At 72.5% G+C, this 57671-nt stretch carries 55 protein-coding genes and 1 tRNA gene (1 of these 56 running past the window's edge); 41 read left to right on the top strand and 15 right to left on the bottom strand.

Annotation, left to right across the window (positions count from 1 at the left end; genetic code table 11):
• The 6 genes in view from VMN58_13475 to VMN58_13450 are tightly spaced (at most 57 nt apart) and all read right to left on the bottom strand, a layout consistent with a single transcriptional unit that may run on beyond the window.
• A protein-coding gene (locus VMN58_13475) for a hypothetical protein (protein HUF34209.1) crosses the window boundary here: on the bottom strand, window positions 1-207 show its start. Its footprint begins 867 nt before the window's first position; 207 of the gene's 1074 nt are visible here — the first part of the coding sequence; the start codon lies at window positions 205-207; its stop codon lies beyond the left edge, outside the window.
• Window positions 204-929, bottom strand: a complete 726-nt coding sequence (locus tag VMN58_13470) for a methyltransferase domain-containing protein (protein HUF34208.1) — start codon at window positions 927-929, stop codon at window positions 204-206. The genes VMN58_13475 and VMN58_13470 overlap by 4 nt, the downstream gene beginning before the upstream one ends.
• Complete coding sequence (locus tag VMN58_13465) at window positions 929-2236, bottom strand: glycosyltransferase family 4 protein (protein ID HUF34207.1); 1308 nt, start codon at window positions 2234-2236, stop codon at window positions 929-931. The genes VMN58_13470 and VMN58_13465 overlap by 1 nt, the downstream gene beginning before the upstream one ends.
• Before the next feature lie 54 nt (window positions 2237-2290).
• The gene (locus VMN58_13460; GenBank protein ID HUF34206.1) at window positions 2291-3100 is read right to left on the bottom strand and encodes a hypothetical protein; all 810 of its coding nucleotides are present in this window, start codon (window positions 3098-3100) and stop codon (window positions 2291-2293) included.
• On the bottom strand, window positions 3069-4562 hold the full coding sequence (lnt, locus tag VMN58_13455) for an apolipoprotein N-acyltransferase (GenBank protein ID HUF34205.1): 1494 nt from the start codon (window positions 4560-4562) through the stop codon (window positions 3069-3071). The genes VMN58_13460 and lnt overlap by 32 nt, the downstream gene beginning before the upstream one ends.
• A 57-nt stretch (window positions 4563-4619) precedes the next feature.
• The gene (locus VMN58_13450) at window positions 4620-5387 is read right to left on the bottom strand and encodes a class E sortase (GenBank protein ID HUF34204.1); all 768 of its coding nucleotides are present in this window, start codon (window positions 5385-5387) and stop codon (window positions 4620-4622) included.
• A 310-nt stretch (window positions 5388-5697) separates the two neighbouring features.
• On the opposite strand from VMN58_13450, the gene ychF reads away from it, so the two are divergent.
• The 4 genes from ychF to VMN58_13430 all read left to right on the top strand — a co-directional run bounded on the left by ychF (window position 5698) and on the right by VMN58_13430 (window position 9066).
• Window positions 5698-6777, top strand: a complete 1080-nt coding sequence (gene ychF, locus VMN58_13445; GenBank protein ID HUF34203.1) for a redox-regulated ATPase YchF — start codon at window positions 5698-5700, stop codon at window positions 6775-6777.
• Between the two features lie 8 nt (window positions 6778-6785).
• Window positions 6786-7115 carry a DUF192 domain-containing protein gene (locus tag VMN58_13440; GenBank protein HUF34202.1) on the top strand — a complete coding sequence of 110 codons (330 nt, stop codon included), beginning with the start codon at window positions 6786-6788 and terminating at the stop codon, window positions 7113-7115.
• Window positions 7112-7945 carry a 16S rRNA (cytidine(1402)-2'-O)-methyltransferase gene (rsmI, locus tag VMN58_13435; protein HUF34201.1) on the top strand — a complete coding sequence of 278 codons (834 nt, stop codon included), beginning with the start codon at window positions 7112-7114 and terminating at the stop codon, window positions 7943-7945. The genes VMN58_13440 and rsmI overlap by 4 nt, the downstream gene beginning before the upstream one ends.
• Window positions 7946-8007: 62 nt before the next feature.
• The gene (locus VMN58_13430; protein ID HUF34200.1) at window positions 8008-9066 is read left to right on the top strand and encodes a DNA recombination protein RmuC; all 1059 of its coding nucleotides are present in this window, start codon (window positions 8008-8010) and stop codon (window positions 9064-9066) included.
• Window positions 9067-9186: 120 nt separating this feature from the next.
• On the opposite strand, the gene VMN58_13425 is transcribed toward VMN58_13430, so the two are convergent.
• From VMN58_13425 to VMN58_13405, 5 genes are read right to left on the bottom strand one after another with little or no spacing between them, the layout of a single operon-like run.
• Window positions 9187-9843, bottom strand: a complete 657-nt coding sequence (locus tag VMN58_13425) for an ATP-binding cassette domain-containing protein (GenBank protein HUF34199.1) — start codon at window positions 9841-9843, stop codon at window positions 9187-9189.
• Between the two features lie 56 nt (window positions 9844-9899).
• On the bottom strand, window positions 9900-10652 hold the full coding sequence (locus VMN58_13420; GenBank protein ID HUF34198.1) for an ATP-binding cassette domain-containing protein: 753 nt from the start codon (window positions 10650-10652) through the stop codon (window positions 9900-9902).
• Window positions 10649-12838 carry a hypothetical protein gene (locus tag VMN58_13415; GenBank protein ID HUF34197.1) on the bottom strand — a complete coding sequence of 730 codons (2190 nt, stop codon included), beginning with the start codon at window positions 12836-12838 and terminating at the stop codon, window positions 10649-10651. The genes VMN58_13420 and VMN58_13415 overlap by 4 nt, the downstream gene beginning before the upstream one ends.
• Before the next feature lie 23 nt (window positions 12839-12861).
• Window positions 12862-13713, bottom strand: a complete 852-nt coding sequence (locus VMN58_13410) for a branched-chain amino acid ABC transporter permease (GenBank protein HUF34196.1) — start codon at window positions 13711-13713, stop codon at window positions 12862-12864.
• Between the two features lie 12 nt (window positions 13714-13725).
• Complete coding sequence (locus tag VMN58_13405) at window positions 13726-15084, bottom strand: ABC transporter substrate-binding protein (protein ID HUF34195.1); 1359 nt, start codon at window positions 15082-15084, stop codon at window positions 13726-13728.
• A 450-nt stretch (window positions 15085-15534) separates the two neighbouring features.
• On the opposite strand from VMN58_13405, the gene VMN58_13400 reads away from it, so the two are divergent.
• The 7 genes from VMN58_13400 to VMN58_13370 are packed head-to-tail and all read left to right on the top strand — an operon-like array spanning window position 15535 to window position 24549.
• Entirely contained in the window at window positions 15535-19155 is a 3621-nt protein-coding gene (locus VMN58_13400; protein HUF34194.1) for an AAA family ATPase, read from the top strand.
• On the top strand, window positions 19155-19904 hold the full coding sequence (locus VMN58_13395; protein HUF34193.1) for a maleylpyruvate isomerase family mycothiol-dependent enzyme: 750 nt from the start codon (window positions 19155-19157) through the stop codon (window positions 19902-19904). Before VMN58_13400 ends, VMN58_13395 begins: the two co-directional genes overlap by 1 nt.
• A gap of 11 nt (window positions 19905-19915) precedes the next feature.
• Complete coding sequence (gene metG / locus VMN58_13390) at window positions 19916-21445, top strand: methionine--tRNA ligase (GenBank protein HUF34192.1); 1530 nt, start codon at window positions 19916-19918, stop codon at window positions 21443-21445.
• A 9-nt stretch (window positions 21446-21454) separates the two neighbouring features.
• Window positions 21455-22198, top strand: coding sequence for a TatD family hydrolase (locus VMN58_13385; GenBank protein HUF34191.1), 744 nt, complete (start codon window positions 21455-21457; stop codon window positions 22196-22198).
• A 54-nt stretch (window positions 22199-22252) separates the two neighbouring features.
• Window positions 22253-22930, top strand: a complete 678-nt coding sequence (locus tag VMN58_13380) for a M15 family metallopeptidase (protein HUF34190.1) — start codon at window positions 22253-22255, stop codon at window positions 22928-22930.
• Window positions 22931-22984: 54 nt separating this feature from the next.
• Window positions 22985-23836, top strand: a complete 852-nt coding sequence (gene rsmA, locus VMN58_13375; protein ID HUF34189.1) for a 16S rRNA (adenine(1518)-N(6)/adenine(1519)-N(6))-dimethyltransferase RsmA — start codon at window positions 22985-22987, stop codon at window positions 23834-23836.
• 5 nt (window positions 23837-23841) lie between these two features.
• On the top strand, window positions 23842-24549 hold the full coding sequence (locus VMN58_13370; protein ID HUF34188.1) for a 4-(cytidine 5'-diphospho)-2-C-methyl-D-erythritol kinase: 708 nt from the start codon (window positions 23842-23844) through the stop codon (window positions 24547-24549).
• A gap of 176 nt (window positions 24550-24725) precedes the next feature.
• Here the strand turns inward: VMN58_13370 and VMN58_13365 are convergent, their stop codons facing one another.
• Entirely contained in the window at window positions 24726-24824 is a 99-nt protein-coding gene (locus VMN58_13365; protein HUF34187.1) for an AURKAIP1/COX24 domain-containing protein, read from the bottom strand.
• Window positions 24825-24982: 158 nt separating this feature from the next.
• Here VMN58_13365 and VMN58_13360 point away from each other — a divergent pair, with 158 nt between their 5' ends.
• From VMN58_13360 to VMN58_13315, 10 genes are all read left to right on the top strand, one after another.
• Window positions 24983-25183 carry a hypothetical protein gene (locus VMN58_13360; GenBank protein HUF34186.1) on the top strand — a complete coding sequence of 67 codons (201 nt, stop codon included), beginning with the start codon at window positions 24983-24985 and terminating at the stop codon, window positions 25181-25183.
• Window positions 25184-25218: 35 nt separating this feature from the next.
• A tRNA-Gln gene (locus VMN58_13355) sits at window positions 25219-25290 on the top strand.
• Window positions 25291-25351: 61 nt separating this feature from the next.
• On the top strand, window positions 25352-26461 hold the full coding sequence (locus tag VMN58_13350) for a sugar phosphate nucleotidyltransferase (GenBank protein ID HUF34185.1): 1110 nt from the start codon (window positions 25352-25354) through the stop codon (window positions 26459-26461).
• An 8-nt stretch (window positions 26462-26469) separates the two neighbouring features.
• Window positions 26470-27444: a ribose-phosphate diphosphokinase gene (locus VMN58_13345; GenBank protein HUF34184.1), complete on the top strand. Its 975-nt coding sequence runs from the start codon at window positions 26470-26472 to the stop codon at window positions 27442-27444.
• A 103-nt stretch (window positions 27445-27547) separates the two neighbouring features.
• Window positions 27548-28249: a 50S ribosomal protein L25 gene (locus tag VMN58_13340; GenBank protein ID HUF34183.1), complete on the top strand. Its 702-nt coding sequence runs from the start codon at window positions 27548-27550 to the stop codon at window positions 28247-28249.
• The gene (pth, locus tag VMN58_13335; protein HUF34182.1) at window positions 28250-28870 is read left to right on the top strand and encodes an aminoacyl-tRNA hydrolase; all 621 of its coding nucleotides are present in this window, start codon (window positions 28250-28252) and stop codon (window positions 28868-28870) included.
• 52 nt (window positions 28871-28922) lie between these two features.
• A complete protein-coding gene (gene mfd / locus VMN58_13330) occupies window positions 28923-32432 on the top strand; it encodes a transcription-repair coupling factor (GenBank protein ID HUF34181.1) in 3510 nt (1169 codons plus the stop codon).
• Window positions 32433-32472: 40 nt separating this feature from the next.
• Window positions 32473-33537: a peptidylprolyl isomerase gene (locus tag VMN58_13325; protein ID HUF34180.1), complete on the top strand. Its 1065-nt coding sequence runs from the start codon at window positions 32473-32475 to the stop codon at window positions 33535-33537.
• A gap of 4 nt (window positions 33538-33541) precedes the next feature.
• Entirely contained in the window at window positions 33542-34897 is a 1356-nt protein-coding gene (locus tag VMN58_13320) for a MazG family protein (protein ID HUF34179.1), read from the top strand.
• The gene (locus VMN58_13315) at window positions 34887-35513 is read left to right on the top strand and encodes a hypothetical protein (protein HUF34178.1); all 627 of its coding nucleotides are present in this window, start codon (window positions 34887-34889) and stop codon (window positions 35511-35513) included. The genes VMN58_13320 and VMN58_13315 overlap by 11 nt, the downstream gene beginning before the upstream one ends.
• Window positions 35514-35610: 97 nt before the next feature.
• Here the strand turns inward: VMN58_13315 and VMN58_13310 are convergent, their stop codons facing one another.
• A complete protein-coding gene (locus tag VMN58_13310) occupies window positions 35611-35742 on the bottom strand; it encodes a hypothetical protein (GenBank protein ID HUF34177.1) in 132 nt (43 codons plus the stop codon).
• Window positions 35743-35834: 92 nt separating this feature from the next.
• On the opposite strand from VMN58_13310, the gene eno reads away from it, so the two are divergent.
• The 11 genes from eno (at window position 35835) to VMN58_13255 (ending at window position 46337) form a co-directional block, all read left to right on the top strand.
• Window positions 35835-37118, top strand: a complete 1284-nt coding sequence (gene eno, locus VMN58_13305; protein ID HUF34176.1) for a phosphopyruvate hydratase — start codon at window positions 35835-35837, stop codon at window positions 37116-37118.
• Between the two features lie 26 nt (window positions 37119-37144).
• Window positions 37145-37492 (top strand): septum formation initiator family protein, encoded by a 348-nt coding sequence (locus VMN58_13300; GenBank protein HUF34175.1) that lies wholly within the window; start codon window positions 37145-37147, stop codon window positions 37490-37492.
• Window positions 37493-37541: 49 nt separating this feature from the next.
• Window positions 37542-39824 (top strand): xanthine dehydrogenase family protein molybdopterin-binding subunit, encoded by a 2283-nt coding sequence (locus tag VMN58_13295; GenBank protein HUF34174.1) that lies wholly within the window; start codon window positions 37542-37544, stop codon window positions 39822-39824.
• Window positions 39821-40798: an ATP-binding cassette domain-containing protein gene (locus VMN58_13290; protein ID HUF34173.1), complete on the top strand. Its 978-nt coding sequence runs from the start codon at window positions 39821-39823 to the stop codon at window positions 40796-40798. The genes VMN58_13295 and VMN58_13290 overlap by 4 nt, the downstream gene beginning before the upstream one ends.
• A complete protein-coding gene (locus tag VMN58_13285; GenBank protein HUF34172.1) occupies window positions 40795-41616 on the top strand; it encodes an ABC transporter permease in 822 nt (273 codons plus the stop codon). Before VMN58_13290 ends, VMN58_13285 begins: the two co-directional genes overlap by 4 nt.
• 121 nt (window positions 41617-41737) lie before the next feature.
• Entirely contained in the window at window positions 41738-42538 is an 801-nt protein-coding gene (locus VMN58_13280) for an ABC transporter permease (protein HUF34171.1), read from the top strand.
• Window positions 42539-42620: 82 nt separating this feature from the next.
• Window positions 42621-43097, top strand: coding sequence for a (2Fe-2S)-binding protein (locus VMN58_13275; protein HUF34170.1), 477 nt, complete (start codon window positions 42621-42623; stop codon window positions 43095-43097).
• Window positions 43094-43915 (top strand): xanthine dehydrogenase family protein subunit M, encoded by an 822-nt coding sequence (locus tag VMN58_13270; protein ID HUF34169.1) that lies wholly within the window; start codon window positions 43094-43096, stop codon window positions 43913-43915. Before VMN58_13275 ends, VMN58_13270 begins: the two co-directional genes overlap by 4 nt.
• 21 nt (window positions 43916-43936) lie before the next feature.
• Window positions 43937-44848 (top strand): MoxR family ATPase, encoded by a 912-nt coding sequence (locus VMN58_13265; protein HUF34168.1) that lies wholly within the window; start codon window positions 43937-43939, stop codon window positions 44846-44848.
• A gap of 9 nt (window positions 44849-44857) precedes the next feature.
• Window positions 44858-45973, top strand: coding sequence for a VWA domain-containing protein (locus VMN58_13260; protein ID HUF34167.1), 1116 nt, complete (start codon window positions 44858-44860; stop codon window positions 45971-45973).
• A gap of 46 nt (window positions 45974-46019) precedes the next feature.
• Window positions 46020-46337: an XdhC family protein gene (locus tag VMN58_13255; protein HUF34166.1), complete on the top strand. Its 318-nt coding sequence runs from the start codon at window positions 46020-46022 to the stop codon at window positions 46335-46337.
• 137 nt (window positions 46338-46474) lie between these two features.
• Here the strand turns inward: VMN58_13255 and VMN58_13250 are convergent, their stop codons facing one another.
• Entirely contained in the window at window positions 46475-48745 is a 2271-nt protein-coding gene (locus tag VMN58_13250) for a xanthine dehydrogenase family protein molybdopterin-binding subunit (GenBank protein ID HUF34165.1), read from the bottom strand.
• Between the two features lie 144 nt (window positions 48746-48889).
• Here VMN58_13250 and VMN58_13245 point away from each other — a divergent pair, with 144 nt between their 5' ends.
• Genes VMN58_13245 through VMN58_13225 form a run of 5 tightly spaced genes read left to right on the top strand, consistent with a single transcriptional unit; the run spans window position 48890 to window position 52379 of the window.
• Window positions 48890-49684, top strand: coding sequence for an XdhC/CoxI family protein (locus tag VMN58_13245; GenBank protein HUF34164.1), 795 nt, complete (start codon window positions 48890-48892; stop codon window positions 49682-49684).
• 52 nt (window positions 49685-49736) lie between these two features.
• Window positions 49737-50297: an NTP transferase domain-containing protein gene (locus VMN58_13240; protein HUF34163.1), complete on the top strand. Its 561-nt coding sequence runs from the start codon at window positions 49737-49739 to the stop codon at window positions 50295-50297.
• Entirely contained in the window at window positions 50288-51004 is a 717-nt protein-coding gene (locus VMN58_13235; GenBank protein ID HUF34162.1) for an SRPBCC family protein, read from the top strand. Before VMN58_13240 ends, VMN58_13235 begins: the two co-directional genes overlap by 10 nt.
• A complete protein-coding gene (locus tag VMN58_13230; protein HUF34161.1) occupies window positions 51001-51456 on the top strand; it encodes a DUF501 domain-containing protein in 456 nt (151 codons plus the stop codon). The genes VMN58_13235 and VMN58_13230 overlap by 4 nt, the downstream gene beginning before the upstream one ends.
• Window positions 51453-52379, top strand: coding sequence for a Ppx/GppA phosphatase family protein (locus tag VMN58_13225; GenBank protein HUF34160.1), 927 nt, complete (start codon window positions 51453-51455; stop codon window positions 52377-52379). The genes VMN58_13230 and VMN58_13225 overlap by 4 nt, the downstream gene beginning before the upstream one ends.
• A gap of 12 nt (window positions 52380-52391) precedes the next feature.
• Here the strand turns inward: VMN58_13225 and VMN58_13220 are convergent, their stop codons facing one another.
• A complete protein-coding gene (locus VMN58_13220) occupies window positions 52392-53282 on the bottom strand; it encodes a hypothetical protein (protein ID HUF34159.1) in 891 nt (296 codons plus the stop codon).
• 159 nt (window positions 53283-53441) lie between these two features.
• On the opposite strand from VMN58_13220, the gene VMN58_13215 reads away from it, so the two are divergent.
• The 4 genes from VMN58_13215 to VMN58_13200 all read left to right on the top strand — a co-directional run.
• Window positions 53442-54536: an alanine--glyoxylate aminotransferase family protein gene (locus tag VMN58_13215; protein ID HUF34158.1), complete on the top strand. Its 1095-nt coding sequence runs from the start codon at window positions 53442-53444 to the stop codon at window positions 54534-54536.
• Window positions 54537-54576: 40 nt separating this feature from the next.
• Window positions 54577-56478 carry an AMP-binding protein gene (locus VMN58_13210; GenBank protein HUF34157.1) on the top strand — a complete coding sequence of 634 codons (1902 nt, stop codon included), beginning with the start codon at window positions 54577-54579 and terminating at the stop codon, window positions 56476-56478.
• On the top strand, window positions 56475-57065 hold the full coding sequence (locus tag VMN58_13205) for a GNAT family protein (protein HUF34156.1): 591 nt from the start codon (window positions 56475-56477) through the stop codon (window positions 57063-57065). The genes VMN58_13210 and VMN58_13205 overlap by 4 nt, the downstream gene beginning before the upstream one ends.
• 46 nt (window positions 57066-57111) lie before the next feature.
• Window positions 57112-57671: GNAT family N-acetyltransferase (locus VMN58_13200; GenBank protein ID HUF34155.1), on the top strand; the 560-nt coding region annotated here is incomplete at its 3' end.

Genomic DNA, 57671 nt, shown 5'->3' with positions numbered 1-57671 from the left:
CTGGTAGGCCCGCTCGGCCGCTGCTGTGCGGCCGCCGAGGGCGAGGGCCATGGCGGCCTCGATGTGGTTCCAGGGGTCGGCGTGGCCTCCCGGGAACCAGGGGATCATCCCCGATGGCAGCTGGACCTCGACCAGGGAGTCGACGGTGGCGGCCACCTCGTCGGTGCTGAGGACCCCGTCGAGCGCGGGGAGGGGTGAGCGGGTCATGGGGCAACCTCGGGCTTGCGGGCGTAGAGCACGAAGCTCTTGCCGAGGACGGGGCTGAGGGCGCGCTCGGCGATGCGGGTGGCGAGCGGGCGCTCCACGATGTCCCACACGAGGAGCCGGTGCCAGGCGGCCACGAGCGGGTGGGTGTCGTTGGTTGGCCCCACAGCGCACTTCAGCCACCAGTAGGGGGTGTGCAGGGCGTGGGCGTGGTGGGCGCTTCCCGGCCGTAGGCCCGCCTCGCGGAGGCGGTGTCGGAGCGAGGCCTCGGAGTAGATCCGGACGTGGCCGCCCTCGACCGCGGGGGCGTGGTAATCGTCGGAGAGCGCCCAGCACACCTGCTCGGGCAGCCACGACGGGACGGTGACGGCGATGGTGCCGCCGGGCCGCAGCACACGGGTCAGCTCGGCGGCGGCAGCAGCATCGTCGGGGATGTGCTCGAAGACCTCCGAGGCGATGATGCGGTCGAAGGCGTCGTCGGGGAACGGGAGGCGCAGCGCGTCGGCGCCGATGGCGGCACCGGTGCCCCCGTCGAGCTCGCCCCCTTCGTCCATGGCCCCGAAGAGGCTGCGGACCTCCTTGAGCTCGGCCAGGTCGAGATCGGCGGCCACGACGTGGGCGCCCAGGCGGGCGGCCTCGAAGGCGTGGCGGCCGCCACCGCAGCCGAGGTCGAGGACCCGGTCCCCGGGGCGGAGGCCGAGCCAGTGGTAGCGGGCGGTCAGCATCAGACCGGGGTCGGGGCAGGTGTGGTGTCGGCGGCGCCGTGCATGGCGATGACCTCGCGGTACTGCTCGGCGGTGGCGGCGGCCGCCGACTCCCAGCTGTAGCGCTCGACGACCCGCGTGCGCCCGGCGGCCCCGATGGCGTCGCGGCGGGCGGGGTCGCCCAGCAGCTCGAGGATGGTGGTGGCGAGGGCGCCGGCGTCGGCCGGGGGGACGAGGGCGGCGGTGGTGCCGTCGTCGCCTACGACCTCGGGCAGTGCGCCTCCGGTGGTGGCCACGAGCGGCACCCCACAGGCCATAGCCTCGACGGCAGGCAGGGAGAACCCCTCGTAGAGCGAGGGGACGATGGCGAGCTCGGCCTCGGCGTAGAGCTCGACGATGCGCTCGTCGCTGATGCCGGTCGTGAAGTGCACGGCGCCGGTGAGGTCGAGCTGCTCGAGGGTGCGGGCCACCGGGCCCTCGGCGGTGGGCTTGCCGATCACCGTCAGCTCGGCGTCGGGACGTTCGGTGCGGATCTTGGCGAGGGCCTCGAGCAGGTGGACGAGGCCCTTCATGGGGACGTCGGCGGAGGCGGTGGTCATGAGGCGACCCGGCACCCGGGCCACCTCGGGCCGCGGCCGGAACAGCGCCGGGTCGACGCCGACGTTGACCACCCGAAGGCGGTCGGGCTCGATGCCGTGGCCGGACACGATGTCGCCGAGGGAGCTGTCCGAGACGGTGACGATGCGGGGCAGCTGCCTGGCCACGCGGCTCTGCATCCGGGTGAAGCCGTAGAAGCGGCGCAGGCTCAGCTTGCGGATGGCGCCGGAGGCGTGGGCCAGCTCGACCCGGCGGTCGACGGTGATGGGGTGGTGGATCGTGGCGAGGACCGGGATGCCGGCTCCCTTGGGCGCCGGGGCCTGGATGCCGAGCAGCCCGGTGCCGAGGCACTGGTTGTCGTGCACGATGTCGAAGTCGTGGCGCCGGGCCATGAGGGCCCGCTTGGCCCGGAGGCTGAACGTGTACGGCTCGGGGAAGGCGGCGGTGCACATCAGGGCGAACTCGACGACGTCGATCCAGTCCTTGAACTCCCGGGGCTTGGGGATCCGGAAGGGGTCGGGGTCGCGGTAGAGGTCGAGGCTCGGGAGCTTCTGGAGGGCGACGCGCTCGTCGAGGACCGGGTACGGGGGCCCGGAGAAGACCTCGACGTGGTGGCCCAGGTCGGCGAGCGCCTTGCTCAGGTGGCGGACGTAGACGCCTTGACCACCGCAGTGCGGCTTGCCCCTGTAGACGAGGAGGGCGATGCGGAGGGGCTGGTCGACGTTGGGCATGAAGGCAACATCCTTCGCCAACTCGACCACCCGGTCAAGTGCGGGGCGGCCGGGTCAGGCGGTGGTGGTCGTCCGCCAGGCGATCGTCGCCTCGGCGACCAGGGGATGCCCGGCGGTCACGACGGCGGGCATCAGGTTGAGGGCGTCTGGCGGGCCGGTCTGGGGCTCCACGCACACCGCATCGTCGGGCTCGTCGAACACCACCAGGTGGCCGGCACCCGAGTCGATGGTGAGCTCGAGGGCTCCCGGCCATCGCAGGACCGGGGGGCAGTGGAGGTCCGTGAAGCAGTCGTCCCAGGGGCGCCGGCCGGGTGGCACGAGGGTCCCGTCGGGGATGCCCTCCTCGTCTCGCTGCCACATCGCGCTGGCCTCGATGTGGAGCTCGGCCGGACCGCCCCGCTCGAGGCGGCGCCGCCACCAGGGATGCCAGCCGCACGAGGCGGGGAAGGCAGGCCCGTCGGTGTGGACCTCGAGGCGGAGGTGGAGGGCGCCCGGGGCGAGTCGCACGTGCTGCACCGCCCACCCGGGGAACGGCCAGCTCGCCCCCAGCCCGGTCCGCATCTCCACCGTGTCGGCACCGGCCGCCTCGACGGCCCAGGGGCGGGCGTACACGGTGCCGTGGATGGCGTGCGGCGGGAGGTCGATCGGCAGGCGCCACTCGGTGCCGTCGTGGTGGAAGCGGCCCCGGCGGACCCGACCGGCCCACGGCGCCATGGGGAAGCAGCCCTCCGCCATGGGGTTGGTGCCGTCCCCGGTGCGCAGCAGCTCGAGGCCGTCGACGGCGAGGGAAGTCAGCCGTCCGCCGCGGTCGGGGTCGACGGTGGCGCGGGACTCACCCGCGGCCAGCTGCAGCCTGTCGCCCACCTCGCCACCCTATGGCGCCTGACCGCATCCCGGTGACCCACGCGGCGGCGACGGCTGCCAGGGCGAAGGCGACCCACGGCACGTCGCCAGTGCGCCCGTAGGGGGTCAGGCCCCGTCTGGTCGCCACCATGCCCTCCAGGGCGACGCCCTCCCCGAGGTCGGACGCCACCGTCACCCGTCCGTCGGGATCGACGATGGCGCTGAAGCCGGTCGGTGCCGCCTGGACGATCCAGCGCCCAGTCTCGAGGGCGCGCAGCCGGGTCGCCCCGAGCTGGAGGGCTGGCATCTGGGTGGTGGAGTAGGAGGCGGCGTTGGTGGGGACCAGGATCACCTCGGCGCCGGCGGTCGTCGCCGACCGGGTGAGGTGGGCGAAGAAGACCTCGAACGACACCGCCACCCCGAGGTCGCCCGCCGGGGTGACGAGCAGCCCGATGCCCTCGCCCTCCAGGGCGTCGCGGGGGATGGGCGAGACGTCGGCGAGCCGCTCGACCAGGGGTCGGAACGGCACGTACTCGCCGAAGGGGACCCGCAGGTTCTTGTGGTAGCGGTCCACCGGCTCGCCGTCGGGCCCCCAGGCCGTGCTGACCACCCGGAACCGGTCGCCCACACCTTCGGCCGAGCCGACGACGAAGGTGGCCTCCCGCTGGCGTGCCAAGCGGCCCATGACCCGGCCGACCTCTGCGTCGGTGACGTCGCCCTCCACCTTCAAGATGTCCTCGGGCCACACCACCAGGTCGACGTCGCCCACCTCCTCGGTGATGGCGAGGTGACGCTCGAAGACCTCGGTGGACGACGTCTCGACGGCCAGGGTGCCCCGCTCGCCGCCGCCTTGGACCATGGCCACCCGCAGCTCGCCGGTGTCCGAGCCGTTCGGGGCGGCCCAGCCGCCCGCGGCGACGAGGGCGACGACGCCGAGCGCACCTGCCGCCGCTCGCCGGCCCTCGGGGCGCAGGGCCAGAGCGAGGGCGGTGCCGGTCAGCGCCACCAGGGCGGCCAGCAGGAGGGGGCCGCCGACCCGCACCGTCGTGGCGAGGGGGCCTCCCACCTGCGTCTGGGCCAGGGTGGCGATCGGGACGCCGCCGAAGGGCCAGATCCCGCGCAGCCCCTCCACCAGCACCAAGGTGCCCGGGATGCCGAGGAGCAGGGGCCACCGTCGTCCGGTCGCTGCGGGGACGGCGAGGACCCCCGCGGTGAGGATGGATGCCTCGATGACCACGGCGGCCACGAAGCCGGGGGCGCTGAACTCCGTCATCCAGAACAGCCCCGGGCCGAGGAACCCGGCGGCGGCGGCGGCCCCGACCGCCAGGCGCCCCCGCCAGGCCCGCCCCGCGACGGCGACGGCCAGGAGGCCGGTGCCGAGGAGGCCGAGGGGCCACCACCCGAACGGGGGCAGGGCGGCGGTGAGCGACGCTCCCCCGAGGAGGGCGACGAGCGCGCCGCGCCGGAGGTCGAGGTCGGCCATCAGGTCAGGATGATCGCCGTTCGCCGGGACGGAGGCCAGGCGGCGCGCCCCCGTTGGTCAGCCGGCGTCGTCGGACGCGGCGGGCTCGTCGGACTCGTCGGACGCGGCGGGCGCGGCGGGCGCGTCGGACTCGTCGGACTCGTCGGACTCGTCAGCGGCGCCGGCGCTGGTGAAGCCGGCGGGCGGGCCCACGAGGTCGAAGGTGACGACGTAGCGGTAGCGGGCCGACCCGGGCGGGTGGCAGGCGAAGATCGTCGCCGTCGGCTCCGGCGTCTGGTCGACGATGTAGAGCGCGTCGGGGGTGACCACGTCGGTGGCGTTCACCCGGTACACGAAGCGGCCCTGCTCGCCGGTGAGGATCATCTCGTCACCGATCTCGAGGCGGTGGATCTCGCGGAACGGCCGGGTCTTGGTGACGCGGTGGCCGGCCACGACGGTGTTGCCGGCCTGGCCAGGCAGGGCGGTGCCGGGCCAGTGGCTGGGCCCCCGGTCGATGCTGGTGAGGGCGATGCCCTGGTTCAGGGCCGCGTCGAGGCCGAGCTTGGGGATCTCGATGCGGCCGATGACGACGTGAGGCTCGGCGGCATAGGCCTCGGTCGGCGGCGCCTCGGGCTCCGACAGCTCGACGGGGACGACCTCGGGCACCGTGGTGGTGGTGGTCGTGGTGGTGGTCGTCGTCGAGGTCGTCGTGGTGGTCGGTGCCGCGGCCAGCACCACGTCGGGCGAGGCGGCGTCGACGGCAACGGAGACCACGCCGGCCAGGAGGACGAGGGTGGACGCGACCGCGAGCAGTCGCTGGTGTGTCCTGGTGGGGTACCGCCGCATTGGTGTTGCTTCTACCTCCGGTGGCCGGATCCCTACCCTCGGTGCCGATCTGGTCGCTGGACCGGTCGGGTGATGGCCTGGATCAGCGCCCGGCGTTGGGCTTGACGCCGTGGTTGGCCTTGGACTTGCGGGCCTTGATCTTGCGCTTGTTCGTCTTCTTCGACATAAGGAGCGCCACGCTATAGGGATGGTGTCCCCGCCACCCAGTCGGCTCCGCCCCTGCTCACGGCCGGGCCCTGATCCGGGCCAGCAGCTCCCCACCCGCGGCTCGGCGTCGGGTCTCCGGCGGGCACGCCGGTACCCTGCCGCCATGGAACGGATCGGCTTCGTCGGCCTCCCCAACGCCGGGAAGTCGTCCCTGTTCAACGCCCTGGGCGGACAGGCCCTGGCCGCCGCCTACCCCTTCGCCACCGTCGACCCGAACGTGGGCATCGCCGTCGTGCCCGACGACCGGGTGGAGCAGCTCGCCGAGCTGACCGGCAGCGCCAAGATCATCCACGCCACCGTCGAGTTCGTCGACATCGCCGGACTGGTCGAGGGCGCCCACCAGGGCGAGGGCCTCGGGAACCGCTTCCTGGCCCACATCCGCGAGGTCGACGCCATCACCTTCGTGTTGCGGGCCTTCACCGACGACGACGTGATTGGGCCCACCGACCCCCTCGAGCACCTGGCCACCGTCGAGACCGAGCTCGCCCTGGCCGACCTCCAGAGCGTCGAGGGCAAGGTCGAGCGCCAGCGCAAGGCCATGAAGCTCGACAAGTCGGCCACCCTCGCCACCGAGGTGGCGGCCCTCGACGCCGCCCTGGCCACGCTCTCGGAGGGGACGCCCATCTACCGCTCGTCGATGTCGGCCGAGCACCGGGCGGCCCTTCGGCCGTGGTTCCTGCTCACCAACAAGCCGGTGCTCGTGGTGCTGAACCTCGGCGAGGACCAGCTCGCCGACGCCGACGCCGTGGCCGCTCCCGTCCGTGAGGCCTTCGGTGTCGGGGCCGAGGTGCTGCCCATGTGCGTGCAGCTCGAGGCCGAGGCCGCCCAGCTGCCACCCGAGGAGCGCCGGGAGCTCCTCGACGCCTACGACCTCGGGGAGGGCGCCGTCACCCGCCTCATCCAGTCGGCCTACCGCCTCCTCGGCCGCCGGACCTACTTCACCACCGGTCCCGACGAGACCCGCGCCTGGACGTTCCGCGCCGGGGCCAAGGCGCCCGAGTGCGCCGGGGTGATCCACACCGACTTCCAGAAGGGGTTCATCAAGGCCGAGTGCATCCACTGGGACGACCTGCTGGAGGTCGGCTCGTGGAACAAGGCAAAGGAGGTCGGCAAGCTCCGCATCGAGGGCAAGGACTACGAGGTGGTCGACGGCGACGTCCTCGAGTTCCGGTTCAACGTCTGAGGCCGGGCGTGCCCTGGCTGCTGCGGGACGGGGAGGTGCTGGCCCCGCTGGAGGTGGCGTCGACCGTCGGTGCGCGCACCCGGGGCCTCCTCGGGCGCGACGGGATCGAGGGGGCGCTCCTGCTGCGCCCGGCCACGTCGGTCCACACCCTCGGCATGCGCTTCCCGATCGACGTGGCCCATTGCGACCGCGACCTGGTGGTCCTCGACGTGGTGCGGGGCATGCGGCCGTGGCGGTTGGGCGCCCCACGGCGGCGCTGCCGGGCGGTGGTCGAGGCCGAGGCGGGTTCGTTCGAGCGGTGGCGCCTCGCCCAAGGCGACCGCCTGGAGGTGACGTGACGGCGCCCGGTGTGCTCGTGCTGGTGGCCACGCCCATCGGCAACCTCGGGGACCTGTCACCGCGGGCGACGGCGACCCTGGCCGAGGCCGACGTGGTGCTCTGCGAGGACACCCGCCGCACCGGGCGGCTGCTCGCCGCCGCCGGCGTCTCGGCCCGGCGCCTGGTGGCGGTCCACGACCACAACGAGGCCCGTCAGGTGGCGGGGGTGCTCGAGCGCCTGCGTGCCGGTGAGGTGGTGGCCGTGGTGTCCGATGCGGGCATGCCCGGCATCTCCGATCCCGGCGAGCGCCTGGTGCGGGCGGCGGCCTCGGCCGGCTTCGAGGTTCGGGTCGTCCCCGGAGCCTCGGCGGCGGTGGCCGGGCTGGTGGCCAGCGGCATGGCGACGGGGCGCTTCGTGTTCGAGGGGTTCCTGCCCCGCAGCGGTGCCGGTCGCCGGGAGCGGCTCGAGGCCCTCGTCGGGGAGCGGCGGACGATGGTGCTCTACGAGGCGCCGCACCGCCTGGTGCGGACCCTCGTCGACCTGGCGGAGGTGCTCGGACCCGAGCGAGGGGTGGCGCTCTGCCGTGAGCTGACCAAGCTGCACGAGGAGGTGTGGCGAGGATCGCTGGTCGCGGCGGTGGCCAGGGCCGACGAGGTGGTGCCGCGCGGCGAGTACGTGGTGGTGGTGGAGGGCGCGCCGGCGCCCGAGGCGGCCGGCGACGACGACCTGGTCGCCGCCGTCGAGGCCCGGGTGGCCGACGGCCTCTCGACGCGCGACGCGGTGGCCGAGGTGGCGTCGGTCTACGGGGTGTCGAAGCGCCGGGTCTACGACCTGGCCACCGGCAGGTGAGGGGCAGGGGCTCGGGCCCTCGGCCCCGCGTTTGTGTCACACCCCCTCCGTAGGGTTCGGGCATGGAGATGAACGTTGCCGTGCTGATCGTGGTGGCGGGCCTCGGGGCCGTCGGTGGAGGCCTGGCCGTCGCCCTCGTCCTCGGCCGCCGGCCCGGAGGCTCGCCGTCGGCCGGCGTGGTCGACACCGTCGTGGCCGTAGCCGACGAGCGCCTCGGCGCCACCACGGGCCTCCTCGACGCCCAGCTGCGGGCCATGGGCGACCAGCTCAGCCGGGTCGGTGACGCCGTCAGCCGCCAGCAGGGAGAGCTCAGCGCCCAGCGGGCCGCCACCATGGAGCTGTCGTCCACCGCTGCCGCCCTGCGGGAGGTGCTGGCCAGCCCCCAGTCCCGCGGCCAGTGGGGCGAGCGCATGGCCGACGACGTGCTCCGGGCCGCGGGGATGGTCGAGGGCGTCAGCTACGTGCGCCAGCGGGCCATCGGCGCCGGCACCGTCCCCGACGTCACCTTCCTGCTCCCCGGCGACCTCGTGCTCCACCTCGACGCCAAGTTCCCCATCGACGCCTACGTCCGGTGCCTCGATGCCGGCACCGACCACGAGCGCGACCACCACCGTGACGCCTTCCTCCGCGACGTGCGGGCCCGGGTCCGCGAGCTGCGGGGCCGGGGCTACGTCGACCCTGCTGCCGGCACCCTCGACTTCGTCCTGTGCTTCATCCCCAACGAGAGCGTCTACGCGTTCATCCACACCCACGACACCGGCCTGGTCGACGAGGCCCTCGCCCAGCGAGTGGTCCTGTGCTCGCCGCTCACCCTCTTCACCGTGCTCGGCGTGATCCGCCAGTCGGTCGAGGCCGTGAACCTGGCCCGGACGTCCGACGAGATCCTCGCCCTCCTCGGGGCCTTCGGCGGGCAGTGGGAGCGCTTCTGCGCCTCCCTCGACAAGGTCGGGCGGGCCGTCGACACGCTCGAACGGGCCTACGGCGAGGTGTCGGGGACGCGCCGGCGGGCGCTCGAGCGCCCCCTCGACCGCATCGACGAGCTCCGGCGCCAGCGGGGCATCGAGCCGGCCGAGGCCGCCCACGGCGACGACCTTCGCCTCGTCCGGGGTGCCGAGGGGTAGAACGGGTTGACGCCCGTCCATCCTCCTACACCCCGCCCGAGCACCCCGCCGGCACCGTCCACGCCACCAGGGCCCTCTACGACGAACACACCGCCCGGGCTCACCGACCCAAGGACACCCTCAGGACCGAGATCTCAGATGCCGCTTGACGGCTACGAGCGCTGGAATGTCTGAGATGTTCTCTCCGGGAGCCGCCACGGTGCCGTCACCGACGTCGTAGGTGCGGTCGACCTGGGCGATGGTGGACGCGTTCTGCTCTGCGAGCAGAACGCTGGTGCCGGCATCCCGGAGAGCGTCGAACGCCGTTTCTCGCACGCCGGGTGCCAACCCGGTAGCCAGTTCGTCAGCGAGGAGGACCCCAGGCCGGGTCACCAGCGCCCGGGCCAACGCCAGCATCTGTTGCTCACCGCCCGAGAGCGTCCGAGCGTCCTGCGCCCGCCGTTCAGCCAGGCGCGGGAACACGGCGTAGACGCCGCCGAGTGAGTCGCTGCCACAGTTCGTCCGGTGGGGCCGGCCGAGGAGTGCCACCCGCAGGTTCTCCTCGACGCTCAGGGTGGGGAAGAGGTGTCGTTCCTGCGGGACGTGGACGATGCCCGAGCGCGCGCGCCGCCACGTCGGCCACCTGGTGATGTCGACACCGTCGAGGCGGACGAGTCCGCCGCGAGCGGTGAGTCGTCCCGCCAGGGTGCGCAGCAGCGCGGTCTTCCCCGCACCGTTGCTCCCGACGAGTGCAACGAACTCGCCCGGCTGCACCTCCAGCTCGACGTCGCGCAACACGACTCGGCGTCCGTACCCGACGCAGAGACCGTGCACGACGAGGTGGCCGTTGTGGTTCACCGGTTCGTCTCCGTTGCCGGGTGATGGGATTGGCCATCGTCCGCTTCGACGATCCGGCCGTGGTCGAGGGTGTAGACGCGATGGCACAACGCGTCGATGAAGCTTGGATCGTGGCTCACCACGAGCATGCCCGTGCCCGAGGCCCTGACCTCCTTGAGCACCTCCACGAGCCCAACGATCTCCGCTCGACTCAAGCCGGTGGTCGGCTCGTCGAGCAGGAGTATGGATGGCTGCCGGGCGAGCACCGAGGCCACCTCCACGAACCGGGCGGAGCCGAACGGCACCTCCTCGGTGGCGACGTGCGCGCACGCCGCCACCCCAAGGTCGCCCAGCAGTTGCTCGCCGCGAGCGCGTAGGTCGGCCTCGCCACGTCGCCAGCGCCATGGGGCGGTCAGCGGATCGAGCACCCGGTACGGCTGCGGCATCGCCGCGCCCGTGCAGAGGTGGTCGAGACACGACAGGTCTGAGGCGAGGCCGAGGTGTTGGAAGGTGCGTCCGAGTCCCAGCCGAGCCCGCCGATGCGGGGCGAGGTCGGTGATCGGCCGACCGTCCCACAGAACCCGGCCCTGCAGGGGACGAATGAATCCGGAGGCGACATCGACCAGCGTCGTCTTGCCGGCGCCGTTCGGGCCGACGAGCCCTACGACCATCCCCGGCGGCACGGCGATGGAGGCGTCGTCGAGAACGACGAGGGAGCCGTAGGAGACTCCAACCCTCTCGACCACGAGACCGCCCGAGTTCGTCCTCATGCTGAGCGGTGGGGCGTGGCGGTCACGTCGGTCTCGGCGTCGTCGCGACGTGAAGGGGCTTCACCGCTGCGCTCGACGGCGTGACGGAGCGCACGGAGGTGATCCGCCAAGAGCAGGCCCGTACCGAAGACGATGAGCCCCAGCCCCCCGATGCCACCCGAAATCAGCTCCTGGGTCTGTATCCAGACCTGGTCGGTGTTGCCGGCGTGGTACCAGGCGAGAGCAATCGCGCCGAAGCCCAAGGCGATGGCCGTGGCCCCGAGAGCGGTGAGCGGCCGCAGCGTCGACCACCTGCGGCGTCGGCCGGCGCCATCCAGCACTGCTGGGACTGATTGCCACGGTGATGGCCTGCGTTCCATGAGATTCCTCCATGCCTCGTTGAGCCCTCCTGGGAAGTGCACGAGCACCAAGAGCAGCAACAGTGGTCCGCCATAGGCGGCTACCGGTCCGGTCAGTGGGTTCAGGGCTGGAATGCCCTCGAACAGGAACGCCGCGCCGGCGACGGCCAGCACGGACCCCGCCCCGGCGACGACGGCGACGATGAACATGTCAAAGGCCAGGGCGAGCGGGAAGCTCTGCGATCCGACGGTACCGACCCAGATGACGGTGAGACCGCCGGCGAGACCGGCGAGCGCACCTGCGACCAGATACGCCGATGCGATGGCGAGGCGGGGGTGGATGCCGGCGGCCGCCGCGCCGGCGGGGTTTCTATGAGACCAGCGGATCCGACGGCCGAGCTCTGAAGAGCCCAGCGCCGCGGTCGCCGCAAACGCCAACAGGGTGAGCACCACGAGCGGCACCCAGAGACTACGGCTGGATCCGAACCGCAGTACCAGCAGCTCCGGGGCGGGAACGGTCACGGTCCCCGCCCCGACGAGCAGTGGGTTGGTGAAGAGGTACCGGTCGGCGCCCAGCGCGATGGCCAGTGTTGCCACCGTCACCGTGTAGGTGGAAGCACGAGAGCTGACGGCGGCCAAGACAGCGCTCACCATGACGCCGACGACGACAGCGACGGGCACCAGGTGCAGGGATGATGTGTTCCAGGCGTCTGCCAACCGGGCGACGACGAACGCAGGAACACCGATCGACGCGGCGTGAGCGAGCGAGAACTGGCCTGCCCAGTGGACGAGGACGTGCAGGCCCAGGACCCCGACGGCGAAGATCAGCACCAGGCCCAGGTCGAACACGAGCGACTCGCTCGCGACAGCAGGGACGGCCAGCAACGCAACAGTCGCCGCGACCGCGCCTGACCATCGTGCACCGGCCACCCTGACTGGGCGTTCGGATCGCGCTCGTCGGGCGGCAAGCGAAGCGCCGAGCGCGGCCACGGCTCCTGCAACGAGCGCGCCCGCCGGCAGCAGCTGCCAGGGCGGGGTGTTCACCAAGGGGGCCACGGTTGCCGTGATGCCGCCGACGGTCGAGGCATCGGATCCCGAGGGCGGTGCGGCCGACTCGACAACGTCGTCGGCACCGCGAGAGGAACCGGACGTGGCTCCCACTGAACCACCCGCGGGGGTCGACGGGGATGCCGGCGCGATCGGGGGAGCGGTGGCCGACGACTGCGTGGTCGGAAGCGAGTCGACCGGAGCGGTATCGGCGCCTGAAGGAGCTCGCTGGGGCACGGTGGAGGCCGTGGTGGTCACCACGGTGGTCACCCGCGGGTCGAACGAGACCCGGAACGTGGCGGCCGCTGGTCGGGGGTCGGTGGCGTCGGGGAAGATGGCCAAGCCGTGCGCCGCCAGCTCGGGCTGGTCGAGGAACGGGCGCAGGTCAACGGACCAGAGGCCGTTGGGTGACCGCACCGCGAACGTCTGGATCCTGCAGTCGGACTCGGGCGCGCTCGCGGGGTCGATCCGGCCGGTGCTCTGGAGCGGCGAGGTCAACGCGCACACCGAAATCGCTGCGTTGTCGGGAGACAGCTCGTCGCCGCCTTCGGCCAGCTGGAGCACCGCGGAGTCGACCGCATCGGAGAGAAGACCGTCGATCTCGATCCGCACGAAGGTCCGGGCATGCTCGCTGCCTGAGCGGGCCACGTAGAGCAGCTCGTCATCGGCGAGCAGGAGCGGTAGCTCACCGGTCAGCGACCACGCCTGGGCCCGGATGATCGAGGCGTCCTCGTCCGCTCGTGCCGGCGCCCAGAACAGGCCGAGGGCGAGCAGGAGCGCTGCCACCTTCCCGAGTCGCATCACGGTCAGGCGCTTGCCGCCGCTCACAGGTCCGCCAGAGCGACGCGCCCAGGCCTCAGGAGCACGAGCGCCACCAGCACCACTGCGAGCGCGGCCTCTGTGGCCCCCGGAGCGCTGATCTCGTACTGGACGGTGCTTTCGAGCACACCCAGTCCGATGGCGACGAGCATGCCGGCAGCGGGTCGACTGAGCCCGCCGACGAGGGCCGCCACCAGGGCGCGCATGGTGATGGATGTCATGAAGAACACGTGGAACACGACGAGGGACGAGATCAGCACTCCCCCGAGGGCGGCGAGCGCACCCGCCAAGGCCCAAACGCCGAAAGCGATTCGGTCCACGGGTAGCCCGAGCTCGGTGGCGCCCACAGGTTCAAGCGCGATGGCGCGCAGGCGGAGGCCCAGGTCGGTGTAGCGGTCGACGAGGAACCACGCGGCCATCAGCGCGAGCACGGTGCCCAGCACCAGGAGCTGCGTCATCGAGACGGTGATGCCTGCCGCCGTGAACGCGTTTCCGGTGACGAGGGGTTCGACACCTTGCGGCCTGGTGCCGTAGCTGCGGCTCGCGACGGTGAGCAGCAGGGCGGCTACGCCGATGGTGGCGACCATCCGGCTGGGGCCGGCGGGTTCGAGGTGCCGGATCACCAACGCATAGGTGAGGCCAGCGACGGCGGCGGAAAGAGCGACGGCGACCACCATCGCCACCACGAGCGGTAGACCAGCGCCCCACAGGGACACGAAGACGAATGCCCCGATCAAGCCCGTTTCCCCGTGGGCGAGGTTCAGCACCCGTGAGCCCCGATGGACCAGCACGATCCCGAAGGTGAACAGCGCGTAGATTGCACCGACGAACACCCCGTTGATGACGGCGGTAGCCATGGGCGCTGCTGCCTAACCGAACTGCTCGGCTGCCGGACCGAGGCTCTTCCACGCCCAGTCCGGGCGGCAGCAGACGACGGGGAAGACTGCCGAGGTCCCGATGTAATCGCCTGGACCCCAGGTGATCGGCGCGTCCACCTGGTTGTCGTAGTTCTCGATCGACTCGATGCCGGCGAAGAGCGATGCCCGGGTGTACGGGGCTGACGCCTCCAGCACGCGGCCGATGACCAGCCCGTAGCCATAGGTGAAGAAGTGGTCTCCGTCGAAGGCCCGCTTCCGACGGCCGTGCTTGTCGGCGAGACGGGTGAACTCCGGAAACGCGGGGCTGTCGATGGTGGCGTAGATGCGCACCCCGCTGACCCCCGACATGAGATCGCGGGCAGCGGCGGCGAGGAAGTCGAACGTGTAGCCCATGCCCGTGAACTCGGGCTGGTAGCGCATGGCCCGCGCATCCCGCAGGATCCCGAGCACCTCGGCGGTCACGAACATGGTCACGATCTCGGCGCCGGCCTCGCGCAGCCGCTGCAGCTCGGGCACGAACGAGGTCTGGTTGAACTCGACGGATTCGATGCCCACGACGTCGAGCCCGTGGGCCGCGGCGTCATCGACGAAAGCATCTGCCGTGGCCTTGGTCTGGAGGCCGTTGAGGACGATGACGCCGACGGGGTGCCTGCGGCCGTCCAAGCGGTGCTCGACGAACGAGGCCAGCGCTCGCCCCACGTCCTCGGCGTTCGCAGTCACGGAGTAGGAGTGCCGCCACCTGCGGTAGAAGGGCTCGGCGCTGGCGAAGTAGAGCGATGGGAAGCCGTTGCGGTCGAGGCAGTCCGTCGCGGTGATGACCGCGTCGATCCCGATGGCGAGGAACGCGAGGTGGCTTCCGTTCGACAGCACTTCCTTGCAGGCCGACACGCCGCCGGCAGCGCTCTCTCGGTGGTCCACCTCCTTGATGACGACCGGTCGGCCCAGGATGCCGCCCTGCCCGTTGATCTCGTCGAGCCAGGCGTAAAGCCCGTTGAGCGCCTCGGAGATGATGGAGCCGTACGGCCCGCTGAACCCGGCTACGTAGCTGACGACGACGGGTTCGCCCGGAGCGACGGCTCCTTCGGGTAGCGGTCCGGCGGACCCTCCCGCTGCGGGCCCGGTCGTGGCGGAGCCGTCGCCGGGCCGCCCGCTCGCCGCCCCCGAGTCCGCAGCGCCGCTCGTCCCGGCACCGTCCTCCGACGGCGGCCCCGCGGTGGCCGTTGCGGGACCCGCTGACTCGTCCTCCAGCGAAGGGCCCACAGCGGCCGGTGACGTCGCATCGCTGACCGCGGGGTCGGCGAGCGAGGAGGTGCCGTCCGCCGTCGACACACCGTTGCGGGGCGTGTTCACCGAGCACGCGGTAAAGACCAGCGCTAGTGCTAGTGCGACGGCGGTGATCGTCCGGCCACGCCCGATCCACCGGTCCGCTCCGCCCACCGCAGTCACCCCCACTGCCCAAGACCGCCCGACTGGGCCGAGTTCCCGTTCACCCTAAACGCGCCGTTTCCGCCTGTCATGGGAAAGCGCGCCGGTTGCGACGTACCGGGGACATAATGAACCCATTCCATTTGCCGACGGCAGAGTGGGGACATGGGCGGGTCATCGACGCGAGACGACGCCCCCGCACCCGCGGGATCCGAGGGCATGGCATGGGCGGGCACCGTCGACATCACGGCGTTCGTGGCGGATCTCGTCGGTTCGACGTCGCTCGGCGAGCGTCTTGACGTCGAGGATCTGGCCGCCGTGGTCGGCGCCGCGGTCGCCGCAGTGGTCCTGGCGGTCGAGTCCCACGGTGGCGAGGTGCTGCAGCTGGCTGGCGACGGCGTGATGGCCCGGTTCGTCGGCGGGGACGCTGCGGCGATGGCGGCGGTGCGAGCGGGAGTGGCCGCCAGCGACATGGTCATCGAACAGGGTGGGACCGAACGCGATCGGATTGCGGTGCGCGTGGGGATCGAATCCGGGATCGTCGATGCGGCAGCCGAGCTCTTCGATCTGGCCACTGCCTTGGAGGCCGCGGCCCCGGCCGATGGTGTGCTCGCCGGCCGGGTGGTCCGGCGGCGCCTGAGAGGTCAGCTCGATTGGCAGCGGGGAGACGACGTCTCCGCACCCGACGGTTCGTCGATCCCATCATGGCGACCTCGCCTCGCTGTCGACGTCTCGGCGCCGTCCGTCGCAGCGACCGGTGACGCCGACCGATCGACGGAGGGACACGAGGAGCGGAAGGTCATCGCTGCGCTGTTCGTGGCCACGCCCGCGGATGGATCGCATGGCGATCCCGCTGCGGTGGAGGTTCGACGGATCATCGACCGGTACGAGGGCACAGCACGCACGCTCACGGGCGGCGTCACGGTGGCGTTCTTCGGGGTGCCCGCGCACGAGGACGACGCCGAGCGCGCCGTACGGGCCGGGCTCGAAGCCCTTCATGCGGCGCCGGGCATCCGCGCTGGCGCCACGGTGGGGCCTGCGGCGCTGGTTCTGCACGGCGCTGGCCACCACGTCGAGTTCACCGCACTGGGCGACGTGATGAACACCGCAGCACGCCTCATGGCCGCAGCCGGGAGCGGCGAGCTCCTCTGCCACTTGGGACTGTACGAGCGCGTCCGCCATCTCTTCGCTGTGGCCGACCAGCGACAGCTCACGCTGAAGGGCAAGGCGGAGCCGGTCGACGTGGTGGTAGTCGGGCACGAGCGCGGCCGATCTGTGCTCGCCGCCCGCGAAGCGCCACTGGTCGGCCGCCATCGCGAGGTCTCCCACTTGGAGTCCTGGATCGAAGCGGCATTCGCCCGCGGAAGCGGCATCGCGGTGGTCGAAGGAGACGCAGGGGTGGGCAAGAGTGCGGTGCTGGCAGAGGTCTGCGCGAGTGCCGCGGCGCACGGGGCGGACGTACTGGCGGCCGCGACTGCGTCACACGCGCGCACCCTTCCCTATTGGCCACTGCGCCACGTCGCTGCCGCGCTGCTCGACGACGACCGGAGCACGACCGGCCACGCTCAGCGGAACGGCCTGGCCCTCGTCGCTGGGCGGGTGCGCCCGGAAGGAAGCGGTGCCGCGTACGGCGGGTCGGCCGACGTGCTCCACGAGCAGGCGGTGCAGGCGTTGGTGGGCACGTTGCGCGACCACAGCATCCGACAGCCCGTTCTGGTGGTGGTGGAGGACCTCCACTGGGCGGATCCCTGGACCGTGGCCGCGCTCGAGGCCGTGGCCGCCGTCATACCGGTGCTGGTGACGCGGCGACCGGTGACCGACCACGCCTCACAGGATCTCGTCGATCGCGCCCGCGCAGCTGGCACGGTGCTCGGGCTGGAACCGCTCTTGTCAGGACAGGACCGTGCACTGCTCGACGCGTTCTTCGGTCGAGCCGTGCTCCCCGCGGACCTGGAGGAGCAGATCCTGGAGCTGGCCGACGGAAACCCCTTGTTCCTCAGCGAGCTGTGCCGTCACCTGGTGGGCCAGTCGGCCGTCGTGCGCGACGCTGCCGGCTGGCGGTTCAACAAGATCGGCGAACTCGACCTCCCCGACACCGTGCAGCGGGTGGTCCTCGCTCGTGCCGACCGACTGACACCATCGGTCCGAGCCGTCCTCGATGCCGCCGCCGTGGTCAGCGAAGGCCTCGACCTCCAGGTTCTGCACCACATCGTCGACGAAGACTCGACCGAGCCGGCGCTGGACGAGCTACGCCGAGCGGCGCTGCTCGGCCACGACGGGCAACGGGTCTGGTTCACGCACGCGGTTGTCGCCGAGGCCATCGCCTCGACGATGCTGCGACGGGACCGTCGGCGCATCCACGCCCGGGCTGCCCGGGCGTTCGCGGAGCTGCGGGCCGACGTTCCCGACCTCTGGGGCACGCTGGCCTGGCACGCCGCCGAGGGCGGCGACGCCGAACTGGCCTTCCGCTACGCGGAGCCGGCGGCCGAGCACGCCACCGCGCGGCTGGCCTTCGAACAAGCGGCCCGCCACTACGAGCTCGCCCTGCGTGTCGGCGCCGAAGTCGGCGTCGCGCCCGCTCACCGCGTCGGGCTGCTGCTGGCCCTCGGGCGGGAGCGGCACGCCGCTGGGCTCCTGGCTGGAGCGTTGGGCGCGTACGAGCAGGCGGCAGAGCTGGCCGTGCAGTTGGGCGACCGGCACGGTCTGGGCGTCGCGGCCCTGGGCCACGAGGCGGCCTACTTCGCCACCCGTCGCCCGCGCTCGGGAACCTCAGGTGCGCTGCTACGTCGTGCCTTGGATCTGGTCGACGATCCCACGTCCCGCGCCCAGATCCTCGGCGCGCTGGCGACCGATCGGGCCTTCGCTGGGGAGGAGGCCGAGTCGAAGCGGCTCGCCGATGAGGCGCTCGCACTGGCCCGGTCGCTGGATGACCCGGGCGTTCTGCCTGGAGCTCTGCACGCATGGCGAATGACGCGGGGCGCACCCGACGAGACCGGCGAGCGGCTGCTCGCCACCATCGAGATGGAGGACGCGGCGACGCAGGCCCGAGATGGTGCGATGGCGCTCGAGGCGGGTCGATTGCGGTTGCTCGACGAGCTCACGCTCGGACAAATGGCCGCCGCGCACGCCACCATCCACAGAGTTGAAGCGCTCGCGGAGGGCTTGGGCCAACCGCGATATCTCTGGTATCCGGCCATGTGGCGGGTGATGTGGCACCTGCATCGCGGTGAGCTCGAGGACGCCGACGAGTACATCGAAGCGTTTCGCGAAGAGGGCCGCCGGCGTCGCTATGCCGATACCGAGCACGTGTACGCCGGCCAGCTGTTCCTACTGCGACGTGAGCAGGGCCGGTGCCGGGAGGTGGATCCGCTGATCCAGACCGCTCGCCGACGCGGCGACGCCGTGGTCCCCTACCGCTACCTCCCAGTCGCTGCCGCGCTCGACGCGGAGCTGGGCCGTACCGCCGAGGCTCGAGACCTCCTGGACTTCTACGTGGCTGAGGACTTCTCGCAGGTACCGCCCGACCAATCGGCGGGCATGGTGGTCGCCGTGCTCGCCGATGCCTGCGCGGCGACCGGCCACCGCGCTGGCGCCGAGGGCCTCTACCACCTGGCGAGACCGTGGCGGGACCAGCACATCGTGGTCGGTTCGGGAGCCGTGTGCATCGGCGCCGGTGCACACGTCCTGGGTGTCCTGGCGGCGGTTCTGGGCAGGTGGACGGACGCCGCTGACCATCTGCGTGAGGCCTACGAGGCCAACCACGCTGCCGAGTCCCCGCTGCTCGCCGGGCACAGCGCCACCGAAGCCGCACTGGCGCTGCACCGGCTCGGCGAGGCGCACGAGGCGAGGCGCTACCTGTCGCTCGCCCACACCCACGCGACACATACGAGCTCCGTGCGGCTCGCCCACCGGATCGCTCACGCGCAACGCGCGCTGTGGAGCGACGACCCGACCCGGACCTCGCAGTCCGATCCATCAACGCAGGAGGAGAACTGATGCTCGACCTCGACACCGCCCGGCGCACCATCCACCGCGACATCAACGCAGCCCGCGACACGCTGTCAGCGCTCGACCCCAGACGTTGGGACGCGCCCACCGAGCTCCCCGGCTGGACCGTGCGGCACCTGGCCCGTCACCTCGTTTGGGGGCAGTCGCTCCAGGCGGCGGCGTGGGAGCGCCTGCACCGGGGCGACACGGACGTGTTCGTGCCCCCCGAGACCGACAGCGTCGACCCGACGGTTCTGGTGGGGGAGCTGGAAGCGGCCCACACGGCGTTCATGGACGCGCTCGACGCCGTGGAGGAGGAATCCATCGACGCAGCATGTCCCATGCCGTACGGCGCGCTGCCAGGGCGGTTCGTGCTGCAGGTGGCGGCGATGGAGGCCGGCATCCACCGCTTCGACCTCGACCGGGCGCTCGATGCCGCCCACGGCCTGTCCACCGACACCGTCCAGGCCGCGAGCACCGTGCTCGCAAGCATGCTGGGGACCCTGGGCTCGGCCGGCGAGTCACCCAAGGAGCCGACGAACGTGCACATCCGGGGTGACCGCTTCACCGTGGATCTTGGCTGGTCCGACGGTCAGTGGCAACCGGCGGAGGTCGACGGCACCAACATCACGTTCTCAGGCAGCGACGAGGCCCTGGTCCTGTTGGCGTTGGGCCGGCTGGATGCAGCCGAAGCCGACGTGATGGTCGAGGGCTCGGAGGACCCGGGGGCGTTCAAGCGGTGGTTCCCCGGCCCGTAGGATCGGCACCCGTGGCCGACCCCTTCTACCTGACGACGCCGATCTACTACGTCAACGACGCGCCCCACGTCGGCCACGCCTACGCCACCGTCAACGCCGATGCCATCAGCCGGTGGCACCGCCTGCTCGGTGACGACGTCTTCTTCCTCACCGGCACCGACGAGCACGGCCTGAAGGTCGCTCAGTCGGCCGAGCAGGCCGGTGTCACGCCCCTGGAGCAGGCCGACCGCAACGCCGCCCACTTCCAGGAGGCGTGGGACCTGCTCGACATCTCCCACGACGACTTCATCCGCACCACCGAACCCCGCCACCACGCCGCGGTCCAGGCGCTGCTCGGGCAGATCCACGAGCGGGGCGACATCGAGCTCGACACCTACGAGGGCCCGTACTGCGTCTCGTGCGAGGCCTACTACACCGAGGCCGAGCTGGTGGAGGGGCGCTGCCCCGTCCACCCCTCGAAGCCGATCACCATCCTCGAGGAGGAGAACTACTTCTTCCGGCTCAGCCGGTACACCGACCGTCTCGTCGAGTGGCTGGGGCAGGATCCCAGCCCGGTGCAGCCCGACGCCAAGCGCAACGAGGTGCTGGGGTTCATCCGCCAGGGCCTCGAAGACGTCTCGATCACGCGCACCTCGCTCGACTGGGGCGTGCCGGTGCCCTGGGCGCCGGGGCACGTGTTCTACGTCTGGTACGACGCCCTCATCAACTACGCCACGGCCATCGGCTTCGGCACCGACGAGGAGCGCTTCGAACGGTGGTGGCCGGCGGCCCACCACCTCATCGGCAAGGAGATCATCCGGTTCCACTGCGTGTACTGGCCGGCGATGCTGATGGCTGCCGGCATCGACCCTCCGCATCACGTGCGGGTCCACGGGTGGCTCCTGCTCGGAGGCGAGAAGCTGTCCAAGACCGAGCACGGTCCAGCCCGGCTCACCGAGATCTCGCCGGCGCGGCTGGTCGACGACTTCGGTGTCGACGGCGTGCGCTACCACCTCCTGCGCGACGTCACCCTCGGTGCCGACGGCGACTTCTCCTACGAGGCCATGCTCGCCCGCCACAACGCCGACCTGGCCAACAACCTGGGCAACCTGCTGAGCCGGGTGGCGACGGTCGTGGGCAAGAAGTGCGACGGTCGGGGCCCGGCACCCGACCCGGCCAGCCCCCTCGCCGCCGTGGCGGCCGAGGCCTACGCCGCGACCGCTGACGCATGGGACCGCTTCCAGCCCTCGGAGGCGCTCGACGCCACCTGGCGGCTCATCCGCGAGGCCAACGCCCACCTCGAGGCCAACGAGCCGTGGAAGGCCGATCCCGGTCCCGCCGTCGACGCCGTGCTGGGCGACGCCCTCGAGGTGCTGCGCATCGTCGCTGTCCTGGCCACGCCGGCCATGCCGTCCACGTGCCGCGAGGTCTGGCGGCGCATCGGCCTCGACGGGGACCCGGCGGACGAGCGGGTGCCGGCTTCCGCGACCTGGGGGGGCTACCCGGGCGGGCTGCCCGTCGAGAAGGGCGCGCCGCTGTTCCCCCGCCTCACGTCGGCCTAGGAGGCTGGTGTGTGGACCGACGCCCACTGCCACATCCCCTATGAGGGGATCGGCGAGGAGGTGGTGGCCGAGGCCCGTGCCGCCGGGGTCGGGCGGTTGGTGTCGGTCGGCACCGACCTCGCGCAGTCCAGGGCGGCCATCGAGGTGGCCCGGCGCCACGAGGGCGTGTGGGCGACCGTGGGTGTGCACCCCCACGACGCCGCCGGCGGCATCGACGGCATCGAGGCGCTGCTCGGCGAGTCCGAGGTCGTGGCGGTGGGGGAGTGCGGCCTCGACTACCACTACGACCACTCCCCACGCGACGTGCAGCGCCGGGTCTTCGCCGAGCAGATCGCTCTGGCCCACGCCCACGACCTGGCCCTGGTGATCCACACCCGGGAGGCGTGGGACGACACCTTCGACGTCCTCGCTGCCGAGGGCACCCCCGAGCGAACGGTGTTCCACTGCTTCACCGGCGGCCCGGACGAGGCGCGGCGGGCCCTCGACACCGGCGCGCTCATCAGCTTCAGCGGCATCGTGACCTTCAAGGGGGCACCCGAGGTGCGCGAGGCCGCCGCCCTGTGCCCCCTCGACCGGCTGACGGTCGAGACCGACGCCCCCTACCTGGCGCCGGTGCCCCACCGGGGTGAGCGGAACCACCCGGGCTGGGTGACCCACGTCGGCGCCGCCGTCGCCGCCGTCAAGGGCATCGAGGTCGACGAGGTCGAGGCGGCCACCACCGAGGCCGCCGCCCGCCTGTTCCGCCTGGGCTGACGCACCAGCCTCGACGGCGATGCCGAGGGGGGGCACGATGGGAACGTGGCGTCGATGATGGCCCGGTTGGTGATGGCGGCCGTCGCCGCGCTCGGGGTGCTGGCGGGCTGCAACCCCGACCCCAGCACGGGCACACCTCCTCCGCCCGGCGAGGCCGCTCCAGCCTTCGCGTCCGTCTCGTCACCGGTGGGGCCCGGGACGGCCTGGCCCCTCGGTGACACGTGGCGGGAGGGCTGCCCTGTCCACCACAGCGACCTGGCCGGCCTGGAGGTCTCCCACTGGGGCTACGACGGTCACGCCGCCACGGGACGCGTGGTGGTCCACGTCGGCGACGCCGATGCCATCACCGAGGTGTTCCGCCAGCTCTACGAGGCCCGCTTCCAGATCGAGCGACTCGAGCCGATCGACGCCTTCGGGGGCGACGACGATGCCTCGATGGCGGCCAACAACAGCAGCGCCTTCAACTGCCGGACGGTCGCAGGCACCTCCCGCTGGTCGGAGCACGCCTACGGCCGGGCCATCGACCTCAACCCGGTGCAGAACCCGTACGTGAGGGGCGACCTCGTCGAGCCACCGGCAGGCGAGGCCTGGCGAGACCGGGAGCACGTCACGCCGGGGATGATCACCGACGGCGACGCGGTGGTGCGGGCGTTCGCATCGCAGGGCTGGGGGTGGGGTGGCCACTGGGCGTCGTCGAAGGACTACCAGCACTTCTCCGCCACCGGCCGCTGAGCAGCTCGGGCCCGGGTTGTGCCCGGGGGCGGGCATCCATAGGTTGCCGGGCGCATGAGGACCCTCTCCCCCCGGGACGTCAGCGACCTCCTGGAGCGGCACGGCCTGCGCCCCAGCCGGGCCCTCGGCCAGAACTTCGTGGTCGACCCCAACACCGTCCGGCGCATCGCCCGCCTCGCCGGGGTGGGTCCGGGCGACCGGGTGGTGGAGATCGGCGCCGGCCTGGGCTCGCTCACGCTGGCGTTGCTCGAGACGGGTGCCGCCGTCACCGCCGTCGAGATCGACCGCCACCTGCTGCCCGCCCTCCGGGAGGTGGTCGAGCCCCACGGTGCGACCGTGGTCCACGGCGACGCCATGGCGCTCGACTGGGCAGCGCTGCTGGGCGAGGAGCGCTGGGTCCTCGTGGCCAACCTCCCGTACAACGTGGCGTCGCCCCTCGTCGCCGACCTGCTCGACGAGGTCCCCGCCATCGGCCGCATGCTGGTGATGGTCCAGCGCGAGGTCGGGGAGCGCATGGCTGCCGACGTGGGGGACGAGGCCTACGGGGGGCTGTCGGTGAAGATCGCCTACTGGGCCACGGCCACGGTGGTGGGTCGGGTGCCGGCCACGGTCTTCATCCCCCAGCCGAAGGTGGAGAGCGCCTTGGTGGCCATCGAGCGACGGGAGCGGCCCGCCGTCGACCCCGACGCGGTGGACCCGGCCCGGCTCTTCGCCCTGGTGCGGGCCGGGTTCGGCCAGCGCCGCAAGATGCTGCGCCGGTCGCTGGCGGGCCTGGTCGACCCCGCCGCCTTCGAGGCGTCGGGCATCCGCCCCGAGGCCCGGGCCGAGGAGCTCGACGTGGTCGCGTGGGGTCGCCTGGCCGAGGCCAGCCCGGTGGTGCCGGTGCCGGCCGAGGGTGGGCGTTGAGCGAGGTGGTGCTGGCCCCGGCCAAGCTGACCCTGTCGCTGCGCGTCACGGGTGTGCGCGACGACGGGTTCCACCTCATCGACGCCGAGATGGTGACCCTCGACCTCGCCGACGAGCTGACCTTCTCCGACGGTGACGACCTCGAGGTCGTGGGCGCCACCGGCCTGCCGGTGACGGCCGGCGCCGACAACCTCGTGCGCCGGGCCCTGGCCGCGGTGGGCCGCACCGCCCACGTCCGGTTGGTCAAGCGCATCCCTGCCGGCGCCGGCCTCGGCGGCGGCTCGGCCGACGCTGCTGCCGTGCTCCGCTGGGCCGGCGTGGACGACCTGGCGGTGGCCGCGTCGCTGGGCGCCGACGTCCCCTTCTGCCTCCGGGGCGGGCGGGCGAGGGTCACCGGCATCGGCGAGGTCCTCGAGCCCCTCCCGTTCGAGCCCCGCACCTTCACCCTCCTGACGCCCCCCTTCGGCGTGTCGACCCCCGCCGTCTACCGCACGTGGGACGAAATGGGAGGCCCCAGAGGCCAAGCGAACGACCTAGAACCAGCCGCCCTCCAAGTGGAGCCCAGGCTCGCAAGGTGGAGGGACCAGCTCGAGGCAGCCACAGGAAGGCAACCAACCCTCGCCGGAAGCGGAACCACCTGGTTCACAGAGGGAGACCACCCAGGAGAAGGAAGACAAGTAGCCAGAACGGTGAAGGCAACCAGAGAGACCTGACCGGGCTACCCCACCCCCCGGCCCCCACCAAGCGCAGGCGCGAGCGACGCGCCAAGAAGAGGCCGATGCGAGGGCCGGTGGGTGGCACGGAGGGAAGGGGCCCGCCGCCGGAGCTTGCGGAGGCGGTGGGAAGGGTCCGCTCCGTGACAGGCCCCACCGGCCCGGGACCGCGCCAGCTACTTCTTGGCGCGCCGCTGGAAGCGGGTGCGCTTCAGCATCTTCTTGTGCTTCTTCTTGCGCATGCGCTTCCGGCGCTTCTTGATCAGTGAGCCCATGAGGGTCCCCAAGGTAGCGGTGGATCCCACCGGCGCACCAAACCGGTCGGCCGCCCATCCACCACCTCGGCCGGCGCCGGACGTAGACAGACACCTCAAGTTCCCATGGTGGTCTGGCCGATCATTGAAGTCAGACCACAACACGGAGAGGGGGCACGATGCTCGCACAGCACCTACGGGGGATCCGGCGGCTCGAGGGCCACCACGTCTCCATCTCGCTCGACGATGGCTCACGCATCGACGACTGCGAGCTGGTCTCGGTGGGCCGTGCCCGCAACGGCACGCTCTGGCTCTACACCGAGTGCGGCGACACCTTCGTCGACGTCGAAGCGGTGGTCGATCTCTGGGAGACGGCCTAGGCGCCGAACCCGCAGCGGTAACCTCGGCTCGACGGTCGGGGGTAGTTCAGTGGCAGAACGCCGGCCTTTGGTGCCGGATGTCGGAGGTTCGACCCCTCCCCCCCGAGCTGCGAGGCACCGAGCAGGGCGGGCGGTGCGCCGCGGTGGTGGTGGTGGTAGGCAGGAGCCATGAGCTCGCGACCGCTGTCCACCCTGGTGCTCGCCGCCGGCGAGGGCACCCGCATGCGTTCGGCGCGGCCGAAGCCGCTGCACCTGCTCTGCGGCCGAGCCATGCTCCTCCACGTCCTCGACGCCACCGCCGTCCTCGATGTCGAGCGATCGGTCGTGGTCATCGGCCACGGGGCCGAGCGGGTGAGCAAGAAGCTCACCGAGGACGGCCCGCCGGGGATGGCGATCGACTTCGTCGAGCAGCACGTCCAGCGTGGTACCGGCGACGCGGTGATGGTGGGCCTCACCGCGTTCCCCGAGGACGATGACGACGACGGGGGCGACGTGCTCATCCTGCCGGGCGACACCCCGTTGCTGCGGTCCGAGACCCTGGGCGCGCTCGTGGCCCGCCACCGGGAGGCGGACGCCGCTGCCACCATCCTCACGGCCCGGGTCGACGACCCCACCGGCTACGGCCGGGTGGTGCGGGGCCGCAACGGAGAGGTCGAGCGCATCGTCGAGGAGGCCGACGCCGACGACGAGCAGCGGGCGATCGACGAGGTCAACACCTCGATCTACTGCTTCCGCCGCAGCGTCCTCGCCCCGGCGCTGCGCCGCACTTCGCCGCAGAACGCCCAGGGCGAGTACTACCTCACCGACGTCGTCGAGGTGCTGGCCGACGCCGGCTACACCGTCGGCACCCTGGTGGCGTCCGACCCAGGTGAGACCTCCGGTGTCAACGACCGGGCGCAGCTGGCCGACGCCGAGACCGAGCTCCGGCGCCGGACGAACGCCGAGTGGCTGGCGCGGGGGGTCACCATGCTCGACCCCTCCGCGGTGTACATCGACCGTGGTGTCCAGCTGGCGCCCGACGTCACCATCTTCCCGGGGGCGATCCTCCAGGGCGCCACCGTGGTGGGGGAGCGCTGCGAGATCGGGCCCGGCACCCAGCTGATCGACTGCGTGGTCGGCCCCGATGTGGCGATCAGCCACACGGTCGGGACCGACGCCGAGATCGGCGCCGGGGCAAAGGTCGGCCCGTGGGCCCGCCTACCACCGGGTAGCTCGATCGCCGAGGGGGCGGTGACCGGTGCGTTCTACACTGCGGTCGAACGGGGCCCGACGGAGTGAGGAAGCCAATGGAGCTGGTGCCGAAGAAGAAGCTGCTGCTCTACTCGGGCCGCTCCCACCCCCAGCTGGCCGAGGCCATCGCGTCGCACCTCGGTGTCGAGCTGGGTCACCCCAACCTCCGCGAGTTCGCCAACGGCGAGATGCACTGCCGCTTCGGGGAGACGGTGCGTGGCGCCGACGTCTTCATCATCCAGACCCACTGCGGGCCGGTGAACGACTCGATCATGGAGCAGCTGATCATGATCGACGCCGCCAAGCGGGCCTCGGCCAAGCGCATCACCGCGGTGTGCCCCTTCTACGGCTACTCCCGCCAGGACCGCAAGGCCGAGGGCCGGGAGCCCATCACCGCCAAGCTGGTGGCCGACATGCTCACCGCGGCGGGCGCCAACCGGGTCATCAGCGTCGACCTGCACTCCGGCCAGATCCAGGGCTACTTCAACCTCCCGGTCGACCACCTGGTGGCCACGCCGGTGCTGGTCGGGTACCTGCGGGCCAACACCTCGCCCGACGACCTGGTGATCGTGTCGCCCGACGCCGGCCGGGTGAAGGTGGCCGAGCGGTTCTCTCAGCACCTCAACGCCGACCTGGCCTTCGTCAACAAGCGCCGCCCCAAGGGGATGGCCAACACCGTCGTCGCCCGCGACGTCATCGGCGAGGTCGAGGGGCGTCACTGCGTGCTGATCGACGACATGATCGACACTGCCGGCACGATCGTCGCCGCCGCCGACATCCTGCGTGAGCACGGGGCCACCGACGTGTGGGCCATGGCCACCCACGGCGTGCTCTCCGACCCGGCCACCGACCGGCTCAAGAACTCGGTGATCTCCCGGGTCGTCATCACCGACACGCTCCCGCTGCCCGCCGAGAAGCAGATCGACAAGATCGAGGTGCTCTCGGTCTCGAGCCTGATCGGGGACGCCATCGACGCCGTGTTCGAGGACACCTCGGTGTCGGAGATCTTCGGCGGAGAGAACCAGAGCTGAGCCGGCGCGCCCCCGCGCTCCCCGCCGACTTCCTGGCCGGCCACCTCGGCTCCTACACTCGACCTTCGTCCTTTTCCGTAGCCCCACCTGGAGCGCTGGTCCCATGCCGTCCGACGAGATCACCCTCACCGCCGAGCCCGGCCGCACCACTGGCTCGGCCCCTTCCAAGCGCCTCCGCGCCGAGGGGAAGATCCCGGGCGTCGTGTACGGCCACGGCAACGACCCGCTGTCGGTGGCCGTCGAGCGGCGCGACCTGCGGGCTGCCCTCACCACCGAGGCGGGCATGAACGCCCTGATCAACCTTGACGTCGATGGCGACGTGCACCTCACGATCGTGCGCGACGTGCAGCGCAACCCCGTTCGCAACGAGGTCACCCACGTCGACTTCATCATCATCGACCGCGACGAGGTCGTCACCGTCGAGGTGCCCATCGTCTTCCTCGGCGAGGCCAAGGCCGTCATGGACGAGAGCGGCAACGTCGACCAGCAGTCCTTCACCCTCACGGTCAAGGCCAAGCCCGGCTCCATCCCGAACGAGGTCACCCTCGACATCTCCGGGATGACCATCGGCGACACGCTGCGCGTCAGCGACATCCCTCTGCCGGCCGGGGCCACCACCGAGGCCGATCCCGACGAGCCCATCGCCGTGGCCATGATCACCCGCTCGACCCTCGAGGTCGAGGCCGAGGAGGCCGAGGCCGAGGCTGCCGCCGAGGCGGCTGCCGAGGTTGATGGCGCCGAGGGCGAGGGCGAAGGCGGCGAGGCCGAGGCTGCTGCCGAGGGCGGCGAGGACGCCGGCGAGTAGGTGCGCCTGCTCGGGCGCGGTGGCGACCGCGAGCGGCGGGGCACCCCCGCCGACCTGCTCGTCATCGGGCTCGGGAACCCCGGCGACGACTACGCTAGGACCCGCCACAACGTCGGTGCCGACACGGTCGAGCTGCTGGCCCGCCGCCACGGCGGCCAGCTGAAGAAGGGCAAGGAGAAGGCGCTGTCGGCCGAGGTGCACCACGCCGGCCGGCGCCTGGCCCTCGCCTTCCCGACCACGTTCTACAACGAGGCCGGACAGGCGGCGCTGCTGCTGTCCCGCCGGCACGGGATCGACGACCCCGAGCGGATCGTGGTGATCCACGACGAGCTCGACCTGCCGCCGGGGACGCTGCGGGTGAAGGCCGGCGGCGGCCTCGCCGGCAACAAGGGCCTCAAGTCGATCACCGCCCACCTCCACACCGACGAGTTCCTCCGTGTGCGCATCGGCGTGGGCAAGCCGCCTGGTCGCCAGCAGGGCGCCGACCACGTGCTGCGCCGGCCGGGCAAGGTCGAGCGGACCGAGCTCGACGTGGCGATCGAGGAGGCAGCCGACGCCGTGGAGGCCATCGCCACCGACGGGGTGGCCGTGGCCATGAACCGCTTCAACACCCGCGGCTGAGAGGCCCGGTCCCGTCTGCGGGCGCGACCGCGCCCACCGGTACCCTTCGACCGTGACCCCCGACCTGTCCGGATCGGGCGCGCCCTCGCGTCCCGTGAGCCTCTCGAGCCTGCCACCCCTCCTGCGCGACGAGCCCGCCCTCGCCGCCGTGACGGGCACGACGAGCGCAGTGCTGGCCGTCCCCGAGCCAGCTCGGGCCCTCACCATCGCCGGGTTGGTGCACCTCTCGTCGCGACGGCCGCTGGTGGTGGCGGTGCCGACCACCGGCGACGCCGAGCGCCTGGTCCGCGATCTCGAGGTCTACCTCGGCCCCGAGCAGGTCGAGCTGTTCCCGGCGTGGGAGACGCTGCCCTTCGAGCGGGTCAGCCCGAGCGTCGAGGCCATGGGGAAGCGGCTGCGGACCATGTGGCGCCTCCGGCGCGGCGAGGCCACGGTGGTCGTGGCGCCGGTGCGGGCCCTGGTGCAGCGCCTCGGCCCCCACGTGGAGGACGTCGAGCCGGTGTGCATCCGCCCCGGCGACCAGGTCGACCCGCTCGAGCTGGTGTCCCGGCTGGTGGCGGCGGGCTACCGGCGCGAGTACCAGGTGGAGCACCGCGGCGAGGTGGCCATGCGCGGCTCGATCGTCGACGTCTACCCCTCCACCGCCGACGCGCCCGTCCGCATCGACCTCTGGGGCGACGAGGTCGACCGGCTCACCGGGTTCTCGGTGAGCGACCAGCGCTCGACCGAGGACGTGGGGTCCGTCGAGATCTTCGGCTGCCGTGAGCTGCTGCCCACCGCCGCCGTCCGCGAGCGCGCCGCCGCGCTGGTGGCCACCGAGCCGTGGGGGCGCGAGCAGTGGGAGCGACTGGCCGAGGGCTTGGTCTTCGACGGCATGGAGTCGTGGCTGCCGTGGCTGGCCCCGGCCGAGCACGTCCTGTTCGACCTCCTCGGTGAGCCGGGCCAGGGAGAGGCCGGCGCCCAGGTCCTGCTGGTCGAGCCTCGGCGCATGCGCGACCGGGCCGCCGACCTGTTGGCCGAGGAGGCCGACCTGGCCCGTTCGCTTGCTACCACCTGGGACGTGGGGGCCGACGTCGAGCTGCCGAGGCTCCACCTCCCCTTCGACCGCCTGCTGGCCCACACGACGGCGCCGGCATGGAGCATCACCAACGCCCCGGAGGGGCCCGACACCCCAGCGGTGCGAGCAACCGGGTGGGACCCGGTGGTGGGTGACGGCTCCCACCTCCTCGACACCGTCCGGCGCTACCTCGCCGACGGCTGGCGCGTGGTGGTTGCCGCCGACGGCGCCGGGTCAGCCGCCCGTCTGCACCAGTCCTTCGCCGATGAGGGCCTCCGGTTCACCCTCGACCACAGCGCCGTGCCCGAGCTCGGTCCCGGGGGTCACGTGGTGGTGGCCCCCCTCGAGCGGGGTGTGGTGCTTCCCGAGGTCAAGGTGGCTTTGCTCGGCGAGGCCGACGTCACCGGTCGTCGCCGGGCGCACCGCCGAGCCCGGCCCCGCAAGCGGGAGAGCGCCGGGTTCTTCGACGACCTGAGCCCCGGCGACTACGTCGTCCACGTCACCCACGGCGTCGGTCGCTACGGCGGCATGGTCAAGCGCGCAATCGGCGGCGTCGAGCGCGACTACCTGCTCCTCGAGTACCGCGGTGGCGACAAGCTCTACGTCCCCTCCGACCAGATCGATGCCATCCGCCACTACACGGGTGGAGAGTCGCCCAGCCTCCACCGCCTCGGCGGCTCCGACTGGCAGAAGGCCAAGAGCCGGGTGCGCTCGGCGGTCAAGGAGATCGCCCAGGAGCTCGTGGTGCTCTACCAGCGCCGCATCAGCGCTGCCGGCCACGCCTTCGCGCCGGACACGCCGTGGCAGGCCGAGGTCGAGGCGGCGTTCCCCTTCAAGGAGACGCCCGACCAGGAGAAGGCCATCGCCGACGTCAAGGCCGACATGGAGGTCGAGCGCCCCATGGACCGTCTGGTCTGCGGTGACGTCGGCTTCGGCAAGACCGAGGTCGCCATCCGTGCCGCCTTCAAGGCGGTGCAGGACGGCAAGCAGGTTGCGGTGCTGGTCCCCACCACCCTCCTGGCCCAGCAGCACTACCAGACCTTCAGCGAGCGCTTCGCCGGCTACCCGGTCCGGGTCGAGGTCCTGAGCCGATTCCTCACCACGGCCCAGGCCAAGAAGGTGGTGCAGGGCATCGTCGACGGCGACGTCGACGTGGTCATCGGCACCCATCGCTTGCTCTCGCAGGACATCCGCTTCAAGCGCCTCGGCCTCCTCGTGGTCGACGAGGAGCAGCGCTTCGGCGTCACCCACAAGGAGGCGATGAAGCAGCTGAAGATCGACGTCGACGTGCTGACGCTCTCGGCCACGCCGATCCCCCGCACCCTCGAGCTGAGCCTCACCGGCATCCGCGACCTGACCTTGCTGAACACCCCGCCCTCGGAGCGGCAGCCGATCCTCACCTACGTCGGTGAGTACGACGAGCGGGCCGTGGCCGAGGCCATCCGCCGGGAGCTGCTGCGGGAGGGGCAGGTCTTCTTCGTGCACAACCGCGTCCAGGACATCGACCAGGTGGCGTCCGACCTCCGTGTGCTGGTGCCGGAGGCCCGGGTGGCCGTGGCCCACGGCCAGATGGACGAGGGCAGCCTGGAGACGATCGTGCTCGACTTCTGGGAGGGCCACTACGACGTGTTGGTGTGCACCACCATCATCGAGTCGGGCATCGACATGCCGACGGTGAACACGCTGGTGGTCGACCGCGCCGACCGCCTCGGCCTCGGCCAGCTCCACCAGCTGCGCGGCCGCGTCGGCCGGGCCGGCAGCCGGGCCTACGCCTACCTCTTCCACCCGCAGGACCACGTCCTGTCGGAGGACGCCTACGAGCGGCTGAAGACCATCGGCGAGGCCACCGAGCTGGGCTCGGGGTTCAAGATCGCCATGCGCGACCTCGAGATCCGCGGTGCTGGCAACCTGCTGGGGGAGAGCCAGTCGGGCCACATCGCGGCGGTGGGCTACGACCTCTACGTGCAGATGGTCAGCGAGGCGGTGGCCGAGCTGAAGGGCGAGCCGGTGCGCCAGCCTGCTGAGATCAAGCTCGAGCTGCCCCTCGACGCCAGCCTCCCCCCGGACTACGTCGCCAAGGAGGAGCTCCGCCTCGAGGCGTACCGGCGGCTGGCCACGGTGGAGACCGCTGGGCAGGTGGATGACATCCGGGGCGAGTGGGAGGACCGCTACGGGCCGGTGCCGCCGCCGGCCCAGGCGCTCCTCGCCGTCGCCCACCTCCGAGCCGAATGCCACCGCACCGGAATCCGCGAGGTGGTGGTCACCCCCAACCGCACCGCCCCCGGCAGCATGGCCCGACTCAGCCCCGTCGTGCTCAAGACCAGCGCCACCATCCGGTTGCGCCGCCTCGCCCGGGACGCCGTCTTCAAGGAGGACCTGCGCCAGCTGGCGGTGCCGCTGCGCAAGGGCGTCGACGTGACCGCTGCCCTCACCGACCTGCTCCGCGAGCTGGTGCCGGTCGAGGCGGCGCCGGTCGCCGGGGAGGCAGTCGCCACCAGTGCCTGATGGCAAGACCCCCTCGGGTGGCGGGTACCCTTCCCGACCCGTGGGTGCCAATCGCCTGAACCGTCCGAGACGCCTCCGTGCGGTGGCAGTCGTCGCCGTCGCCGCGCTCGCCCTGGGGGCGTGCGGCTCGCTCGGTGAGTCACCGGCCGCCGTCGTCAACGGTGAGCGCATCACGACCTCGTCGCTGCTCGACGAGGTCGAGACGATCCGGAGCAACGAGGAGCTTCGCCAGCGCAACGAAGCCGACTTCGGCCTGGGCCTCGCCGGCGCGTCGTCGGGCACCTTCGACGCCCGCTTCCTCTCCCAGGTCCTGCAGCTGCGCATCTACTTCGAGCTCATCGAGCAGGAGCTCGACGAGCTCGGCGTCACGATCTCCGATGAGGACCTGGCCGACGCCCGCCGGGCCGTCCTCGAGCGGGCCGGCGCCGACGGCATCGACCTCGAGTCGTTCCCCTCGGCGTACCTCGACCGGATCGTGCGCCAGGAGGCGCTGATCAACGCCATCGGGCCTGCCCTGGTGGGCGCCGACGAGGAGGCGTTCTTCGAGGAGAACCTCGACAGCTTCACCGAGCGCTGCATCAGCCACATCTTCGTCAGCTTCGACCAGCGCGCCCCCGACGACGCCCGGGCGCGGGTCGACGAGCTGCAGGCCCAGCTCGAGATGGGCGTTGCCTACGAGGTGGTTGCCTCCGAGCAGTCCGACGACCAGGCGGCGGCAGCCGAAGGGGGCAGCCTCGGGTGCGGCCTGGCGGGTCGGTTCATCCCGCAGTTCGAGGAGGCCGCCAACGAGCTCGACGAGGGCGAGGTGAGCCAGCCCGTGGAGACGCCGCTTGGGTTCCACATCATCCGGATGGACGAGGTGCGCGAGCCCACCTTCGAGGAGTCGCGAGAGGCCGTCGCCCGCCAGCTCCAGAGCCGCATCGGCCCGGCGATCCAGGAGTTCCTCATCCGCGCCACCACCGAGTCCGATGTGGAGGTCAACCCCCGCTTCGGCGAGTGGGTCGTCGACGACTCCCAGGGTCCCGCCTTCGGCCGGGTGCGCCCGCCGGCCGGCCCCACCACCACCACGGTGCCCGTCGCCGACCCGTTCGAGTCTGCGCCCTAGCCCCGTGGGGGCGAGCCGCGAGCCCGCCGGCCGGGTGACCGTCGTGGGCCTCGGCCCGTCGGGGCCTGATCTGCTCACCGCCGCGACCCTCGACGCCATCGAGCGGGTGCGGCGACGCTTCCTGCGCACCGTCCACCACCCCGCGGCGGTGGCGGTGCCCGACGCCGCGTCCTTCGACCACCTCTACGAGTCGGGGGACACCTTCGATGCCGTCTACGCGGCCATCGTCGAGGAGCTGGTGGCGGCCGCCGGCTCGACCGGTGAGGTGCTCTACGCCGTTCCCGGCAACCCGCGCGTGCTCGAGCGCAGCGTCGAGCTGTTGCTCGCCGACGGGCGGGTCGAGGTCGAGGTCCTGCCGGCGATGTCGTTCCTCGACCTGGCCTGGGTGCGCCTCGGCATCGACCCGGTCGAGGCAGGTGTCCGCCTGGTCGACGGCCACCGCTTCGAGGTCGACGCCGCGGGCGAGCGGGGCCCGCTCCTCGTGGCCCACTGCCACAACCGCCGGGTGCTCTCCGACATCAAGCTGGCGGTCGACGGTGACGGCACCGACCGGGTGCTCGTCCTGCAGCGGCTCGGCCTCCCCGACGAGGCGGTGACCGAGGTGGCCTGGGACGACCTCGACCGGGTCGTCGAACCCGACCACCTCACCTCTCTCTACATCCCGGTCGTCTCGGCGCCGGTGGCCCTCGAGCTGACCCGCTTCGTCACGCTGGTGCGCACCCTGCGGGCCGAGTGCCCCTGGGACCGCGAGCAGACCCACCGCTCGCTCACCCGCCACCTCCTCGAGGAGACCTACGAGGTGCTCGAGGCCATCGAGGCCCTCGACCCCGACACGGGTGAGGGCTACGGGCACCTGGAGGAGGAGCTGGGCGACCTGCTCTTCCAGGTGGTGTTCCACGCCACCTTGGGCGCCGAGGCCGGTCAGCTGACCATGGCCGATGTGGCGCGGGGCATCCACGACAAGCTGGTCCGCCGTCACCCCCACGTCTTTGCCGGGTTGGCGGTGAGCGGCACCGACGACGTGGTGACCAACTGGGAGCAGATCAAGAAGGAGGAGAAGGGCCGGGCGTCGGTGATGGACGGCGTGCCCGGCAACCTCCCGTCGCTGCTCTACGCCCACAAGGTGCTGCGCAAGGCCTCCTCCATCGGCCACGAGCCGGAGCTGGTCGAGGGTGGTCCGCTGGCGGGCGCGGCGCCGGTCGACGACGGGCCGGCGCTCGGCGCGCTCCTCCTCGCCGCCGTCCAGCTGGCCAGGCGCCTCGACGTCGACCCCGAGGCGGCCCTGCGGGCGGCGGCCATGCAGGTCCGCGACCGCGTGGCCGCGCTCGAGGCGGCGGCAGCGGAGCCCGATGTCCCCTGAGTCTGACGAGCTGCCTCCGTCGCTCGTCATGGTGGCGGCTGGCGGCATCGCCGTGCTGTTGGTGGTGGCGTTCGTCGCTGCGGTGGCCCTTGGCTCGCGGTCGGTGCCCGCCGACGAGGGCGACCGCCTGGCGGTGGCCCGCGGCGACGGTCCGGCGGGCGCCGAGGTGCTGGTGCACCGCTGCCCCGACGAGCGCGTCGTGTCGGTGGAGGTGCTCGGCGCCGGCGGCGAGCCCGTGTGGCGCATCACGTCGCGCAAAGGCTCGATCGACACCCGCTACGTCGTCGGCGGTGGGAGCCCCACCGGCTTCGCGACGGAGGTGCCGATTGAGGGGCCGCTTCCCGAGGGGCCCCTCGCGGTGGTCGTGGGCATCGACGACGGGACCGGCGACCGCGTTGCCCTCGCCGCCGCCGACATCCCCGCCGAGGGTGTGCGCCACCGCGGGGCCGCGGTGGCCGAAGACGAGTTCCGCCGCCGGGCCCTCGGCGCCGTGGAGTGCGCCGGGGCATCCGACCGGGGCACGGTGTCGTTGCTCTTCGCCGCCGCTGCGGCGGTGGTGGCGTTGTCCTACCTGGGCCTGGTGCGGCGCTGGTGGCTCGGCCGTCCCGGCTCGTGAGCGGCGCTGCTCGACGGTGAGACGAGGGCGGAGGCCGGCAAGGCTGGCCGCGCCCACCGAGGATCAGGACGTCGCGCTGGTTGAGGACCGACCAGGCTCAGACGGGGTCGGGCTCGGGGATGGGGTTGGGGTCGGGCAGGATCGGCGTGGGAGGTTCGGGTGGGCCCCCCGGCACCGGCTGCTGCGGCTCGGGCATGGGCTGGGGACCGGCGGGATCGTGCATGGTCATGTGGCCGCGGTACCCGCCGCCGGGCCTCCTTGACCCTCCCTGGAACAGGTGTCACTCTGGCCACAATCACAACAAGAGTCACAGGCGGCACCATGAGCACCATCGAGCACATCGTCGGGCGTCAGGTCCTCGACTCGCGCGGCAACCCGACGGTCGAGGTCGAGGTGCACCTCGCCACCGGCGCCAGCGGTCGGGCCATCGTGCCCTCCGGCGCCTCGACGGGGCAGTTCGAGGCCGTCGAGCTGCGCGACGGCGGCGACGCCTGGGGAGGCAAGGGAGTCACCGTGGCCGTCGGCCACGTGAACGGCGAGATCGCCGACGAGGTGATCGGCCTCGACGCCCTCGACCAGCGATCGCTCGACCGGGCCCTGCTCGACCTCGACGGCACCGACGACAAGGGCCGCCTCGGCGCCAACGCTCTGCTCGGCGTCTCGCTGGCAACCGCCAGGGCGGCCGCCGACGAGCTGGCCGTGCCCCTCTACCGCTACGTCGGCGGGGCGAACGCCCACGTGCTGCCCGTCCCCATGATGAACGTGCTCAACGGCGGGGTCCACGCCGACAACAACGTCGACTTTCAGGAGTTCATGGTCATGCCCGTGGGGGCGGCCTCGTTCTCCGAAGGGCTGCGCTGGGGCGTGGAGACCTACCACGCCCTCAAGCGCCTCCTGTCCGACCGCGGCCTCAGCACGGCGGTGGGCGACGAGGGGGGCTTCGCCCCCGACCTGGCCTCCAACGAGGAAGCGCTCGAGGTGCTGGTGGCCGCCATCGAGGCCGCCGGCTTCCGCCCCGGCGAGGACATCGCCCTGGCCCTCGATCCCGCGGTGAGCGAGATCCACGCCGACGGCGCCTACCGCCTGGAGGGGGAGGGTCGCACCCTCACCGCCGAGGAGATGGTGGCGTTCTGGGTCGACTGGTGCGACCGCTACCCGATCGTCTCCATCGAGGACGGCATGGACGAGGAGGACTGGGACGGTTGGCGGGCCCTCACCGACGCCCTGGGCCACCGCGTCCAGCTCGTGGGCGACGACCTCTTCGTGACCAACGCCGAGCGGCTCGGGCGGGGCATCGGGTGCGGGGTGGCCAACTCCGTGCTGGTGAAGGTGAACCAGATCGGCACCCTCACCGAGACCCTCGAGACCGTCGCCATGGCCACCCGCTCGTCGTACACCGCGGTCATGTCCCACCGCTCGGGCGAGACCGAGGACACCACCATCGCCGACCTGGCGGTGGCCACCGGCTGTGGGCAGATCAAGACCGGCGCGCCGGCTCGGTCCGACCGCGTGGCCAAGTACAACCAGCTCCTGCGCATCGAGGCCGACCTGGGCGAGGCCGCGGCTTACCCGGGCCTCGACGCCCTCGCCGGACGCGGCCGATGAGGGTCGTCCGCCGTGCCGTCGGGCCCGTGCTGGTGACCGTCGTGTTGGTCGCCGTGCTCTTCGTCGGCGTCTTCCCCACCCGCACCTACCTGGCCCAGCGGGCGTCGACCGGCGCCGCCCAGGAGAAGCTCGAGGTCCTCCGCGAGCAGAACGAGCTGCTCGAGGCCCGCGCCCGCCAGCTCCACGACCATGCCGAGATCGAGCGGCTGGCCCGCGAGCGCTACAACCTCGTGCGACCCGGCGAAGAGGCCTACGCCGTGCTGCCGCCACCGTCGGTGGAGGAAGACGACGAGCACGGGGCACCACCGCCAGCGCCGAACGACGACCGGAACCTGCTCGAACGCGCCTGGGACGGCCTCACGGGATTCTTCTGATCGACGTCGGTCTAACGTGCCCTCACCACACCACTGGGGGCAGAACAGCATGAGCATTCTCGGGAACCGCGTCGTCCGGCGGGAGGACCCCAAGTTCCTCACCGTCGGCGGCACCTACGTCGACGACCTGCGCGACCCGCGCCTCGAGGGGGCCGCCCACGTCACCTATGTGCGCTCGACGATGGCCCACGCCCGCATCACCGCCGTCGACGTGAGCGAGGCGCTCGCCGCTCCCGGGGTCGTGCGGGTCCTCACCGCCTCCGACCTCACCGGCGTCGGGACGGTGCCCTTCGCCGTGCCCATGTTCCCCGACGGCATGGCCCGCCCCTTCCTTGCCGTCGACACCGTCCGCTTCGTCGGCGAGCCCGTGGCCGTGGTGATCACCGAGGAGAAGTACCAAGGCGAGGACGTGGCCGAGCTGGTCTTCGTCGACTACGACCCGCTGCCCGCCGTGGTCGACGTGACCGACGCCGCCACCGACGAGGTGCTGCTCTTCGAGGCGGTCGGCACCAACACCGCCATCGCCTTCGACTTCGGCACCGATCCCGACCTCTTCGACGGCTGCGAGGTCGTCGTCACCCAAGAGCTCGTCAACCAGCGCCTCGCCGGCGTTCCCCTCGAGGTGCGGGCGGCGGCGGCCGCGTGGGGTGACGACGGCCGCCTCACCTTCTGGTCGAGCACCCAGTCGCCGCAGGCGGCGCGGGACGCCATCCAGGCGGGCTTCGGGTTCGAGGAGGGCTCGGTCCACCTCATCGCCCCCGACGTCGGTGGCGGCTTCGGCCCGAAGATCGGCGTCCACCCCGAGGACATGCTCGTGGCCTGGCTGTCGCGGGAGGTCGGCCGGCCGCTGCGGTGGGTCGAGACCCGCAGCGAGAACATGATGGCGATGGGCCACGGCCGCGGCCAGAAGCAGACGGTGACCATCGGCGGCAAGCGCGACGGCACGGTGCAGGCGTTCAAGCTCGACGTGCTCGCCGACGCCGGCGCCTACCCCGCCCTCGGCGCCTTCCTGCCGTACCTCACCCGCTCGATGGCGTCCGGTGTCTACGCCTTCCCGAAGGTCGAGTGCAACACCCGCACGGTCGTGACGAACACCATGTCGACCGTGGCCTACCGGGGCGCCGGCCGGCCCGAGGCGTCGGCTGCCGTCGAACGGGCCATGGACCTCTTCGCCGCCGAGATAGGGATGGACGCCGCCGAGGTCCGCAGGCGCAACCTCATCCCGGCCGACGACTTCCCGCACACCACCGCGGTGGGCACCACATACGACATCGGCGACTATGAGCGGGCGCTCGACCTGGCGCTCGAGGCATCCGGCTACGCCGACCTGCGCGCCGAGCAGGCCCGGCGCCGGTCGGCCGGCGACAGCCGCCAGCTCGGCATCGGCGTGTCGGTCTACGTGGAGGTCACCGCCGGGCCCACCGCCGGCGGTGAGCACGCCAAGGTCGAGGTCCGTCCCGACGGGACCGCCGTGGTCTACACCGGCACCTCGCCCCACGGCCAGGGTCATGTGACGTCGTGGTCGATGATCGCCAGCGAGCAGCTCGGGATCCCCATGGACGACATCGAGGTCATCCACGGTGACACCGACCTGGTGCCGGTTGGCGTGGGGACGTTCGGGTCGCGCTCGCTCCAGCTCGGCGGCACCGCCGTCCACGAGGCGTCCGGCGAGGTGGTCGCCATGGCCCGACGCCTCGCCGCCGACCGCCTCGAGGCCAACCCCGACGACGTCGTGCTCGACAAGGTCGAGGGCCGCTTCCACGTCGCCGGGACCCCCGCCGTGTCCGCCACGTGGGCCGAGCTGGCGGCCGATGCCGCCGACGAGGGAGGCCTCGTGGTCGACACCGAGTTCACCGCCGGCAGCCCCACGTACCCCTTCGGCAGCCACGTGGCCGTCGTCGAGGTCGACACCGAGACCGGCAAGGTCACCGTTGAGCGCATGATCACCGTCGACGACGCCGGCAAGGTCCTCAACCCGCTCATCGTCGAGGGCCAGCGCCACGGCGGGATCGCCCAGGGCGTGGCCCAGGCGCTGATGGAGGAGGTCCGCTACGACGCCGACGGGAACCCGGTCACCTCGAACCTCGCCGACTACGCCGTCATCTCCGCGTGCGAGCTGCCCTCCTTCGAGCTGGTGGCGATGGAGACCCCGACCTCGGTGAACCCCCTCGGCGCCAAGGGCATCGGGGAGTCGGGGACCATCGGCTCCACGCCGGCGGTGCAGAGCGCGGTGTGCGACGCCCTCTCGCACCTCGGCATCCGCCACGTCGACATGCCGGCCTCCCCGGAGCGCGTCTGGCAGGCCATCAGCACCGCCGGCAGCGCCTCGTGAGGAGCGGTCACCCCATCGAGTGCGAGGGCTTGGTCCGCCGCTTCGGTGACATCGAGGCCGTGGCGGGGGTCGACCTGGAGGTCCGCCAGGGTGAGATCTTCGGGTTCCTCGGCCCCAACGGGGCGGGGAAGTCGACGATGGTGCGGATGCTGACGACCCTGCTGCGACCGACCGCCGGGCGGGCCTGGGTGGCGGGCTTCGACGTGGCGTCCGAGGCGGCCAGCGTGCGCCGCGCCATCGGCGTGGCCCTGCAGGACGCGGCCATCGACCCCCTGATGACGGGCCACGAGCTCCTCCGCCTCCAAGCCGTCCTCCACGGCATCCACCGCGGCAAGGCGCAGCAGCGCGGAGCCGAGCTGCTCGAGCGGGTCGGGCTCACCGAGGCCGCGGGTCGCCGGGTGGGCACCTACTCCGGCGGCATGCGCCGTCGCCTCGACCTCGCCATGTCGCTGGTCCACCAGCCCCAGGTGCTGTTCCTCGACGAGCCCACCACTGGGCTCGACCCCATGAGCCGCATGAGCCTCTGGGAGGAGGTGCGGTCGCTCAACGCCGAGCACGGCACCACCGTGTTCCTCACCACCCAGTACCTCGAGGAGGCCGACCAGCTGGCCGGCCGCATCGCCATCATCGATCACGGCCGCATCGCCCGACAGGGCGAGCCGGCCCGGCTCAAGGCCGAGGTGGGGGCGCCGACCCTGCGCATCGAGGTCGACTCCGACCACGAGGCGTCGGCCAAGGAGGTCCTCCTCGGCTTCGGCGAGGAGCGTCCCTCCCGCAGCGGCGTCCTGGCCATCGGCCTCGCCGGTGGGGCAGCCTCGGTCACCGCCGTCGTGCGCGGCCTCGACCAGGCGGGCGTCACCGTGCAGCACATGGAGCTGGCCGCCCCGAGCCTCGACGACGTCTTCGCCGACGCCACCGGCCGCCGCCTCGAAGGCGCGGCCAGCGAAGACGCCGCCGAGGCGGAGCCGGCGTGACCGCGACCCTCCCGGAGCACGCCACCGCCGGCTACGCCACGGTGAGCCCGGTCGCCCAGGCGCTGCTGCTGGCCCGCCGATCGGTGGTGGGCACCATGCGCCAGCCGCAGATGTGGATGCCCTCCATGGTCTTCCCGCTGATGATCGCGGCGGTCAACTCCTCGGCGATGTCGCGCTCGATCGGCCTGCCCGGATTCCCCGAGGTCGACTCGTTCCTGGTCTTCCTGCTGCCCGCCACGATCGTGCAGGGCGTCATGTTCGGCGCCGTGGCCGGCGGCACCGACATCGCCCTCGACATCGAGAACGGGTTCTTCGACCGCCTGGTGGCATCGCCGGTGTCGCGCATCTCCATCCTGATCGGTCGCCTCAGCGGGGCGGCCGTGCTCGGCGCCGTGCAGGCGGTGATCTTCATGGCCCTGTTCTGGCCGTTCGGGGCGAGGGTGGCCGGGGGCCCCGCCGCCGCGCTGGTGCTGGTCGTGCTGGCGATGGTGCTCGCCATCGGCATCGGCGGCATCACCGCGGCCATGGGCCTGCGCACCGGGTCCCAAGAGGCGGTGCAGAACTCCTTCCCGGTCGTCTTCATCCTCCTGTTCGTCTCGTCGGCGTTCTTCCCGACCGGGCTGATGGGAGGCTGGTACCGGACCGTCGCCGAGGCCAACCCCCTGTCGTGGATGATCGACGGGGCCCGGCACCAGGTGATCATCGGCTTCGACGCCTCCGAGGCGGCGGCGGCGATCGGCATCGCCGGTGGCTTCGCGGTGCTGACGATCGCCTTCGCCGTCACCCAGCTGCGACGCCGCCTGGCGGTCTCCAGTTGACTGCTCACGGGTCCTGTCACCGACGGGAGCCCTTCCCACCTCCTTCGTCGGCGGGCCCCTTCCGTCGGTGCCACCCGCTCGCGCGCCGTTCAGCGGTCCGGCCTGCGGCCGGGCGCTCCTCATGAGTGCGGCGGCGATGGTGGTCGACACCCATGGGGGCGGGACCTTCACCGTGGCGCTGTGGCTGGCGCGGCGCAGTCTGCTCATGGTGGCCCGGGTCCCGGCTGCGGTCGTACCAACGGTCGTGTTCCCGATCTTCTTCGTCGTGGCGTTCAGCGGCTCGTTCACCGCCCTCACCGACATCCCCGGCTTCGGTACCGACAACATCTTGAGCTGGATGGCGCCGTTCGCGATCCTCCAGGGCGCCTCGTTCGCGGGCCTGGGCACGTGCTTCGGCGTGGCCCGCGACCTCGAAGACGGGTTCTACGACCGCCTCATCGTTGCTCCGACGCCAAGGGCGGCGCTGCTGCTCGGACCGCTGCTGGCGGCGATGGCACGGGCGCTGCTACCGATCACGCTCGTGCTCGTGGCTGCCTTCGCTGGCGGGGCTGCGCTGCCCGGCGGCCTGTTCGGGATCGTATCGCTGGTGGTGGCGGCCGAGGGCGTCGCCGTGCTGGCGGCCCTGTGGGGCCTCGGCATCGTCTACCGGCTGAAGACCCAGCGGGCCGGGGCGCTGGTGCAGGTCGGCATCTTCTTCACCATGTTCCTCTCCATCGGCCAGGTGCCATTGCACATCATCGAGGGGTGGCTGCACGGTGCCGCGCGCGTCAACCCGATGACCAACATCTTGCGCTTCGCCCGACAGGGGTTCATCGGCGACGTGGCGTGGGCGACCACCTGGCCCGGTCTCGTCGCCATGGCCATCGCCGCCGTGGTGCTCGCCGTCTTCGCCGTCCGCGGCATGCGCACCCTGGTTCCCTAGCACTGGCCCGCGCCCGACGGACGCGCGGGCCGCTCCCACGCGCCATGATGAGGGTCACGACGAGTCCCTGGGGGTCGCAGCGGTGCGGGTGTCCATCACGGTCAACGGAGAGGCGCGGGAGCACGAGGTGGAGGACCGCCTCCTCCTCGTCCACTACCTGCGGGAGGTGCTCGGGCTCACGGGCACCAACGTGGGCTGCGACACCTCGTCGTGCGGGGCCTGCACGGTCCACCTCGACGGCGAAGCGGTGAAGTCCTGCACGGTGCTCGCCGCCCAGGCCGACGGCGGCGACGTCACCACCATCGAGGGCATGGCCGACGCCGACGGCACCCTGCACCCGATGCAGCAGGCCTTCCAGGAGCACCATGGCCTGCAGTGCGGGTTCTGCACGCCCGGCATGGTGATGGCCGCCACCTCGCTGCTCGACGAGGTCCCGTCACCGACCGAGGCGCAGGTGCGGGAGGGCCTCGAGGGCAACCTGTGCCGCTGCACCGGCTACCACAACATCGTCAAGGCCGTTCTGGCGGCCTCCGGGGCCGAGGGGACGATGACCCGATGATCCCCGTCGCCTTCGAGTACAAGCGGGCCGACTCGGCCGACGAGGCCCTCTCACTTCTCACCGAGCACGGTGACGAGGCCAAGCTGCTGGCCGGGGGCCACTCGTTGCTCCCGTTGATGAAGCTGCGGCTGGCCACGCCGGCGGTCCTCGTCGACGTCGGCCGCCTCGACGACCTGTCGTATGTGCGCGACGCCGGCGACCACGTCGCCATCGGCGCCCTCACCCGGCACCGCGCCCTCGAGACCTCCGAGCTGCTCGCCGAGCAGGCGCCGATCCTGCCCTTCGTCGCCGGCCTGGTGGGCGACCCGCAGGTGCGTCACCGCGGCACCATCGGCGGCTCGCTGGCCCACGGCGACCCCGCCTCCGACCTGCCCGCCGCGGTCCTGGCGCTCGGTGGCAGCCTCGTCGCCCGGGGCCCCGGCGGCGAGCGGGAGATCGCCGCCACCGACTTCTTCGAGGGCTTCCTCGAGACCGCCCTGGCCGACGACGAGCTCCTGACCGAGGTCCGCGTGCCGAAGGCCGCTGGCGCCGGCTGGTCGTACCAGAAGTTCAACCGCCGGGCCCAGGACTGGGCAATCGTCGCGGTGGCGGCCGTGCACAACGGCACCACCGGCATCGGCCTGGTCAACATGGGGTCGGTGCCGCTCCGGGCCCGGGCCGCCGAAGCCGCGCTGGCGTCGGGGGCGTCGGCCGCCGACGCCGCCGCCGTGGCCGACGAGGGCACCGAACCCTCCGCCGACCTCAACGCCAGCGAGGAGTACCGCCGCCACCTCGCCCGGGTGCTCACCCGCCGCGCCCTCGAGGCCGCCGGCGCCTGACGCCGCCGGTAGCGTCGGCCCATGGCCCAGTCCGACGTCGAGGAGGTTCGCCAGGCGCTGGCCGACCACGGCTACCTGGCCGACGAGGGCCTGGCCACCGCGATCTTCCTCGCCAAGCGCCTGCAGCGGCCCTTGCTGCTCGAGGGTGAGGCCGGCGTCGGGAAGACCGAGGTCGCCAAGGTCCTCTCCCGGTGGACCGGTGGCGAGCTCGTCCGGCTCCAGTGCTACGAGGGCATCGACGTGGCCCAGGCCGTCTACGAGTGGGACTACCCCCGCCAGCTCCTGCACCTCCGCGCCGCCGAGGCCGCGGGCGTGGCGGGCGCGGGCGGCGGCGTGGAGGCCCTCGAGGACAGCCTCTACGACGAGCGCTTCCTCGTGCGGCGCCCCCTGCTGCGGGCGGTGTCGGGTGGCGAGGGTCCGCCGCCGGTGCTGCTCGTCGACGAGGTCGACCGGGCCGACGACGAGTTCGAGGCCTTCCTGCTCGAGGTGCTGTCGGACTACGCCGTCACCATCCCCGAGCTCGGCACCGTGCGGGCGGCGACCCCGCCCCTGGTGGTCATCACGTCCAACCGCACGCGCGACGTGCACGACGCCCTCAAGCGCCGGTGCCTGTACCACTGGGTCGAGCACCCCGACTTCGAGCGCGAGGTCGCCATCGTCGCGCTGCGGGCGCCCGGGGTCCCCGAGGTCCTGGCCCGCCAAGTCGCGGCGGTCGTCGAGGCGGTGCGCGGGCTCGGCCTCTACAAGCCGCCGGGGGTGGCCGAGACCATCGACTGGGCCCAGGCCCTCGCCGCCCTCGGGCGCAGCGAGCTCGACGAGGCGTCGGTGGAAGCCACCCTCGGCACCGCCGTGAAGTACCGGGAGGACCAGGCCCGCCTCCGCGAGTACGGCGTGGCCGACCTTGTGCGCGCCGCGGTCCTCCGTGGCGCCTGAGGCGGCGACGTGATCGACGGCGCGCGACTGGCCGTTGCGTTCGCACGGGTGCTGCGCGGCGCCGGCCTCGACGTGCCTACCACCGCGGTCACGAGCTTCGCCGAGGCGTTGGCGGCGGTGGGCGTCGAGCGCCGTGACGGCGTGTACTGGGCGGCCCGGGCCACGCTCACCCGTCGGCCCGAGGACGTCGACGTCTTCGATGCCGCCTTCGACCTGTTCTGGCTCGGGGTCGCCGGCGAGCTCATCGCCGTGCCACCCCCGCCACCGCTGACCCTGGCCCTCGACGAGGACGACCACGAGGAGCAGGACGACGGTGAGGGCGACGGACCCACCCCGACCGGCCCAACGGTCACCGTCCGCTACAGCGCCACGGAGGTGCTGCGCCACAAGGACTTCGCCGCGTGCACCGACGCCGAGCTCGACGAGGCCCGCCGACTCATGACCGACGTGCGGCTGGTGGGAGCGGCGCGCCGGTCGAGGCGCCTGCGCTCCACCCACGGCCACCGCGGGCGCCACGACCTGCGTCGCACGGTGCAGCGCAGCCTGCGCGCCGGTGGCGAGCCCGTCCCCCCGGCGCGACGCTCGCCTTCGACCCGACCCCGGCGCGTGGTGCTCCTCGTCGACGTCAGCGGCTCGATGGAGCCCTACGCCCGCGCCCTGCTGCGCTTCGCCCACGCCGCGGTCGTCGGTCGCGGCCGGGTCGAGGTGTTCGCCCTCGGCACCCGGCTGACCCGGCTCACCCGCGAGTTGGCCACCCACGACCCGGATGCCGCCCTCGCAGCCGCATCGGGTGCGGTCGCCGACTGGTCGGGCGGGACTCGCCTCGGCGACGGCGTGGCCGAGTTCTGCAACACCTGGGGGGTCCGTGGCATGGCGCGCGGTGCCGTCGTGGTCGTGCTCTCCGACGGCTGGGACCGCGGTGACCCCACCGTGCTGGGCGAGCAGATGTCGCGACTGCGGCGGGTGGCCCACCGGGTCGTCTGGGTGAACCCCCTCAAGGCCAGCCCCGGCTACGCCCCGCTGGCGGCGGGCATGGCGGCGGCGCTGCCGCACGTCGACCACTTCGTGGAGGGCCACTCGCTCGCCTCGCTCGAGGAGCTCGCCGAGGTGGTCGCCGGCGCCTGAGGGGCCGCCCGGCAGCCGCGCCACGGTGCTCGGTACGATGGCGGTGATGCGCGAGATCCTCGACGACGTGGCCCGCTGGCGCGGCCAGGGGCGGCGCGTGGCGCTGGCCAGGGTGGTCGACGTGGAGGGTTCGGGGCCCCGCCAGCCCGGCGCGGCCATGGCCGTCAACGACGAGGGCCAGGTGGCCGGCTCGGTCTCGGGCGGCTGTGTGGAGGGGGCGGTGGTGGCCGCGGCGCTGGAGCTCCTCGAGTCGGGCTTGCCCGGCCGGATGGTGACGTTCGGCTACAGCGACGACGAGGCGTTCGCCGTGGGGCTCACGTGCGGTGGGACCATCCACCTCTTCGTGGAGGCGGTCGACTGGTGAGGGATTGGCCACCTCGCCCCGAGAGGATCTGACTACGACGAGCGAGATGCGGGTACGGGAGGACCACCACTAGAGAAGGCAGGTCACCCCCATGGCAATCGGACTCGGCACCCTCATCATCATCATCATCCTCTTGGTCATCTTGCTCTGACCCGACCGCCGGCGGCCTGGATCGCCCGCCACACCTTCTCGGGAGTGGTGGGCATGTCGATGTGGCGCACGCCGAGGTGGGAGACGGCGTCGACCACGGCGTTCTGCATCGCCGGCGTCGAGCCGATCGTGCCCGACTCACCGATGCCCTTGGCGCCGAGGGGGTTGTTGGGCGTGGGCGTCTCCATGCGGATGCTCTCGAACGACGGCAGGTCGGCGGCCGACGGGAAGCCGTAGTCGGCGAGGTTGGCGGTGAGCGGGTTGCCGTCCTCGTCGTAGCGGACCTCCTCCATCAGGGCTTGGGCCACGCCTTGGGCCAGCCCGCCGTGGATCTGCCCCTCGGCGATGAGCGGGTTCACGATGCGCCCGGCGTCGTCGACCGCCACCATGCGCACCAGCTGCACCTGCCCGGTCTCGATGTCGACCTCGACGACCGCCACGTGGGCACCGAACGGGAAGGTGGCGCCCTGCGACTCGAACAGGGCCTCGCCCCGCAGCCCGTCGTCACCGGCGCTGCCGGCCACCTCGCCCCAAGAGCGGGCCACGGCGGGCGTGCCGGTCACGTGGAAGCGGCCCTCGGCCAGGTCCAGCACCACGTCGTCGGGGTTGGCCTCGAGCAGATCGGCGGCGAGGTGGCGGGCCCGCTCGACGACCACGTCGGATGCCTGGGCCATGGCGGTGCCACCGAGCTGCACCGAGCGGGAGCCGCCCGTCGTGGTCCCGGTGGGGAAGAGGTCGGTGTCGCCCGAGATCACCTCCACGTCGCTGATCGGGACCCCGAGGCGTTCGGCGACGAGCATGGCCCACGTGGTGGCGTGGCCCTGCCCGTAGGGCGTGGTGCCGGTGCGGGCGATCACCCGTCCGTCGGGCAGCACCTCGACCGACCCGTGCTCGTCACCCGCGGAGCCGGTGATCTCCACGTACACGGAGAGGCCGATGCCCAGCTGCCGGCGCTCGCCGGCCTCGCGCCGGCGTCGCTGCTCGGCGCGCAGGTCGTCGTAGCCCACCGACGAGAGCACCAGGTCGAGCGCCTGCTCGTACTCGCCGCAGTCGTAGAGCGTGCCGACGGCCGTCGTGTACGGGAAGGCGTCGGCCGGCACGAGGTTGCGGCGCCGCACCTCGGCGGGGTCCATGCCCAGCTCGGTCGCGAAGATGTCCATGGTCCGCTCGAGGGCGGCGGCCGCCTCGGGGCGGCCGGCACCGCGGTAGGCGACGGTGGGGGTGGTGTTGGTGACCACCGAGGTCGAGGAGAACTCCACCCGGCCGACGGTGTAGACCCCCGTGGCCATGGTCCGGGTCATGTACGGGAGGACCGCCCCCATGCGCGGGTAGGCGCCGGCGTCCTGGAGGACCTCGAGGCGGATGGCCTCGACCGTCCCCTCTCTCGTCCCGCCCATGGTGACCTGCTGGATCTGGCCGCGCCCGTGCCCGAGGCCGTTCATCGACGCCGAGCGCGCCTCGGTCCAGCGCAGCGGGCGACCCACCCTGCGGGCCAGCCAACCCAGCAGCAGCTCCTCCGGGTAGGAGGCACCCTTTGCGCCGAAGCCACCGCCGACGTCGGGCACGATGACCCGGACGTCGCTCAGCTCGAGCCCAAGGCCTTCGGCGGCCTTCTCGCGGGCGGGGTGGGAGCCCTGGGTGCTGAGCCAGAGGGTGAGGCGGCCGTCGTCGCCCCACTCGGCCGCGGCGGCACGGACCTCGAGCGGGCACGGGGCCACCCGCTGGTTGACGATCCGCTGGGTGACGACGACCTCGCAGTCGTCGAACGAGACCGTGTGCTTGCCCGCCGGCAGGCGGAAGGCGACGTTGGTGCCCGCCCCCGCGTGCAGGAGGAGCTCGTCGAGGCGGGCCTCCTCGGGGTCGACCACCGCGGGCAGCGGGTCGTAGTCGACCCAGACGAGGTCGGCGGCGTCCTCGCCCTGGGCGGCGGTCTCGGCCACGATCGCCACCACCGGCTCACCGACGAAGCGGACCACGTCGGTGGCCAGCCACGGTCGGACCATGTCCTCGTTGAAGATGGCCATGTCGACCGGGTACGGCTCGAGGTCGAGGTCGGCAGCGGTGACCACGTCGATCACGCCCGGTGACTCACGGGCCTCGGCCACCTCGATGCCCGTGATCCGTGCCGACGCGATGGTCGACGTCACGTAGGTCACGTGGGCGGCGCCCGGCAGTCGGAGGTTGTCGACGAAGGTGGCCTGGCCGGTGAGGAACCGGGGGTCCTCGATCCGCGGCACTCGGTTCCCGAGGATGCTCATGGGCTCCATGCTGGCGCATGTCGGCCATGAGCATGGCGCTGCGTCCCTTTGTGCGCCCGCCTCCGGCGTGCGCACGTACCCTCCATGCTGGCGCATGTCGGCACGCGGTGCGGGCGGTGGGGTGATCGTGGGAGGATCTGCGCCGTGATCTTCGAGGCGCTGCGCGAGGCCGTGGCCGGCGACCGGCCGGTGGTGCTCGCCACCGTGGTGGAGGGTCGGGAGGTGGGCGCCAAGGTGCTGCTCGCACCCGACGCCGACCCCCTCGGGTCGCTGGGCGATCCCGACCTCGACAGGGTGGTGGCACGCGACGCGCTGGCCGAGCTCGACGCCGGCCGCTCGGGGGTCCGCCACTACGGCCCGGCGGGCGAGGCCCGCATGGACGACGTCGCCGTGTTCATCGAGAGCTTCGCCCCGCCGCCCCGCATGCTCATCTTCGGGGCGGTCGACTTCACCTCCGCCCTCGTCCGGGTGGCCAAGGTGCTGGGCTACCGGGTCACCGTCTGCGACGCCCGGGAGGTCTTCGCCACCACGCAGCGCTTCCCGATGGCCGACGAGGTCGTGGTCGACTGGCCCCACCGCCTGCTCGAGGAGGTCGGCGCCGGCCTCGGGCCACGCGATGCTGTCTGCGTGCTGACCCACGACGCCAAGTTCGACGTGCCCGCCATCGTCACCGCCCTGCGCACCGACGTCGGCTACATCGGTGCCATGGGTTCGCGGCGGACGTCGGCCGAGCGGGCGGCCCGGCTGCGCGAGGAGGGCGTCGACGAGGCTGGGATGGCCAGGCTGATGGCGCCCATCGGCCTCGACCTCGGGGCCCGCACACCGGAGGAGACGGCCATCTCCATCTGCGCCGAGATCATCGCTACCCGGACCGGCCACCGGGCGCCGTCGCTCCGCGACGCCGACGGGCCAATCCACACCACGGTGCCCCGACGATGACCGGACCGGCGCCCGACCCGGCATCCCGCCGGTCGTCTCCACCCGAGCACTGGTGACCGCCTGCGCGGTGGTGCTTGCCGCGGGTGGCGGCTCCCGCTTCGTGGGCGGTGGGCACAAGCTCCTGGCGCCGCTGGGGGACCGGACGGTGGTCAGGCGGGCGGTGGAGCACGCGGCCGGGGCCGGCCTCCCGGTGGTGGTGGTCCAGGGCGCGGTGGACCTGGCGCCCGCCCTCACCGGACTCGACGTCGACGTCGTCGCCAACGAGCGGTGGGCCGAGGGCCAGGCCACCTCGCTGCAGGTGGGCCTGGCGTGGGCTCGCCGTCACGGCCACGACGCCGCCGTGGTGGGCCTCGGCGACCAGCCGGGGGTGCCCGCGTCAGCATGGGCCGCGGTGGCCGCCACCACCGCGGCGCCGGTGGCGGTGGCGACCTACGACGGGCGGCGCCGCAACCCGGTCCGCCTGGCCTCGGAGGTCTGGGACGCGCTGCCGACGGCGGGCGACGAGGGAGCCCGCTCGCTCATGCGGAGGCGGCCCGATCTCGTCGTCGAAGTAGCGTGCGAAGGCGAGCCGCACGACATCGACACCACGGAGGATCTCGAGCGATGGAGCTGACCAACGACTTCAGGGTGAACGTCCCGGTCGACGAAGCGTGGGCGGTGCTCACCGACGTCGAGCGCATCGCGCCCTGCATGCCCGGTGCCCAGCTGACCGAGGTCGAGGGCGACGAGTACCGCGGCAACGTGAAGGTCAAGGTCGGTCCCATCACCGCCCAGTACAAGGGCACCGCCCGCTTCGTGGAGAAGGACGAGGCCGGCCACCGCGCGGTGCTCGAGGCCAGCGGGCGTGACACCCGCGGGCAGGGCAACGCCTCGGCGACCGTCACCGCCACCCTGACCGCCGACGGGAACAGCACCGCGGTCACCGTGGTCACCGACCTGACCGTCACCGGGAAGGTCGCCCAGTTCGGTCGGGGGGTGCTCGCCGACGTGAGCTCCAAGCTCATCGGGCAGTTCGTCGACTGCCTCGAGACCGACGTCCTCGCCGGCAGCGGCGGGAACCCGGCCGACGGCCCGGCGACGGCGATCGACGCCCTGCCGTCGGCCTCCGCCGCGGCACCGGGCGCTGACGGTGGCGCCGCCGGCAACGGGGCGGCCGCGCCGGCCTCGCCGGATTCGGAGGGCATCCGCACGATCGTGCCCCGCGAGGTGGCCGCCGTCGACCTCCTCGGCACCGCCGGCTCCTCGGTGGCCAAGCGGGTGGCGCCGATCATCGGGGTGTTCGTCGTGATCCTGTGGTTGCTGCGGCGCCGTCGCAGGTGACCCACGACGATCAGGCAGCCGTCGTCGAGCTGCTCGGTCGGGTGCCCCGAGGTCGCTTCGATGTGGTCGTGCGCGACACCGCCGGCGGGCCGCTGGTGATCCGCAACGCTCCGCTGCTCGACGACGGCACCCCGATGCCCACCCGGTTCTGGCTGGTGGGGGAGCGCGCGCGGGCCGAGGTCGGCCGGCTCGAGGCGGCCGGCGGTGTTCGCCGAGCCGAGGCCGCCGTCGACCCCGACGAGCTGGCCGACGCCCACCGTCGCTACGCCGCGGAGCGCGACGCCGCCCTCCCCGACGCCCACCGTGGCCCCCGGCCCTCCGGCGGCGTCGGCGGTACCCGACAGGGCGTGAAGTGCCTCCACGCCCACTACGCCTGGCACCTGGCCGGCGGTGACGACCCCGTGGGCCGGTGGGTAGCCGAGCAGCTGGCGACCCCGGAGGACGACCGGTGAGCGAGGTGGTGGCCGCCATCGACTGCGGGACCAACTCCACGCGCCTGCTCGTCGGGCGGTCCGGTGACGACGGACGCCTGGTGACCCTCGAGCGACTGATGACCGTCACCCGACTCGGTGCCGGCGTCGACGCCACCGGTCGTCTGGCGCCCGACGCCGTCGAACGGACCCTGGTCACCCTCCGCCGCTACCGGGGCGTCATGGAGGACCTGGAGGTCAGCCGGGTGCGGATGACGGCCACCTCGGCAGCGCGCGACGCCACCAACCGCGACGACTTCTTCGGTCCGGCCGAGGAGGCCGTGGGTGCCCGCCCGGAGCTCCTCAGCGGGGGTGACGAGGCTCGTCTCTCCTTCGCCGGTGCCACCGCCGAGCTCGACGGGCGGGGCGGGCCCTACCTCGTGGTCGACATCGGGGGCGGCTCCACCGAGTTCGCGGTCGGCGCCGACGAGGTCGAGGGCGCCCTCTCGGTCGACATGGGCTGCGTCCGCCTGACGGAGCGCTTCCTGCATGGCGACCCGCCGGCGCCCGAGGAGCTGAGCGCCGCGCTCTCGATCGTGGAGGCCCACCTCGACGATGTCGTGCGGGAGGTGCCGGCGACGAAGGCGGCCACGACCATGGTCGGGCTGGCGGGGACGGTGTCGACGGTGGCGGCGGTGGAGATCGGGCTGCACGCCTACGACCGCGAGCGCATCCACCACTTCCGGCTCACCCGGGCCGCCGCCGAGGACGTGTTCCGTACCCTTGCCACCGAAGCGAGGGCCGACCGCGTCCACAACCCGGGCCTCGAGGAGGAGCGCGCCGACGTCATCGTCGGTGGCTGCTGCGTCCTCGTCGGGATCATGCGCTACTTCGGCCTCGACGAGTGCCTGGTGTCGGAGGCCGACATCCTCGACGGCCTCGCCATGTCGCTGCTCGACCGGTAGACGGGCGCGACGCTACGCCGCATCGCCAGCTTGGCGCGCTGCGGGGAGCACCTCCCACGAGCGCAGTGCGGCTCGCACCCGCCTCGCCAGCGACGGCGAGAGCATGGGCATGACCTCCGTCGCCACGTCGCCCACCGATGGTTGGGAGGTGAGGACGTGGCGGGCGAAGGCACCCTCGTCCATCCATGCGGCGACGGTGGGGTCCACACCGGTGCCGAGCCAGCTGCGCTCGATCACCAACCAGCGCAGCTTGTCCCACGGGCACACGGTGTGGAGCGCCTGCGCCGCTGACGACAGGTCGGCATGACGATGCTTCGGGTCGGTCTGCAGCAGCTGCACCGCGGGGTGGAGTCGCTGGAGTGCCCCCCAGGTCGCCCGCCCATGTTGGACCAGCAGGTGGTGGCGCACCTGGGCCAGCCAGTGAACGGAGAAGTGGGCGGCCACGCTGACCTCTGGTGTCGGGGTGGCGAGCCCGAAGCAGCGGCGGAGCACGTCGGGTACGAGGCCCTCGGCGGCGCCCACGACCACTGGCTCATCTCCCACCACCGAGACGACGCCAGCTTCGGTGCCGTCGCTGGCCACGAGGTGGGTGGTGCGCACCCGGCGCCGGTCTGGGGCCAGGGAGGGTCGGCAGCCGGCGAGCCCGCCCGGCCGGGTGTCGACGGAGGCAGCCCAGCCTTCCACCACCACCCCGAGGATCGTCCACGTCGGCGGCGCGGCGAAGCCGAGGAGGAGCTCCCCGGGGTGGGCCTCGAGCGGTCGGACCGCCAGCTCGTGGTCGCCGACCGGTCCCTCTGCCCGCACGAGCAGCGGCGGGGGGCCGATCCCTCCCGTGGCGGCTTCGTCGTCGAGGGTCATCGCCAGCGCGGCAAGCGCGGATGGCGGAGCGGGTGCATCGGACATCGTCGTCTCCCTGGTGGAGCAGCACAGGGGACGACCCAACGTCCGATCAGCTCCAGTGAAGTCCGAGCTCGTCACGCGGGCAAGGGGTCCGGCGCGACGCGAGGACGCAGCGACGTGCCCGCCTGCTCTCGGCGTCGCCGCGATCGGGGCGTCGCTACCATGCGGCTCGTGCCTCGCAGCGACCGGATCCTCATGGGGCCAGGCCCCTGCAACCCGTACCCGGAGGTCGCCGAGGCCCTCGCCCGCCCGATGCTCGGTCACCTCGACCCCGAGTTCGTGGCGCTCCTCGACGAGACGTGCGAGCGCCTGCGGCGGGTCTTCCGGACCGAGAACCCCCTCACCCTCCCCATCAGCGGCACCGGCTCGGCGGGCATGGAGGCGGCGTTCGTCAACGTGGTGCGCCCGGGCGACGTGGTGGTCGTCGGCGTCAACGGCGTGTTCGGCCAGCGCATGTGCGAGGTGGCCGAGCGCTGCGGCGCGGAGGTCGTGCGGGTCGACGCCGAGTGGGGGCAGCCCATCGACCCCGACCGGCTCCTCGCCGCCCACCCCTCGCCGTCGGTGATCGCCGTGGTGCATGCCGAGACGTCCACCGGGGTGCGCTCCGACATCGCCCCCTTGGGCGAGGGCAAGGGGGACGCCCTCCTCCTGGTCGACTGCGTCACCTCCCTCGGCGGGATCCCGCTCGAGGTCGACGCGTGGGGCATCGACATCGCCTACAGCGGCACCCAGAAGTGCCTCGGCGTGCCCCCGGGCCTGGCCCCGCTCACCGTCAGCGATCGCGCCCGCGAGCGCATCGTGGAGCGACCGCAGTCGTGGTACCTCGACCTCAACCTGCTGGGGCGCTACACCGGCTCGGCCACGGGCGCCCGCACCTACCACCACACCGCACCGATCACCATGGTCTACGCCCTCCACGCCGGGCTCGGCGCGGTGCTGAGCGAAGGGCTCGACGATGCCCACCACCGTCACGCCGAGTGCGGCCGGCTTCTCCAGGACGGTCTGGTGAAGCTGGGCTTCGAGCTCTTCGCCGCCGACGGCCACCGCCTACCGCAGCTGACCACCGTCTGGGTGCCCGACGGCATCGACGAGGCGGGCGCCCGGCGGACGCTGCTCGAGCGCCACGGGATCGAGGTCGGCGGCGGCCTCGGCGACTTCGCCGGTCGCGTCTGGCGGGTGGGCACCATGGGCCACACCGCCCGGCCGCGCAACGTCCACCTCCTCCTCGCCGCGCTCGAGGAGGTGCTCGATCGCTGACCGCCGGGCGCTCGGCTCGTCGCTGCCCGACGGGACCTGGGTGCCCGATCCGGCGGCGGCGGCGACCACCAACGTCGGCCGGTTCATGGCCGACCACGGCATCGCCGACCTCGACGCCCTGATCGCCCGTTCCATCGCCGACCCGGCGTGGTTCTGGGCGGCGGCCATCGATGCCCTCGATGTCCCGTTCTCGACGCCCTACGAGGCCGTCGTCGACACCAGTGACGGCATCGAGTGGGCCCGCTGGTTCACCGGCGGCCGGCTGAACCTGGCCGAGGTCTGCCTCGACCGCCACGCCGCCGCCTCCCCCGACCGGCGGGCGATCACGTGGGAGGGCGAGGACGGCGCGCGGGTCGAGTGGACGTGGCGACGGCTGCGCCAGGAGGCCGACGGGCTGGCGGCGCTGCTCGCCGGGCGGGGGGTGGGGGAGGGCGACGCGGTCGGGATCCTCATGCCGATGGTGCCCGAGACGGTTGCTGCCGTGTTGGGTGTGGCCAAGCTCGGCGCCGTCTTCCTCCCGCTCTTCAGCGGCTACGGCGCCGACGCCGTGCGCCTGCGCCTCGAGGACGCCGGGGCCGTGGCGCTCGTCACCGCCGACGGCTTCTGGCGGCGCGGTCGCCAGGTCGGGCTGCGGGCCACCGCGGACGAGGCGGCGGCCGGCCTCGCCGACCTGCGCACGGTGGTGGTCGTCCCCCGCCTCGGCAGCGACCCCGGCGCCGGAGACCGGGTGGTGGCCTGGCCCGGCGCGGCCGACGAGCCCTTCCCCACCCGGCCCGTCGACTCGGAGCACCGGCTCTTCATCGCCTACACCTCGGGCACCACCGGCCGCCCGAAGGGGTCGGTCCACGTCCACGGGGGCTGGACCGTCAAGGTGGCCGCCGAGGCCGCCTTCCAGGTCGACTGCCGACCGGACGACACCTTGTTCTGGTTCACCGACATGGGCTGGATCATGGGCCCCTGGGAGGTCACCGGCGCCCTGGCCAACGGCGCCACCCTGGCGCTCTTCGAGGGTGCCCCCGACTTCCCCGGGCCCGACCGGCTTTGGTCGTTCCTCGGGCGCCACGAGGTCACCATCCTCGGGATCAGCCCCACCCTGGTGCGGGCGCTGATGCCCCACGGCGACGAGCCCGTGCGGGCCGCCGACCTCTCCCACCTGCGGGTGCTGGCCTCCACGGGGGAGCCCTGGAACGAGGGCCCCTGGCGCTGGTACGCCGAGGTGGTGGGCGGTGGTCGCTGCCCCGTCATCAACCTCTCCGGCGGCACCGAGGTGGGTGCGTGCTTCCTGTCGCCGCACCCGGTGGCGCCCATCGGCCCGATGTCGCTCGGCGGCCCGGCCCTCGGCATGGCGGTCGATGTCGTCGACGACGACGGGACACCGGTGCGGGGTGAGGTCGGCGAGCTGGTCTGCACGGCGCCGTGGCCGGGCATGACGCGCGGCCTCCACGGCGACCCCGAGCGCTACCTCGAGACCTACTGGTCGCGCTACCCGGGCTGGTGGTGGCACGGCGACTTCGCCTCGGTGGGGGCGGATGGCCAGTGGTACCTGCACGGCCGAAGCGACGACACGATCAAGGTGGCAGGCAAGCGCTTGGGCCCGGCCGAGGCAGAGTCGGTGCTGGTCTCCCACCCGGCGGTGGTGGAGGCGGCGGCCGTGGGCATGCCCGACGACGTGAAGGGCCAGGTGCTGTGGTGCTTCGTCGTCCCGGCCCAGGGCGCGGTGCTCGACGACACCCTGCGGGACGAGCTGAGCGAGCTGGTCGCCACCAGCCTTGGTGGGTCCTTCCGGCCGGCTGCGGTCAGGTTCACGACCGCCCTGCCGAAGACCCGCAACGCCAAGGTCCTCCGCCGAGCCATCCGCGCCGTGGCCGCCGGGACTGACCCCGGCGACCTGTCGGCGCTCGAGGACCCCGGCACCCTCGACGCCGTTCGGGCGGCGCGATGACGGCCCTCCGGGGCCGGCGGGTCGTGCTGCGCCCGTTCACCGTCGGCGACTTCTCACAGTGGCAGGAGGTCCGCCGGCGCAACGCCGGCTGGCTGGTGCGATGGGAGCCGCGCCGCCCACCCGGGGCGGCCGACATCATCGACAGCCGTTCGGCGTTCGCCGCCCGGTGCCGTGCCCGCGACCGGGAGCGTCAGCTCGGCACCGGCTACGGGTTCGGCATCTTCGTCGATGGCCGCCTGGCGGGGGAGATCAACGTCAACGGCGTCCAGCGCGGGCCGTTCCAGAGCGCCTACGTCGGCTACTGGGTCGACGAGGAGCTGGCCGGCCTCGGCTACGTGCCCGAGGCGGTGGTGGTGGTCGCCCGCCACGCCTTCGACGACCTCGGCCTCCACCGGCTCCAGATCGCCATCATCCCCCGCAACCTGCCCAGCCGCCGGGTGGTCGAGAAGCTCGGCTTCCGCGACGAGGGGGTGGCGGTGCGCTACCTGGAGATCAACGGGGTGTGGGAGGACCACGTGCGCTACGCCATCACCGTCGAGGAGTGGCAGGAGCGTGGCAAGGAGCTCCTCGACACCTGGGTGCGATGAGGCGTGAAGCGCGGTGCACACCTCGGTGATCGGCGAGACTGGTCGGGTGGTCGAGCTCCCCCGAGGCTGCTACCAGCGAGCGACGGCGATGGTGACCGACCAGGCGCACGCCATCGGGTTTCGGCCGTTGCGACGGTCGGACTTCGTGACGCTGGCCCAGTGGTTCCGTGAGGCGGAGGTGGCACGGTGGTGGAATCCCGACGCCTCACCGGAGGGGATCGAGGAGAAGTACGGGCCCAGGGTCGATGGCCGAGACCCCACCACGACGATGTGGATCGTGGAGGTCGACGACAACGCCGTCGGCCTGGCCCAGCACTACCGCCACCTGGACCACCGCGCCCACGACGAGGCTGTGGAGATCCCCGGTGCGGTCGGCATCGACTACCTGCTGTCGGAGGTGGTGGCCGGGCGCGGCCTCGGCGCCCTGGTCCTGGCCCGCTTCGCCGACCTCGTCCTCGAGCTGACGCCCGACGCCCGCACCTGCGTGGCAACGCCGGCCCAGGAGAACCGACGATCGTGGCGAGCCCTGGAGAAGGCCGGCTTCCGACGCCACGGGATGTGCCAACCACCCGACGAGCCGCCGGCCTTCGCCTACCGCCGGGATCG

It is taken from the genome of Acidimicrobiales bacterium, assembly GCA_035512495.1.
GTDB lineage: Bacteria > Actinomycetota > Acidimicrobiia > Acidimicrobiales > CADCSY01 > DATKDW01.
This window is presented reverse-complemented; position numbering and strand designations above follow the sequence as displayed.

What these genes read in the sequence shown, in the direction of transcription:
- VMN58_13470 (HUF34208.1), bottom strand. Translation starts at nt 929, where the DNA reads ATGCTGACCGCCCGCTACCACTGGCTCGGCCTCCGCCCCGGGGACCGG.
- VMN58_13465 (HUF34207.1), bottom strand. Translation starts at nt 2,236, where the DNA reads ATGCCCAACGTCGACCAGCCCCTCCGCATCGCCCTCCTCGTCTACAGG.
- lnt (HUF34205.1), bottom strand. Translation starts at nt 4,562, where the DNA reads ATGGCCGACCTCGACCTCCGGCGCGGCGCGCTCGTCGCCCTCCTCGGG.
- VMN58_13450 (HUF34204.1), bottom strand. Translation starts at nt 5,387, where the DNA reads ATGCGGCGGTACCCCACCAGGACACACCAGCGACTGCTCGCGGTCGCG.
- ychF (HUF34203.1), top strand. Translation starts at nt 5,698, where the DNA reads ATGGAACGGATCGGCTTCGTCGGCCTCCCCAACGCCGGGAAGTCGTCC.
- VMN58_13430 (HUF34200.1), top strand. Translation starts at nt 8,008, where the DNA reads ATGGAGATGAACGTTGCCGTGCTGATCGTGGTGGCGGGCCTCGGGGCC.
- VMN58_13420 (HUF34198.1), bottom strand. Translation starts at nt 10,652, where the DNA reads ATGAGGACGAACTCGGGCGGTCTCGTGGTCGAGAGGGTTGGAGTCTCC.
- VMN58_13415 (HUF34197.1), bottom strand. Translation starts at nt 12,838, where the DNA reads ATGCGACTCGGGAAGGTGGCAGCGCTCCTGCTCGCCCTCGGCCTGTTC.
- VMN58_13410 (HUF34196.1), bottom strand. Translation starts at nt 13,713, where the DNA reads ATGGCTACCGCCGTCATCAACGGGGTGTTCGTCGGTGCAATCTACGCG.
- VMN58_13395 (HUF34193.1), top strand. Translation starts at nt 19,155, where the DNA reads ATGCTCGACCTCGACACCGCCCGGCGCACCATCCACCGCGACATCAAC.
- VMN58_13380 (HUF34190.1), top strand. Translation starts at nt 22,253, where the DNA reads ATGATGGCCCGGTTGGTGATGGCGGCCGTCGCCGCGCTCGGGGTGCTG.
- rsmA (HUF34189.1), top strand. Translation starts at nt 22,985, where the DNA reads ATGAGGACCCTCTCCCCCCGGGACGTCAGCGACCTCCTGGAGCGGCAC.
- VMN58_13365 (HUF34187.1), bottom strand. Translation starts at nt 24,824, where the DNA reads ATGGGCTCACTGATCAAGAAGCGCCGGAAGCGCATGCGCAAGAAGAAG.
- VMN58_13360 (HUF34186.1), top strand. Translation starts at nt 24,983, where the DNA reads ATGCTCGCACAGCACCTACGGGGGATCCGGCGGCTCGAGGGCCACCAC.
- VMN58_13350 (HUF34185.1), top strand. Translation starts at nt 25,352, where the DNA reads ATGAGCTCGCGACCGCTGTCCACCCTGGTGCTCGCCGCCGGCGAGGGC.
- VMN58_13345 (HUF34184.1), top strand. Translation starts at nt 26,470, where the DNA reads ATGGAGCTGGTGCCGAAGAAGAAGCTGCTGCTCTACTCGGGCCGCTCC.
- VMN58_13340 (HUF34183.1), top strand. Translation starts at nt 27,548, where the DNA reads ATGCCGTCCGACGAGATCACCCTCACCGCCGAGCCCGGCCGCACCACT.
- VMN58_13315 (HUF34178.1), top strand. Translation starts at nt 34,887, where the DNA reads ATGTCCCCTGAGTCTGACGAGCTGCCTCCGTCGCTCGTCATGGTGGCG.
- VMN58_13310 (HUF34177.1), bottom strand. Translation starts at nt 35,742, where the DNA reads ATGACCATGCACGATCCCGCCGGTCCCCAGCCCATGCCCGAGCCGCAG.
- eno (HUF34176.1), top strand. Translation starts at nt 35,835, where the DNA reads ATGAGCACCATCGAGCACATCGTCGGGCGTCAGGTCCTCGACTCGCGC.
- VMN58_13295 (HUF34174.1), top strand. Translation starts at nt 37,542, where the DNA reads ATGAGCATTCTCGGGAACCGCGTCGTCCGGCGGGAGGACCCCAAGTTC.
- VMN58_13280 (HUF34171.1), top strand. Translation starts at nt 41,738, where the DNA reads ATGAGTGCGGCGGCGATGGTGGTCGACACCCATGGGGGCGGGACCTTC.
- VMN58_13270 (HUF34169.1), top strand. Translation starts at nt 43,094, where the DNA reads ATGATCCCCGTCGCCTTCGAGTACAAGCGGGCCGACTCGGCCGACGAG.
- VMN58_13265 (HUF34168.1), top strand. Translation starts at nt 43,937, where the DNA reads ATGGCCCAGTCCGACGTCGAGGAGGTTCGCCAGGCGCTGGCCGACCAC.
- VMN58_13255 (HUF34166.1), top strand. Translation starts at nt 46,020, where the DNA reads ATGCGCGAGATCCTCGACGACGTGGCCCGCTGGCGCGGCCAGGGGCGG.
- VMN58_13250 (HUF34165.1), bottom strand. Translation starts at nt 48,745, where the DNA reads ATGAGCATCCTCGGGAACCGAGTGCCGCGGATCGAGGACCCCCGGTTC.
- VMN58_13235 (HUF34162.1), top strand. Translation starts at nt 50,288, where the DNA reads ATGGAGCTGACCAACGACTTCAGGGTGAACGTCCCGGTCGACGAAGCG.
- VMN58_13220 (HUF34159.1), bottom strand. Translation starts at nt 53,282, where the DNA reads ATGTCCGATGCACCCGCTCCGCCATCCGCGCTTGCCGCGCTGGCGATG.
- VMN58_13215 (HUF34158.1), top strand. Translation starts at nt 53,442, where the DNA reads ATGCGGCTCGTGCCTCGCAGCGACCGGATCCTCATGGGGCCAGGCCCC.
- VMN58_13205 (HUF34156.1), top strand. Translation starts at nt 56,475, where the DNA reads ATGACGGCCCTCCGGGGCCGGCGGGTCGTGCTGCGCCCGTTCACCGTC.